Below are 56729 nucleotides of genomic sequence, written 5' to 3' on the forward strand. Positions count from 1 at the left end.
GTAGTCCTTGGTCTCCACCGCCTGGCACAGCGCGGCCAGCGTCGCGGCGTGCGCCTGCTGCTGGGCGTGGGTCTGCTCCAGCGCCCACCGGGCGATGAACAGCGGCAGCAGCACCAGCACCGCCGCGAACGTGCCGACGTGCTGCCACAGGCCCGCGATGAGCAGCCCGAACATGCCGTAGCCCAGGCAGCCCACCGACAGCTGGCCGCTCTCGCGCAGCAGCTCGCGCGGCGCCGCCTGCTTGGACAGCAGCAGGATGCCCGCCATCAGCAGCAGGTTGACGCCGACGAAGGTGACCAGGGCGCCGAGGAACGGGACGATGACCTGCTCGACCCAGCCGGCCTGGCCGAACCGGGGCGGATGGCCGCCGAGCGCCTCGAACACGGTGCCCGCGGCGTACCCGCACAGCGCGAACTGGGCGCCGTTGAACAGCCGCTTCACCGGCGCGAACAGCCGCTGCCCGGTGACCACGGCCGACACGCCCAGCAGCGCGGCCCCGGCGGGGCCCAGGAGCACCACCGACGCCAGGCTGGCGGCGAAGCTCAGCGACACCCGCGCGCGTTCGACGTTGAGCAGCGCCGGCGCCGAGTCGCAGATGAGGAACAGGGCGGCCAGCACCGCCAGCTTCGACCAGTCCAGCTCGCGGAACGGCGACGTCGCGATGAGCCCGGCCGCCAGAGCGACCACGCCGCAGACGTACGCCCAGGCAGCCAGTGGTAGTCCACGCATTGCCGCACCTTCGGGAAACGGAACGTGGGCCGCCGCCGGGGCCGGTGGTGCCGGTGTGCCCACCTAGACCCAGGACACGCCCTCGGGCATCCTCAGCGACGGCGCCGGGGCGCCCCGGTCCCGTTGGAGCCCGGCCGTCCTGACACGCTTGAGCATGGCGTTCGCCTCCCCCCCGTGAACCGGCCCCGAGCGCCCGGGCGAGCGCGAGGACCCGGCCGCCGGGGCATGCGAGTGCTCCCGTCGCTGATTCCGGCACAAGCCTAACGTGGGAGACGTAGGCCACACAGGCATGCGGCGAATCGTGAGCAAAGCGTGAACTAATCGTCACCTTAGGTGATCCGCGCCCTGGGCGTCTGCGCCGCCGCCCGCTCGCGCGCCCACGCGGCGGTCGCGGCGAGCCCCTCGCGCAGCGGCACGCGGGCCCGCCAGCCGAGGACCCGCTCGGTCGCCGCCGGGTCGACGGCCATCGCGGGCAGGTCGCCCGGACGCGGCGGCGCGAACGCGGGGTCGTCGGGCGCGCCCGCCGCCTCGGCGACCAGGGTGTGCAGCTCGCGGTCGGTGGTCTGCACCCCGGTGCCGACGTTGAACCGGCCGCCGCCGCCCACCTCCCCGGTGGCGCGGGCGAACGCGTCGACCACGTCGAGCACGTACACGTAGTCGCGGGTCTGGGTGCCGTCGCCGAACACCCGGGTCGGCCGGCCCGCCAGCAGCGCGTCGGTGAAGATCGAGACCACGCCGGCCTCGCCGTCGGGGGTCTGCCGCGGTCCGTAGACGTTGGCCAGCGTCAGGATGGTGTAGTCGAGGCCGTGCAGTGCCCGGTAGGTGCGCAGGTAGACCTCGCCGGTGACCTTGGACGCGGCGTACGGCGAGGCGGGCCGAAGCTCGGCGTCGGGCGGGACGGGCAGTGCGTCCGGCACCCCGTACACCGCGCAGCTGGAGGCGAACACCACCTTGCGGGCGCCGCCCGCGCGCGCGGCCTCCAGCACGTTGGCGGTGCCCAGCGCGTTGACGCGCGCGTCGTGCAGCGGGTCGGCGACGCTGGCGCGCACGCTGACCTGTGCCGCCAGGTGGCAGACCACCTCGGGCCGCAGGGCGGCGACCCGGCCGGGCAGCGCCGGATCGGCCACGTCCATGCGCCAGATCTCCACGTCCGTGCGGGCGTTGCGGCCCGAGGAGAAGTCGTCGACGCCGACGACCCGGTGTCCGTCGGCCAGCAGCCGGTCGACCAGGTGGGATCCGATGAATCCGGCAGCGCCGGTGACGAGTACGAGCACGCCGGAAACCCTAGATCAGTCGGCGGCGCGTTTCTCGGCTCCGCCGGCCGCCTGTTTGCCCGCGGCTCCGGCGACCTGGGCCTCGCCGCTCTCCCCACCGGCCTCGCCGGCCTCGGCCTCTTTCAGCTCGCCGCACAGCTGCTCGATGCGTCCCAGCACCTTGGCGCGCAGGTCGGCGGGCACCGGTTCGCAGCCGCACGACTTGCCGACCAGCTTCTTGACGGCCTCCTCCAGGCCGAACTCGCGCAGGCACGGCCCGCACTCGTCCAGATGCTGCCGCACCTCGCCGCAGCCCTGCTGGTCGAGCTCGCCGTCCAGATAGGTGTAGACCCTGGCCAGCACCTCGCTGCACGGCGTGTCGTGGTGGTCGCCACAGCTCATGACGATCCCCTCCCCGCCCGGGTCAGCCCGCGTTCCCGGGCGTAGTCCTCCAGCATGCCGCGCAGCTGCCGCCGCCCGCGGTGCAACCGGGACATCACCGTGCCGATGGGCGTGCCCATGATCTCGGCGATCTCCTTGTAGGCGAAACCCTCGACGTCGGCGAGGTACACCGCGATGCGGAACTCCTCCGGCAGCTCCTGCAGGGCCCGCTTGACGTCGGTGTCGGGCAGGTGCTCCAGCGCCTCGGCCTCGGCCGACTTCAGGCCGCTGGAGGTGTGCGACTCCGCCCGCGCGAGCTGCCAGTCCTCGATCTCCTCGGCGGCCGACTGCTGCGGCTGCCGCTGCCGCTTGCGGTAGGAGTTGATGAAGGTGTTGGTGAGGATCCGGTACAGCCACGCCTTGAGGTTGGTGCCCTCCCGGAACTGGTGGAAGGACGCGAACGCCTTGGCGAAGGTCTCCTGGACGAGGTCCTCCGCGTCGGCGGGGTTGCGCGTCATGCGCAACGCGGCCGAGTACAGCTGGTCCAGGAACGGAAGCACGTCGCGTTGGAAGCGCTGCCGCCGCTGCTCCACAGTCTCGGTGGCGTTCGCCCGCGCCGGGGCCTGCTCCTCCTGCACCCCGTTCGGCTCTGCCGGGCGGTCCAGGTGCTCCTCGCCTTGCCATCGCTCCGCTGCGGCCACCTGACCACCCCCTTCGTCCGTGGTGGCGCCCTTGGTGGCGCCGTACGCCACAGACGATATAGGGCCGCGCAGCCGGACCTGACCATAGGGGGCGCTGCGCGGCGGCTGCACCGCGGCGTCCCCCGGATGCTCGACAACGGCCGTGGACATCGAGCAGCACCTCCGCTGTACGGATCGTCGTTGGTCCCGTACGGCACGCCCGGTGGCCCTTTTCGCGACGGTTTCGGTCGTCTCGCGGGTCGTTGGACGCCCGTACGCGGACGGTTGTGAGACGGTGCAACGCATGGACCGGCGCGTCGATTCCCGGGCGGGACGAATCCGGGGACCACGGAGGGTGACGCGCGCCACCCGCGGGGAAGAAGTCCCCATAGAGGGCGAGAACAGGAGCAAACCGTTGCTACCGCTGCCGGCGCAACCTCCCGAACCCAGCGTCGCGGATCTGCGTGCCGCGCCGGGCGACGGCCGGTCCCTGACGCTGTACTGGACGTTCTACTGGGCGGTCGCGGCGGCGCAGCTGGCCCGCTGGCTGCCGCGCCGGCCGTCGCTGATCCTGGACATCTCCGGGGGCCGCACGGGCAGCGCGGCGCAGGCGGCCGCCGCCGGCCACACCGTCCTGGAGATGCTCGACCCGCTGGTCACCCCGCCGGGCGGGGACGCCGGGATCGGCAGAGACGGCGCCGACGGCCGGGTGAACGGCACGGCGGCGCCGCGGCTGCGCCCGCCCCCGGCGCCCGACCTGGCGGGCCCGCCGCCCGCCGAGCCCGCCACCGGAACCCGCCGCGGCCGACGCCGTCCGGAGGCGGGCGCGACGCGCCGGGTGATCGCCGACTCCGGGTCGCTGGCCTGCCTGCGGGACGCCAGCGTGGACGCGGTCGTCGCCGAGGACCGCGCGCTGTCGCGGCACCTGGTGACCGAGTCGACGGTCGCCGAGATCGCCCGGGTGCTGCGTCCCGGCGGCCGGGTGCTGCTGTCGGTCGACTCGCTGACGCTGGGGATGGCGCTGCTGGCCGAGCAGAGCCGCTGGGCGCACCTGTCGGACGTGCCGAGCGCCGAGGTGCTGCTGGTCCCGTGGCCGGACGGCACGATCACCCGCTGCTTCTGGGCCGAGCAGCTGCGCGAGCTGCTCACCGACGCCGGCCTGGAGGTGGAGTGGATCAGGCCGCGCACGGCGCTGTCCCCGTCCACCGTCGAGCATGTGCTGGCCCGCACCCCGCGCGCTCTGGCCCGCCTGGTGCGCACCGAGCTGAGCGCCCCGGTGCGCGACGACTCCCTGGGGGTGCACCTGCTCGCCAGCGCCCGGCGGGTGTGAACGCGGGTCAGCGCATCACCCTGTCGTGCCTGGCCTGGCAGGTCAGGCAGCGGGCGGCCTCGGGGCGCACCTCCAGGCGGCCTTCGGGGACGGGCTCGCCGCAGTCCACGCAGCGGCCGTAGGTGCCCGCGGCGATGCGTTCGAGCGCCTGGACGACCGCGGCGCGGTGCCGCCCCAGCGACTCCAGGGCCGCCTCGACGCGGTCGCTGTCGGTCAGGATGGCGCCGGCGTCGGAGGCCGAGTTCTCCCGTTCGGGGTGCTCGCCCTTGAGGATCGCGATGGATCGGTCCGCATCGGCGAGCGCCTTCTGCAGGCGGGCGCGGGCGGCGGCGATGTCCACGGTGCTTAGAACTCCTCCCGGTACTCCCCCGGGGAACACAAGCCCCGCGCTGAGCGCCGCGCTCGCGGGCGGCCTCAGAACAGGGCGTCGGACGGGTCGGTGGGTATATCCCCGTTTGCCGTTGGCTTTATGAGTTCTGGCCCGTTGTTTCTGACGTTGTTGACGGCGGTGGAGACGGGGTAGGCCTCCATCGTCCCGGCCATCGCGGGCACCAGCAGGCCGCGCACCCGGTCGGGGTCGGTGAGGCCGGGATCCAGCCAGGCGTCCCAGCGGTCCGGCTGGACGATCATGGGCATGCGGTCGTGGATGCGGCCGAGCTCGTCGGGCGCGTCCGTGGTGATCACGGTGCACGTCCATACCCACTCGCCCTCGGGCGACTTCCACAGCTCGTACAGACCGGCCATGGCCAGGATCGAGCCGTCCTTGGGGCGGATGTAGAACGGCTGCTTCTTGGGGCGCTTGCGCTTGCCGCCCTCGGCCGCCTCGGACTCCAGCGTGTACCACTCGTAGTAGCCGTCGGCGGGCAGCAGGCAGCGGCGCCGGGCGAAGGCGCGGCGGAAGGACGGCTTCTCGTGCACCGTCTCGGCCCGCGCGTTGATCATGCGGTTGCCGATGGACGGGTCCTTGGCCCAGGACGGCACCAGGCCCCAGCGCAGCGTCCGGAGCTGGCGCACGGGCCCGGCCGCGCCCTCGCCCGCCTCCTTGGCCGCGTCTTCGGCCGCCCGGGTCAGGACGGCGGGCACCTGTTTGGTGGGGGCGACGTTGTAGTCGGGCTGCAGGTTCTGCTCGGTGGCGTCGAACTGCACCTGGAACTGGTCGAGCAGTTCCTGACGCGCCCGTGCCGTGGCATATCGACCGCACATGCGTCCCATCCTGCCCCGCGCCTGTGACAACCCGCACGGCCGCGGAGCCGTGCTTGACCGTCGGCGCCGTGGGCATGTAGGCGACCATGCGACCCATCACGACCCTGGCCCGCCCGTTCGTGGCGGCGCCGTACATCATCATCGGCCTGGAGACGCTCCGCGATCCCGGTCCGCGCGCCGAGCAGGTGGCGCCCACGGTGAAGCCGATCGCCGACCGGCTCGACTGGCTGCCCACCAAGGACCCCGAGGCCCTGGTGCGCTTCCAGGGCGCGTTGAGCCTGGGCACCGGCGCGCTGCTGCTGACCGGCCGGTTCCGGCGGCTGACCACCTTCCTGCTGGCCGCCCAGCTGGTGCCGTCCCTGCTGACCGAGCACCGGTACTGGACCGAGGACGACCCGGAACGCCGCGCCAGCGAGCGCTCGCACCTGCTGAAGAACGCCGGCCTGTTCGGCGCGCTGCTGATGGTGGCCACCGAGCCGCGCCGCGGCCCGCGGGCGGCGCAGCTGCGCCGGCAGGCGCACGAGGCCAGGATCCAGGCCGCCGCCGAGGCCAAGGCGCTGCGCAAGCAGACCGCGGCGGAGATCAGGAACGCGCGGCGCGAGGCCGCCCGGCGGGTGCGCCAGGCGCGCCGCAGGGGCGCCCGGCCGACCCGGCGCGCCGCCCGCGCGCTGAAGCGCTGACCCGTTTCCGGCGAGCTTCCTTTCCCGAAGAGAACCTTAAGGACATCTCAAATCTGTTGAACCCGGCGTGCATCCCTGGCCGTACTGCCGTGCGACCGCCCGTTCCCTCCCGACCGGAGAGGCCCGGCCATGGCAGCACCCGGAGCCGCGACGGACGCCGAACGGATCGTCACCCGGCTCTACCGCGAGCACGGTGCGGCCCTGACGGCGTTCACGCTCAAGCTGACCGGCGGAGACCGGCAGTGGGCCGAGGACGTGGTGCAGGAGACCATGATCCGGGCCTGGCGGGGCGCGGACCGGCTGGACCCCGGCGTGTCGCCCATGCCCTGGCTGGCCACGATCGCGCGCCGTATCGTGATCGACGGCAGGCGGCGACGCCGGGCCCGGCCGCCCGAGGTCGGGGAGGGGCCGCTGGAGGCCCTGCCCGCGGCGGACGGGCTGGACCGGGTGCTGCGCAAGGTGGTCGTGGCCGAGGCGCTGTGGTCGCTGTCGGACTCCCACCGCGAGGCGCTGACCGAGACGGTCCTGCGCGACCGCACGGTCGCCCAGGCCGCCGAGGTGCTGGGCGTGCCGGTGGGGACGGTGAAGTCCCGCGTGTACTACGCACTGCGCGCGTTGCGCGTCGCACTGGAGGAGAGGGGGGTGACGGCGTGAGCGGCTCGCCGGTCGAGCACACCGACGTCGGTGCGTACGCCCTGGGCCTGCTGGAGGAGGAGGACCGCCGGGCGTTCGAGGCGCATCTGCGCGGCTGCGCGCGGTGCCGGGCCGAACTGCGGCAGATGCGGGGCGTGGCGGACGTCCTGTCCGACCTCCGCGACGGGGGCTTTGCGCCCGCACCCGACCCCGCACCTGAGCCCGCGCCCGCACCTGAGCCTTCGCCCTGCACCGCGCAACGGCGGCGGGCGTGACGGCGGCACCGGCCGCCGCGCGGTGACCGCCATGTGATCTTCCTGCCGCCGGTGGGGTGCGGCCCGTGCCGATAACCTTGGGCCATGCCCTCTTCGCACTGGTCCGCGCCTGTCGCCGACGCCCCGGTGGACGCCACCGTCCGGCTGCCCGGCTCCAAGTCCATGACCAACCGGGCGCTGATCCTGGCCGCGCTGGCCGACGGCCCCGCGCTGGTCCGGCGTCCGCTGCGCAGCCGCGACACGCTGCTCATGGCGCAGGCGCTGCGCGCGCTGGGCGTGGCAGTCGACGAGGACGGCGCCGACTGGCGGGTCACGCCGGGCGCGCTTGCCGGGCCGGCCCGGGTGGACGTGGGGCTGGCGGGCACGGTGATGCGGTTCCTGCCTCCGGTGGCGGCGCTGGCCGACGGCGACGTGGCGATCGACGGCGACCCGCGCGCCCGGGAACGCCCCATGGGCCCGATGATCACGGCGCTGCGGGCGCTCGGCGCGGAGATCGACGACGGCGGGCGCGGCGCGCTGCCGTTCACGGTGCGCGGCGGCGGGGCGGTCAAGGGCGGCCCGGTGACGATCGACGCGTCCGGCTCGTCGCAACTGGTGTCGGGGCTGCTGCTGGCCGCGCCGCGGTTCGACGAGGGCGTGCATGTGCGGCACGAGGGGCCGCCCGTCCCGTCCGCGCCGCACCTTGCGATGACGGTGCGGATGCTGCAGGAGGCGGGCGCCCGGGTCGAGACCGGCGCCGACGAGTGGCGCGTGGCGCCCGGCCCGATCCGCGGCCGGGACTGGGACATCGAGCCCGACCTGTCCAACGCCGCCCAGTTCCTGGGCGCGGCGCTGGTGACCGGCGGGCGCGTCACCGTGCCGGACTGGCCCGCCGAGACCACCCAGCCGGGCGACGCGCTGCGCGGGCTGCTGGCGCGGATGGGCGCGCGGGTGTCGTCCGGCCCGGACGGCCTGACCGTGCGCGGCACCGGCACGTTCCAGGGCCTGGAGGCCGACCTGCACGACGTCGGCGAGCTCACCCCCGTGCTGGCGGCGCTGGCGGCGCTGGCGTCGTCGCCGTCCCGCCTCACCGGCATCGCCCACCTGCGCGGGCACGAGACCGACCGGCTGGCCGCGCTGGTCGGCGAGCTGAACGCGCTGGGCGGCGACGCCCGCGAGCTGCCCGACGGCCTGGAGATTCGGCCGCGCCCGCTGCACGGCGGGGTGTTCCACACCTACGACGACCACCGGATGGTCATGGCCGCGGCGGTGCTGGGCCTGGCGGTCCCGGGGGTGCAGGTGGAGAACCCGGCGACGGTGGGCAAGACACTGCCGCAATTCACCGACCTGTGGACGGCGATGGTGCGGCCTGCGTAAGGACTTGTGAAGGGGAGGCGGAGGCACTGGCACGCCGAGTACGCGACTACGACGAGGACGACGTTCGAGTGCGGCCCGGGCGCCGCGGCTCGCGGCCGCGCACCCGGCGCCGTCCCGCCCACGCGGACGCCGTCCCCGGCATGGTGACCGCGGTCGACCGGGGCCGCTACCGCTGCCTGGTCGAGCCGGGCACCCCGGACGAGCGCGCCGTGACGGCCATGCGGGCGCGGGAGCTGGGCCGCAAGGGCGTCGTGGTGGGCGACCGGGTCGCGCTGGTCGGCGACACCTCCGGCGACCCCGACACGCTGGCGCGGATCGTGCGGGTCGAGCCGCGCGCGTCGGCGCTGCGCCGCACCGCCGACGACACCGACCCGTTCGAGCGGATCATCGTGGCCAACGCCGACCAGATGGCGATCGTGGCGGCGCTGGCCGACCCCGAGCCGCGGCCCCGGCTGATCGACCGGTGCCTGGTCGCCGCGTACGACGCGGGCATGGACCCGCTGCTGTGCCTGACCAAGTCGGACCTGGCCGATCCCGGCCCGCTGCTGGAGATCTATGCGCCGCTCGGGGTGCCGTACGTGGTGACGCGCCGCGGCGGCGACCTGGACGAGCTGCGCGGGCACCTGGCCGGACGGGTCAGCGTGCTGGTCGGGCACTCCGGCGTCGGCAAGTCCACGCTGGTGAACGCGCTGGTCCCGGACGCCGAGCGGGCGGTGAGCCAGGTCAACGCGGTCACCGGCCGCGGCCGGCACACCTCGTCCTCGGCGATCGCGTTGGAGCTGCCCGGCGGCGACGGCTGGATCATCGACACTCCGGGCGTGCGCAGCTTCGGCCTGGCGCACGTGCGTACGGAACGGGTGATCGAGGCGTTCGACGACCTGGCCGAGGGCGCCGCGGAGCGCTGCCCGCCGCACTGCGGCCACCTGAACGAGGGCTGCGGGCTGGACGGCTGGGTCGCCGACGGCCGCGCCGGGCAGGCTCGCCTGGACTCGCTGCGCCGCCTGCTGGGCAACCTGGGGGCCGGCGGGCCGGTCCCGGACGGCGTCCCCGCACGCGACCGACGGGACGGATGATGCCGCCGATGCCAGACTCGGTCCCATGGAGCGGCGCGCGTTCCTCAAGGCGACCCTCAAGGCGTCGGGGCTGACCACGCTGGCGGCGGCGGGCTGCTCGGACGAGGCCGCGCCCCGCCCGGGCCGCCGGGCGACGTCGTCGCGGTCGGCGAGCGCCCGCCCCACCGGCCCGGCCGACTGGAACGCCCTGGAACGCGGGCTGGAAGGGCGGCTTGTGCGCCCCGGCGACGCCGACTACGACAGGGCGCGCCGCCTGTACATCCCGCGCTACGACTCGGTCCGCCCCGCCGGCATCGCCTACTGCGCCACGCCCGAGGACGTCGCCGAGTGCGTGGCGTTCGCGGCGCTCCGGAAGCTGCCCGTCGCGGTGCGCAGCGGCGGGCACGGCTACGCGGGCTGGTCCACCGGGACGGGCCTGGTCGTCGACGTGTCCCCGATGGACGAGGTGCGGATCGGCGGCGGCCGCGCCGTGGTGGGCGCCGGGACCCGGCTGATCGACCTGTACGCCGAGGCCGCCGAGCGGGGTGCGGGCGTGCCCGGCGGCACCTGCCCGACCGTGAGTGTGGCCGGGCTGACGCTGGGCGGCGGGCTGGGGGTGCTGTCGCGCGCGTACGGGCTGACGTGCGACGTCCTGGAGTCGGTGCGCGTCGTCACCGCCGACGGGCGGGTGCGGGAGTGCGACGCCCGCCGCGACCCCGACCTGTTCTGGGCGTGCCGGGGCGGCGGTGGCGGCAACTTCGGCGTCGCGGTCGCCTTCACCTACCGCACGCACGACGTCGAGGACGTCACGACGTTCTCGGTCGGCTGGCCGTGGCCGCGGGCGGCGGACGTGATCCGCGGGTGGCAGCGGTGGGCGCCGTCCGCACCCGGCGAGGTGTGGACGAGCCTGCAGATCAACACCGCGCCGTCGGCGGGGGCGCCCACGGTGGAGGTGTCCGGCGCCGCCCTCGCCGACCCCGCCCCGCACATCGACCGGCTGGTGGCGGCCGTGGGCCGCGACCCGAGCTCGCAGGCCTCGCGGCGCCGCCCGTACCTGGAGGCGATGAAGGCGCTGGGCGGATGCTCCGGCCAGTCCGTCGGGGCCTGCCACGCCCGGGGCGACCTGCCGGGGCAGCGGCCGGAGGGGCGGTTCCCCCGCGCCGACTACTCGGGCAAGTCGCACGTCGCGCTGCGCCCGCTGCCGGACGACGCCGTCGGCGGCCTGGTCGCGCGGTTCTCCCGCGGCAACGGCCGGTCGGGGCGCTCGGTGCTGATGGACGCGATGGGCGGCGCGATCGGCCGGATCCGGCCGGGCGACACCGCGTTCCCGCACCGCGGCGGGCTGTTCGTCCTGCAGTACCTGGCCGACGGCGACGACCTGGCGTGGCTGCGCGGCACCCACCGGATCATGGACGCCCACCTGCGCGGCGCCGCGTACGTCAACTACATCGACCCCGACCTGGCGGACTGGCGCCGCGCCTACTACGGCGCCAACCTCGACCGCCTCACCAAGGTCAAGGCGGCCTACGACCCCGGCCGGCTGTTCCGCTTCCCCCAGGCCGTCTAGCGGAGCGTCCCGGCGGACGGCGGTCGCGCACCCGGTAAGTGTGTCGGCGCACCGCGTGATGGCGGTAGCGTTGCTCGCCGTGGCGGACTATTCCGACGACCTGCGTCTGGCGCACGTGCTGGCGGACGCAGCCGACGACATCACGACCAAGCGCTTCCGCGCGCTCGACCTGGCCGTCGAGACGAAACCGGACATGACGCCGGTGAGCGACGCCGACCGCGGGGTCGAGGAGCAGATCCGCGGCACCCTCAAGCGGGCCCGGCCGCGGGACGCGGTGCTCGGCGAGGAGTTCGGCCGCACCGGGCACGGCGCGCGCTGCTGGATCATCGACCCGATCGACGGCACCAAGAACTTCGTGCGCGGCGTGCCGGTGTGGGCCACGCTGATCGCGCTGATGGAGGAGGACGAGGTGGTGGTCGGGGTGGTCTCGGCGCCCGCGCTGAACCGCCGGTGGTGGGCGGCGCGCGGCGGCGGCGCCTGGACCGGCCGCAGCCTCACCCGCGCCGGCCGACTGCAGGTTTCGGCGGTGTCCGACCTGGCCGACGCGTCGCTGTCGTTCTCCAGCCTGAGCGGCTGGGAGGAGCAGGGCCGGCTGGGCGGCTTCCTGGACCTGACCCGCTCGGTCTGGCGCACCCGGGCGTTCGGCGACTTCTGGTCGCACATGATGGTCGCCGAGGGCTCGGTGGACATCTCCACCGAGCCGGAGGTGTCGCTGTGGGATCTGGCCGCCCTCCATGTGATCGTCGAGGAGGCCGGGGGCATGTTCACCAACCTGGCGGGGGTGCCCGGCCCGGACGGCGGCAGCGTGGTGTGCACCAACGGCCGCCTGCACGCCGACGTCCTGCGCATCCTGGGCGGCGGGCAGCCGTCCCCGAAGGGCTAGGGGCCGCCGACCGGGGCTTCCGGGGCTGCGCCTCGGGGGCTGGGGCGGGCCCGGCACGCGATATATCGTGGAAAGGGCCCGGATCCGGAACCAGCGGCACGCCGCGGCCGTTCGCCGGATAAGAGCCTCGGAGGTGTGGCAATGCCCAAGGTGGTCCTCGTTATCGGCGGTGTGGCCGTCGGACTCGTCGCCCTGAAGATCCTCGGCCCCCTCATCGCGTTGCTGATCGTGCTGGGCGTGGTCGTCCTGCCCGTGGTCGGTTACCTGATGCTGGACCCGTCGCAGCGCCGCCGGCTGCGCGCCCAGGGCCGCAAACGCCTGGGCGGCGGCTGACCCGTCGGCGGGTCGCGGCCTCGGGTCAGGCGGTCGCGCCGTTGATCTGCGGGTCGGTGATTTTGCCCGCGGTCAGGCCCCAGCGGTTGGCGAGCCGGGCGTACGTACCGTCGGCGATCAGGCGCCGGAGCGCCTCGCGGACGGCCGCGGCCAGCTCGCCGTCGCCCTTGCGCACCGCGATGCCCTGCGGCCGGGGGTCGGCGACCGGTCCGGAGACGGCGAACGCCCGGGGCTGCTCCTTGACCAGGTAGCCGGCCGTCGCCGAGTCCACCAGCGCGGCGTCCGCCGCCCCGGTCTTGAGGGCCTGTTGGACGTCGGCGATGCTGCTGCGCTCCTGGACCTTGGGGCCGGACAGGTCCGCCTTCCTGCACCGGGTGCGGTAGGGGCCCGAGCCCGTAAGACTTGCGGTCTGGGAGCTTCCGGCCACGACGGCGACCGTATGCCCGCACAGCGACCGGTCGCCCGGGTTCAGCTTGCCGGGGTTCCCGGCCCGGACGAGCAGGCTGGTGCCGATGCGCAGGTAGGTGACGAAGTCGCTGACCCGCTCCCGGTCCTTCGAGTCGGTGATGCCGGAGATCCCCACGTCGGCCCTGCCGTCCCGCACGTGCGTGAGGATGTTCTCGAACGTGGTGTTCACCGGCTTGGCCCGGACGCCGAACCTGTTGGCGATCTCCCGCGCCAGTTCGACGTCGAAGCCGGTGAGGCCGCCCGTCCCGGTGAACGACATGGGCAGGTAGGTGGGGTCGGTCGCGATCGTCAGCGTCCCGGCGGTGCGGATCCGGGCGGGCGCCGCGACGCGGGCGTCCGCGCCGGAGTCGAACGGGGGCGGGGGCTCGCTGGTGTTCTGCTCGTACAGGTAGTAGGCGATCAGCGCCGCCGCCAGGACGACGGCGGCCAACGCGCCCGCAAGCGGTATCAACAGCAGCCGCCGCAGGCGGCGACGGGGACGCGCCGCACCTGACCGGTGGGGCGGCGCACCGGTCTGCTGGGGCGGCGCGATAGTTCCCGGCGGCCCGGCGGACTGCGGCGCTGGGCCCGCCCGCGGCGGTGCAACGGTCTGCGGAGGTACGCCGGACCGCGGCAGCGCGACAAACTGCGGCGGTACGCCGGACCGCGGCGGCGCGACAGGCTGCGGCACCGGGTTGAGCTGCGGTGGCGGCGCACCGGTTCGCAGTGAATCGGCGGGCTGCGGCGGCGGGGCGGGCCGCGGTCCATGCGGGGGCGCGATCGACGCGCGGGTGGTCCCCTCGGCGAGCAGGGCGGCGGTGTCGCGGACGGGTTCGTCCGGCACCCCCGCCGGAGCATGCGCCGCGCCGGACGCTCCGTCGCGCATCAGCCGCAGCAGGATCTCCTCGGCGGCGGGGCGCGGCGCCGGGTCCTTGGCCAGCGCCGCGGCCACCATCTCGCGCAGCACCCCGCCCAGGGCGCCCAGGTCGGGCTCGTGGTGGAGGACCCGGTGGAGGACCGCCGGGATCGTGTCGGCGGCGAAGGGCGCGCGGCCCGTCGCGGCGTACAGCATCGTGGCGCCCCAGGCGAACACGTCGGCGGCCTGGGAGATGCGCCCGCCGGACACCTGCTCGGGCGCCATGTAGGCGGGGGTGCCCACGACCTGGCTGACGGTCTCGGCCGCCGCGTCCAGCACCCGCGCCACCCCGAAGTCGATCACCCGCGGGCCGGACGGGCTCATGATCACGTTGGCGGGTTTGAAGTCGCGGTGCACGATCCCGGCCGCGTGCACGGCGGCCAGCGCGGTCGCCGTGCCGATGGCCAGCCGGTCCAGGTCGGCGCCGCGCAGCGGGCCGCCGTCGCGGACCAGATCGGCCAGCGTCGGCCCGGCCACGAACTCGCTGACGATGTAGAGCCGGTCGCCGGACACGTCGGCGTCCAGGATCTGGGCGGTGCAGAACGGCGACACCCGCTTGGCGGTCTCCAGCTCCCGCACGAACCGCGACCGCGCCGCGGCCCCGTCGATCTGGAGCATCTTCACCGCGACCGGCCCGCCCGACGGGTCCCGCCCGAGGAAGACCACGCCCTGACCGCCCGAGCCCGACCGCGCCTCCAGCGTGTACCGGCCGATGCGGCGCGGGTCGTGTTCCTGCAGCGGAGTCGTCATACCCGTCCAAACCCTCAGAAACCGTGATCACCCTACCGGGCGGGCCGGAGCGGCGCGGGCGGTCGGGCGTATCTTCGTCGGCGTGACGGAGATGCGCATCGGGGTGGTCGGGGCCGGGATCCTCGGGCTGGCGGTGGCGCGGCGGCTGACGCTCGTGCGGCCCGGGGCCCAGGTGACGGTGCTGGACAAGGAGGACCGCATCGCCGCCCACCAGACCGGCCACAACAGCGGCGTCGCGCACGCGGGCCTGTACTACGCGCCGGGCTCGCTGAAGGCGACGCTGTGCAGGCGCGGCATCGGGTTGCTGAAGGAGTACTGCGCCGAGCGCGGCCTGCCGTACGTGGAGTGCGGCAAGGTCGTCGTGGCGCGGGACGAGTCCGAGCTGGCGCCGCTGGCGGAGATCGAGCGCCGCGCGACCGCCAACGGCGTGCCGGGGCTGCGCCGCCTGTCGCCCGCGGAGCTGCGCGAGGTGGAGCCGCACGCCGCCGGGGTGGCGGCCCTGCACTCCCCCAGCACCGCGATCGTCGACTTCCCGGCGGTGGCGCGGGCGTTCGCCGACGACGTGGCGGCGGCGGGCGGCCGGGTGCGGCTCGGCTTCGAGGTGGTCGGGCTGCGCCGGGCGGGCGAGCGGGTCGCGGTGTCGTCCCCCGCCGAGGAGCTGACGTTCGACCTGCTGGTGGTGTGCGCGGGGCTGCAGTCCGACCGGGTGGCGCGCTTGGCGGGCGACTTCCCGGCCCCGGCGATCGTGCCGTTCCGCGGGGAGTACTACCGGCTGCGGCCCGGCCGCACCGATCTGGTGCGCGGCCTGATCTACCCGGTGCCCGACCCCCGCTACCCCTTCCTCGGCGTGCACTTCACCCGGCGGGTGGACGGCGGCGTCGACATCGGCCCCAACGCCGTGCCGGCGCTGGCGCGCGAGGGCTACCGGTGGCGGGACGTGCGCCCGGCCGACGTGTGGGACACGCTGCGCTGGCCCGGTTTCCGCCGGCTGGCGCGGCGGCACTGGCGCACCGGCCTGAAGGAGATGTACGGGTCGGCGTCCAAGCGGGCGTTCGTGGCGCAGGCGCGCGCGTTCGTCCCCGAGCTGACCGCCGCCGACGTGGTGGCGGCCCCGGCCGGGGTGCGGGCGCAGGCGGTGGACCCGGACGGCTCCCTCGTCGACGACTTCCGCATCGGCCGCCTCGGGCCCGTGGTCACGGTCCGCAACGCCCCGTCCCCGGCCGCCACGTCGTCACTGGCGATCGCCGAGCACGTCGTCGACCGGCTGCTCGGCTAGCCCCACAGCTTGCGGTCGTCGCCGTGCGGGTCGCAGACGACCTCGTCGGCGACGGCGTCGAAGACCTTGACGCGGCGGGCGTCGGCGTCGAACCGCGGCCAGCCGGGGTCGCCGTGGGCGGCGAAGTCCACCCAGGCGCGGTGCATGGCGTCGGCCAGCCGCTGCGGCGGGTTGGGGCCCGCCATCCCCTCGGTGTCGGCGGAGTCCAGGTTGTCGAACACGAAGCCGAGTTCCAGCGCGTGGCAGGCGCCGAGGTCCGGCCGGGGCGACCGCCAGGCGAACTCGTACATCCAGGTCGGCGCGTGCGCGGCGTGGCCTTCGGCGAGCCGGTTGGCCGGGATGCGGAACATGCTGTCGGTGATGATCGTGGCGAGCAGTTCGCCGGGGGTCCGGTCGGCGTGCCGCTCGCGGTAGCCGGCCACGACGTGCGGCGGGACGCCCATGCCGGTGGCGACCAGGTCCACCGTGTCGGGGGTGAGCGCGTCGGCCAGCCCGGTCGGCATGAGGAACAGCCGGAACTCCTCGGTCGTGTAGCCGGTGAGCAGATCGACGTCGCGTCCGGCGCCGGCCGCGACCGCCTCTTCGGGGCGGCGCTCCAGCAGGTCGCCGTCGATCACCGGGGTGAGCGACATGCCCCCGGCGGCGGTGCTGGCGCCCCACCGGTTCGGGTCGGGGAACGCGGCGACCTCGGCCGCGACCGCCGCCTGCACCGGGATGATCTCGGCGGGGGCGAGCCGGGCGAACTCTTCGGCGGTCGGCTCGACGCCGAGGCGGGCGGCCATCTCCTTGGTGACCAGCAGGGCGTCGTCGGCGGCCTGGGCGACGGAGCCGGCGCCGCTCTGCGCGACGGCCCGCCGGAACAGGCCCAGATCGAGCGACAGCAGCGTGGACACGCTCATCCCGCCCGCCGACTCGCCGAACACGGTGACGCGGTCCGGGTCGCCGCCGAACGCCGCGATGTTGTCGCGCACCCACTCCAGCGCGGCGATCTGGTCGAGCAGCCCCCGGTTGGCCGGTGCGCCGGGCAGGTGGGCGAAGCCCTCGACGCCCAGCCGGTAGTTGATCGTCACGCAGACCACGCCGTCGCGGGCGAAGGCGGCGCCGTTGTAGACCGACACCGCACCCGACCCGTTGCGGAACGCGCCGCCGTGGATCCACACCATGACCGGCATGCCGGAGCCGCCGGGGTCGGGGGTCCAGACGTTGAGGTTGAGGCAGTCCTCGCCGGGGATGTCCGGGTCGGGCAGCAGCATGTCGTACGGGCGCGGGTAGCCGGGCTTGGGCGCGGTCGGGCCGTAGGCGGTGGCGTCGCGTACGCCGTCCCACGGCTCGGGCGGCTGCGGCGCCTGGAAGCGCCGGGGGCCGAACGGCGGCGCCGCGTAGGGGATGCCGAGGAAGGCCGCCACCCCGTTGTCGGCGCGTCCCCGCACCTTGCCGTACCGCGTCTCGACGATCGCCCGCATACGCTCTCCCCTACGAACTAGAACGAAGTTCGAATATTTCTGAGCGTACGCGACCGGCGTCCGGGGCAGAACGCGGGGCCCGGGCGTGTCACGGCGCCGTGGCGTGCGGCTCGCAGCCGTCCACGGGGCGGAGCATGCGGGTGAGGTGGTCGCGGGCGAAGGCGCGGATGTCGTCCTCGTCGTCCAGCCTGAGCCCGCCGCCCGGGACGAGCAGCAGCGACAGCGCCACCCGCAGCAGCACCTCGGCGACCGTCTCGTAGTCCTCGGCGGAGCCGGGACTGGCCCGGCGCAGCCGGTCGGCCAGGATGTCGCGGGCGGCCAGCAGCACCGCGCCGCCGTTCATGCCGAGCTGGTCGACGAACACGTCCGGCTCGCTCTGCAGCACCCGGGTGATCAGCGGATGGGTGCGGGCGCCGCGCAGCCCCACGACGAACCCCTCCACCACCGCCTCCTCCGGCGTCGGCAGGCCCTCGGTGGCCTCGGAGATCGCGGTCAGGAAGCGGCGCACCTCGCGCAGGATCACGGCCTGCAGCAGTTGCTCCTTGTTGGTGAACCGCCGGTAGATCGTGGTGCGCGCGACCCGGGCCCGCTTGGCGACGTCCTCGACGCTGACGCGGCGCAGCCCGTAGGTCTCGAACTCCGCCAGCGCGGCGTCCAGGATCCGGGCGTCCAGGTCGTCGGTGTCGGGGCCGCCGGTGCGAAGCCTGGTCAGCAGCCCTGCCTGCGCGGACGCATCGGTGGTCATAGCCGCACCCTACCCGGGAAACACGAAGCTACAATTCATGTTGTTCTGTTCCTTTTCCCTCTCTGGGGTGCGCATGACGGACGACCACGCCCCGGCCGACCCGCCGCTCGGCCCCGACTCGCTCACCTGGCGGTACTTCGGCGACACCCGGCTGATGCTGGTGGGGCCGCGCGCGGCCGTGCTGCAGAACATGCTCCCGGCGCTCGGCCAGGGCGTGCAGGACCACTCGGTGTTCTTCGCCGAGACGTTCGCCCGGCTGCGCCGCTCCGTCGGCCCGATCATGGACACGGTCTACGGCGGGCCGCGCGCCGCCGAGACCGGGCGCCGCGTCCGCGACTACCACCGCGACGTCAAAGGCACGATGCCGGACGGCTCCCGCTACCACGCGCTGGACCCGGAGACCTACTACTGGGCGCACGCCACGTTCGTCGACCACCTGATGTACGGCATCGACACGTTCGTGCGCCCGCTGACCGACGCCGACCGGCGCCGCATCTACGCCGAGTCCAAGACGTGGTTCCGCATGTACGGGGTGAGCACCCGGGCCATGCCCGAGGACTGGGAGGCGTTCCAGGCGTACTGGAAGCGCATGATGGACGAGGTGGTCGTGCCGCACCGCACGGCCCGCTACGGCGTGGGGTACGTCACCAAGGGCCTGCCCGCGCCGCGCCGGGTCGCCCGCGGCCTGTGGCACCGCGTCAGCCCGCCGCTGAACGCGGTCGCCCGCTTCCTCACCGTCGGCGGGCTGCCGCCCCGCGCACGGGAGCTGCTCGGCCTGCCGTGGAGCGCCGCCGACGAGCGCCGCTACCGCCGCTTCACCGCCGCCGTCCGCCGCGCGGGCCCGCTGTGGCCGCTGCTGCCGGAGGCCGTCCGCTACTTCCCGCACGCCCGCCGCGCCTTCGCCCGCGACGGCCGCCCGCGGGTGCGCTGACCCGGGGCGGCCGCGGCGGGCCGGCCGCCGGAGGCTAGGCGCGGATGCGGGCGTCGTAGGCCCGGCGCGCCTCGGGGTCGTAGTCCAGGAAGATGCGGTCCAGGCCGTAGCGGCGGGAGATGGCGCGCTTGAGGGCGTCGGGGAACAGGGCGCCGAGCCGCACCTGCGCGCCCAGCCGGCGCGGGACCACCACCTGCGGGCGCGGGCGGCCGATGAGGTCGACGACGGCGGCGGCCACCTCTTCGGGCTCGCAGTTGCGCTGCCCCTTGGGGCTGCGCGTCCCCGCGACCAGCTCGGTGTTGGTGAACGTCGGCAGGACCGCGCTGACGTGCACGCCCCGGTCGCGCACCTCCAGCCGGGTCGCGTCGGTGAACGCGACGACGGCGGCCTTGCTGGCGTTGTAGAGGGCCAGGCCGGGGGTCGGCAGCACGCCCGCCAGCGAGGCGATGTTGACGATGTGGCCCCGTCCGCGCGGCAGCATGCGCTCCAGCGCGAGCTTGGTGCCGAGCATGACGCCGTGGACGTTGACGTCCATGCAGCGGCGGGCGTCGGCGTCGCTCTCTTCGGTGACGGGCCCGATCGGCATGATGCCCGCGTTGTTGACCAGCACGTCCACCGGGCCGAACGCCTCCTGCGCCGCGTCCAGGAACGCGGTGAACGACTCGCGCGAGGTCACGTCGAGGGCCAGCCCGCGCGCGCCGATGCGGTCGGCGGCCTCCTTGGCCGCGGCCTCGTCGATGTCGCCGATGACGACGTCGGCGCCCTTGGCGCGGACGGCCCGCGCGGTGGCCAGGCCGATGCCGCGGGCACCTCCGGTGATCAGTACGACCTTGCTCATAGGGTTCCCTCCAACCGGTACAGGTGCACGGGCAGGCCGTCCTTGGGCGACGGCAGTGACGTGGTGTCCAGCGGCCATTCGTAGCGGCCTGGCACGCTCCAGCCGTAGCGGAGCAGCAGCTGGTGCATGATGCTCTTGACCTGCATGCCTGCGAAGTGCAGGCCGATGCACTTGTGGGCGCCGCCGCCGAACGGGGCCCAGGCGAACCGGTGCACCCGGTCCTCGCGTCGCTCGGGGGAGAACCGCTCGGGGTCGAACCTCTCCGGCTCCGGCCACCACTCGGCCATGTGGTGGTTGGTGAGCAGCGGCACGACGACGAGGCTGCCGGCGGGGATGTGGTGGCCGAGCACCGAGGTGTCCTTGACAGCGCGGCGCGGCAGCGCGGGCACGGGCGCGACCATCCGCAGCGACTCCTTCATCACCATGTCGATGGTGGTCATCGCGTCCAGGTCGGCGAAGCCCGGCACCGGCTTGCCGAGCGCGCGCGACTGCTCGCGCGCCCGGTCCTGCCACTCGGGGTACTTGGCCATGTAGTAGGCCATGGTGGTGAGCGTGATGGTGGTGGTGTCGTGCGCCGCCATCAACGCGAAGATCATGTGGTTGACGACGTCCTCGTCGGTGAAGCGGTGGCCGTCGTCGGTCTCGGCCTGGCACAGCGCGGCGAACAGGTCGTCGCCGCCGTCGCGCCGCTTGGCCGGCAGGTGCCGGTAGAAGAACTCCTCCAGCGCCTTGCGGGCGCGCATGCCCTTGTGCCAGCGCAGGCCGGGCACCGAGAAGCGCACGTAGGCGGTGCCGGCGCGGACCGCGTCGATGAACGCGCCGTTGATCCGGTCGGCCTCGGCGCGGTCGAGCTCCACGCCCATGAACACGTCGGTGGCCAGGTCGAGGGTGAGCTGCTTGACGTGGTCGTAGACGGTGAAGCCACGGCCGGGCTCCCAGGCGTCCAGGCCCGCGGCGATGCTCGGCGCCATGCGCTCCATGTAGGCGCGCAGCCGGTCCCGGGTGAAGGCCTGCTGCATGATGCGCCGGTGGTGCAGGTGCTCGTCGAAGTCGAGCAGCATGATGCCGCGGTGGAAGAACGGCCCGATGAAGTAGCTCCACGCCGGGCCGTTGGCGAACGCCTTGTCCCGGTTGACCAGGACGGTCTCGGCGGCCTCGGGCCCCTGGACGGTCACGGTGCGCTGGCCGAGCAGCCAGCCCCACGAGACGGGGCCGTACTGCTCGTAGCGCTTGCGCGCCTGCCCGAACGGGTCGCGCATCACCTGCAGGGTGTTGCCGATGAACGGCAGGCCCGGCACGCCGGGCACGGGTTTGAGCCCGCTCCCGGGCGGCGGCGGGGCGAGGATGCTGGCGGCCATGGACCCTCCCAGGCCCCCGAAGGGGAAAGCTACAAAAACGCGATTTATGTAGCTTTGTTGTAACGCACTGGACGAGTGCGCGTCCAGGGATGTTGCGGGAGGAACCATGCCCCGGGCCCGGCGGCCGGTCAGGCGAGCAGCCGGTACCCGCCCGCGGAGTCGCGGACATAGGCCCGCCCCTCGCCCGGACGCGGCATGCCCTCCGCGCGCAGCGAGTCGGTTCGCAGCCGCCGCCCGCCGGTCACCGGGATCTCGTCGACCACGCGGACCAGCGCCGGCCGCATCTCCGGCGGCACCCGCAGCAGCGCCTCGGCCAGATCGACCGGCTTGACCTCGGCGTCCGGGTCGCGCAGGCTGATCGCGGCCGCGGCGATCTCGGCGCCGTCGCCGGCCGGAACCCCGTACACCGCGACCGCGTCCACGTACGGCAGGTCGCCGAGCGCGTCGCGGATCGGGCCGGGCGGGACGATGCCCTCGGCCGTGCGGATCAGCTCGGTCTCCCGCCCCACCAGCCAGTAGTCGCCGTCGGCGTCGCGGCGGAACAGGTCGCCGGTGGACAGCCACGCGTCCCCCGGCGCGAACACGCCGCGCAGCGGACGGCGGGTGGACGCGGCCGCCCCGGGCGTGACCCGCACCAGCAGCACCCCGATCTCGTCCGGCGCGCACTCGACGGCGAGCCCGTCAGGGCCCTGCTCCGGCCGCCCCTCCTCCAGGTCGTAGCGGGCCAGCCGCACCCGCGCGCTGCCGGGCAGCGGGCGCCCCAGCGAGCCGGGCTTCCTGCCGGTCAGGTTGACCAGGATCGCCTCGGCCTCGGTGGTGGCGTAGAACTCCAGGACGCGCGCGGGCGCGAACCGCTCCTCCACCCGCCGCCACAGCCCGCGCGGCATCCCCGACCCGATGAACAGCCGCACGGCGTGGTGCCGCTCGCCCGGGTGCGGCGGTGCGTTCACCAGGTCGCGCAGCAGCGTCCAGGTGTAGGACGCGACCGTCACGCCGTAGCGGCGGGCCTCGTCCCAGAACGTCTCGGGGTCGTAGGCGGTGGCCAGCGCCAGCCGGGACCCGCCCGCCACCGCGCCGCCCAGGCTCATCAGCAGCGCCGACGGATGCTGCAGCGGGGTGATGCTGAACACGGTGTCGGCGGCCGACAGCGACGCCGACGACGCGGTGCCGAACGCCGACAGCGCCCAGCGCCGGTTGGTGATCCGGTGGGCCCGCAGGTGCTCGCCGTCGCCGGTGAAGCACACGAACGCCAGGTCGCCCGCGCGTCCCGGGTTGGGCCGGTACCAGCCGGGCACCGCGACCCGGTCGGGGTCGATGCGCTCCATGTCGGTCAGCGCGTCGGTCAGCGCGTCGGTCAGGGGAAGGCCGCGCGTCCGGTCGTCGCGGGCCCGGCCGCCGCCCAGCAGGTACGCCCGGACGCCGGGCAGCGCGGCGGCGCGTTCGGCGTTCTGCGGGTCGGCGATGATCCGGTCCACCTCGCCGAGCGCCGCCTCGCGCGCCGGGTCGCCGTCGGGGCGCAGCAGCACGGCCACGGCGCCCAGCCGGTTGAGCGCCGCCACCAGCGCCAGCGCGGTGGGCCGCGTCTCCATGAGCACACCCACCGGGTCGCCCTGCCGCACCCCGATATGGATCAGCCCGCGGACCACCGCGTCGATGCGCCTCTTGGCGGCGGCCTGCGTGTACGCGCGTCCCTGGTACAGGAAGAACACGTCGTCGGGGGCGCGGTCGGCCTGCTCGTCCAGCAGCAGCCCCATGGACATGCGGGTGTCGGCGTGAATGCGCTCCAGCCGCGCCAGCCGAGGCAGGTTCTGCCCGGCCTCCCGCGCGATCTGGCCGATGCCCTGGACGGCCCGCGCCGCCGTCACCGCGGCCGACCGGGCGGCGTTCACCCCTATGCCGGCCGCCAGCTGCAGCCCGTACGCGGCCGCACCGCCGGGCGGGGACGCGGCCGCCCGCTCCTCGCTTTCCAGCGGGCGCACGAGTTCGGGCAGGTCGCCGTCCTCGTCGCGCCACCTGACCCACCCGGCGACGGCGGGCCAGGTCTGGGCGACGGCCAGACTCCCCACGACCAGCCCGAAGTGCCCCGACCGCAGGGTCGCCTCGTACACGCGGGCGCGAGGCGCGGCGCGGCCGATGGCCCGCACCATGGCGGGCGGCGCGATCTCATCGACCTCGCCGGCGAACGCCAGCACCGGGCAGGTGATGTCGGCCAGCGTCACCACCCGGTCGCCGATGACGAACCCGCCGGTCAGCATGCGGTTGTGCGCGATGAACTGGCGGATGAACTCCGCCAGCGCCGGGCCGGGCCAGGCCACCCAGCCCTCGCGCTCGATGAACCGGCGCTGCCGCTCGCGCGGCGCCAGCCGCTCCCGGTCGTGCAGCGCCAGCACGAAGCCGACCCGGCTGCGCACCGACTTGACCGGGCTGAGCAGTTGGAAGCCGGTGCGCAGCACCCAGCCGGGCACGGCCAAGCCGCGGATCAGGCCCTCGGGGATGCGGCCCGCGCCCTCGGCCGCCAGCCACGCGGGCACCCCGAACGGCAGCCCCACGCTGGTGTCGGCCGGGCTGCCGAACGTCACCAGCGACGCGACGCCCTCGCTGCGCCGGTACGCCGCCGCCTGGTAGGCGAACATGCCGCCCTGCGAGTAGCCCGCGACGTGCACGTCCCGCCCGGTGGCCTTCCGGACCCGGTCGACCGCGTCGCTGACGGCCAGCACGTGGTCGGTGATGGTGCGTTCCAACCCGCCCGGCTCCCGCTCGGGCGCGCCGAAGTCGACCACCCACGGGTCGGCGCCCAGCTCCCGCAGCACCCGCACCGCGCTGACCCGCGAGGAGATGTCGTACACCTCCGCGGTGATCATCAGCGGCGGAACGAGCAGCACCACGGGCCGGCCTGCGCCGTCGCCGGGGTAGTAGTGCCGCAGCCGGTAGACCCGCCGGGCACCGACCACCTCGTACGGAGCGGCGTCCTCGCCGGTGTCCAGCCCGCCGAACCGGACCACCTCCAGCGCGTTCTGCGCGGTCGCCCCGAGGCGGGCGCCGAGGCGCAGCAGAGATGTCGTCACAGCGGGCATCGTCGGCCTTTCACAACGTCATGGACATCGTGTCCGCAACCGACGCCGCCGGTCAACGATCTACGTCGGCGGGAGGACTCGCGCCCCGGGCATCTTCCCCGCCTGCAGCAGTTCCCACATGTAGCGGCGGCGCGGCTTGCCGCTGGAGGTCCGCTGGATCAGCCCGCCGCCCACCACGATCGTCAGCTCGACGTCGGCGCCGAGCCTGCGGCGCAGCGTCTCCCGCACGTCGCCGGCCCACGGCGCGTCGTTCGTCTCGGCGAACAGCGCCAGCCCCTTGGTGCCGGCGCCGGGCACGCCGACGACCACGATCCGGCCCTTGCCCAGCCCCGTCAGCTCGGCGATCTTGGCTTCCAGGTCTTCCACGTAGACCGACCGGCCGCGCACCTTGATGCTGTCGCCCATCCTGCCGAGCACGAACAGCTGCCCCTCGTGGAAGAAGCCCGCGTCGCCCGTGTACACGAGCCCGTCGCCGAACCGCGTCGACTTGCCCTCCGCGCCCGCGTAGTAGCCGGGGCAGGCGGACGCGCCGCCGACGACGATCTCCCCGAGATGCCCCTCGGGCAGTTCCCGGCCGTCGTCGTCCACGATCGTCACCGGCACGTCCGGCCGGGGCGTGCCGCAGCCGACCACCCAGCCCGCCCGGGCGCCCACCGACGCGGGACCCAGCGTGTGGGAGTCCAGGACGCGCACCTTCCGCCCGAACTCCAGCGACTCGGGATCGGGCCGCACCGCCAGCGGGTCCGCGCGCCGGGCGTCCGCGGTGACCAGCAGCGTGGTCTCCGCCATCCCGTACGCGGGCGTGAACGTGTGCCGCGAGAACCCGAACGGCTCCACCAGCTGCGCGAAGACCTCCAGCGCGTGCGGGTCGATCGGCTCGGCCCCGATGATCGCGGTGCGCCAGCCGGACAGGTCGACGCCCTCCAGCTGCTCGGGCTTGACGCGCCGCGCGCAGTAGGCGTACGCGAACGGCGGCGCCGCGGTGTGCCTGGCCTCGGCGAAGCACCGCAGCCACCGCGCAGGGTCCCGGATGAACTGGTCGGGCCGCATCAGCCGCAGCTCGGCCTGCCGGGAGATGGGCGTGATGAAGCAGCCGATCAGGCCCATGTCGTGGTACAGCGGCAGCCAGGACGCCACGGCGTCGTCGTCCCGGAAGCCGGCCGTCCGGGTGATCAGCTCGACGTTGGCCTCCAGGTTCTCCCAGGTGACCATGACGCCGCGCGGCGCACCGCTGGACCCGGAGGTGAACTGCAGCAGCGCCAGCTCCCCCGGCTCCCGGAGCTCGGCCTCCCGCTCCGCCTGCCGGGGAATCCACGGCTCGCCGGGCAACCCCGCGTCCGCCATGGCCCGCCCGATCAGCGGGGCCAGATCCTGCGATGCGATCGTCACCTTGGGTCGGGCCTGCCGCAGGATCGCCGCCACATGAGCGACGTACTCGTCGCCGTTCTGGAACAGCGGCGGCGTCAGCAGGCACACCGTGGCACCGGCCGCCCACACCGCGAAGTAGGTCTCCACGCAGGTGAAGTCGGTCGGCAGGACGACGCACACCACGTCGCCGGGGGCGACGCCCGTCTCCAGCAGCGCCCCGGCCGTGCGCCGAGCCGCCGCGGCCAACTCCCCGTAGTCGCGGAACACCCAGCCGCCGTCGTCGGTCGCCAGGTGGACGCCGCGTTCGGCGTTCGGCTTGTCCAGCCAGTCCCGCAGGGCAGATGCCATTGACGTCCCTTCCCGCCGAGTAAAAACTCGGAGGTAACTTCACCAGCGCCGCGGCATCTGCGTCAACTGAAACGATCAGCAGCCGGGCCCGTCCGGGCTTCGGCGTCAGGCCCGTGCGGGCCCGCGCACCACTGTGGCGACGCCCCGCCACCCCAGCAGGAACAACGCGGTGAACAGCGACGCCACCACGATGAACGAGACCGCCGTCCCCTGCCCCGCGACGACCCGCAGCACCATGCCCACCGCCACGGTGGACACCCACACCCCCACACCGGCGGGGAGAAGCGCCTCCGGCCGCCGCCACGCGCGCGTCACCAGCCAGCCCACTGCCAGCCCCGCCAGGAACGGCCACGCCGTGCTCGCGATCCCGGGCAGGCTCGCCGCCTCCTCATGCGACGCCCGCCCGATCGTCACGAACACGAGCACACACGCGGCATCCAGCGCCGCCGCCCCAACATTCCGCACGCCCCCAGCATAAGAACCCCCACCGCTCCCCCATACACCCCCTCTGACCTGCCCCAACACACAAGCCCACGCCCGTCGCCCCCGAAGCTCCCTGGGAAGACCACCGCACACAAGCCCACCCCGACGGGCAGGGCCCCCAAGAGTTTCGTTCGGTTGTTCGATACGGCGATTCACCTGGCGGTGAATCACCTACCCCTGTGCTGCTTCGCAGGGGTCCGATTCCTCCCCCGCCTGAAGGCGGGGGTCTCCTCGGAGGTCTCCGATGAACAAGCACCTGACGAAGGCGAAGCCCCCGAACCCAACACGAAACGACGGGCGAACGGTCGGGCGGGCGTTCCAGGGACATCAAGAAGCCCGGTAGCAAGCCGAAGGCTTGCGAAGCCCCCGAGGGCGACCGACGCAGGTTCCAGGGGGCGCCCCCCTGGGAGAAAAGCGAAGAGGCCCCCGGGAAGAAGCCGAAGGCTTGCGAAGCCCCCGAGGGCGACCGACGCAGGTTCCAGGGGGCGCCCCCCTGAGAGATAAGCGAAGAGGCCCCTGAAAGCAAGCCGAAGGTTTGCTTCCAGGGGCCTCTGCCTAGTAGCGGGGGCAGGATTTGAACCTGCGACCTCTGGGTTATGAGCCCAGCGAGCTACCGAACTGCTCCACCCCGCGGCGACGGTCTTAACTCTATGGGTCCTGGGGGTGGCTCGCAAACCAATATCGTGCGTGCCGCGAGGCGGAGGGGCCGCGGCGTGTCGGCGCGTGCCGTGCTCATGCGAGAGGGACGCTTCCGACTCCGGTCCCCGCGGCCCCAGGTCCTGCCCGGTCTCGCGGCTGGCACAGCGCCAGTCCGGCGGCGGTCAGACGCGGATGGTCATGCCGTCGTTGCCGACGATGACGCGGCCGTCGTAGCCCTTGCTCGCCTTGAGCTTCCACACCGCGTCCGGGACGAGCCGCTTGTCGCCCGGGGCCAGGTGGCTGAGGACCAGCCGCCCGACACCGGCCTTCTGCGCGACCTCCCCGCCGACCCGCGTCACGTCGCTGTGGCTGTTCATGTGGTGCTGGATCTGGTCGGGCGTGAGGTTGCGGGCGGCCTTGACGATCTGCAGGTCGATGACCTCGTGGACGAGGACGTCGGCGCCGCGCGCCAGGGTGACCATGTTGGGGGTGATGGTGGTGTCGCCGCTGAAGACGACCGATCCGTGCTCGGTGTCGAACCGGAACGCCAAGGACGGGAACACCGGCGGGTGCTCGACGAGGACGGCGGTGACCTTGACGTTGTCGTCGGACATCACGGTGAACGGCTGCATCGGCGGGGCCATCGGGCCGTTCGGTCCCGCGCCGACCGGCGGCACGGCGATGTCGTGGGGCCGGACCAGATCGCGGATGTCGGGCCAGCCTTCGTCGCGCATGCGCAGGTTGAGGTCGTAGGCGGTGGCGGCCATCTGCCCGTTGATCAGATCGGTGAGGCCGGGGGTGGGGTTCTCCGGGTTGATGACGGGGCGCGCCTCCTCCGTTGCGGGCAGGGCTCCGGCGCGTCCGGGGCCGTAGATGTGGACGGGGTGGGTCATGGGATTGATGCCGCCGAACCGCAGGAACGGCAGCGTGTACAGGTCGGCGATGTGGTCGGAGTGCAGGTGGGTGATGAAGACGGCGTCCAGGTTCGCGATCTTCAGCCCGGCGCGTTCGAACTGGTCGAACGCGCCGTGGCCCAGGTCGATGACGTAGACGCGCCCGTTGACGACGAGCGCCGAGGCGATCCCGGTGCGTCCCTGCATGGGCACCGGTCCGGCGGCGGTGCCGATGAGGACGAGTTCGGTGGCGCCCTTGCGGAACGTGGGCGTCCGGGTGGGCAGCGGGGCCGCCTGGGCGGGGGACGCGGCGGCCCCGCCGACGAGCGGCAGCGCCGCGACCGCCCCCACGGCCGTGCGCAGGAGCCTTCGGCGTGCGGGGACGTGCCGCCGGTCGGCGCCCTGCGGCGTTCCGGGCTGGGTGTGGCGGTTCATACGTGATCCTCCGGGTCGGGTGGGCTTCAGGCAGAGGGCTGGGTCGGGGAGGGCGTCGGACGGGTCCGATCGGCGGGCAGGAGGGGAAGCCAGGCCGCGGCGTCCCGGACGATCTCCGCCCCGGGACGGCCGCGGCGCGGCGGCATGGGGGCGGTCGCCATCACGACGCGGTCGGGGCGGACGAGCACGGCGCCGACGCCGGCGCGCCGCATCCACCGGGCCTGCGGCCAGGCGCTCACGTCGACGACCGGTGCGCCGAGGCGCCGTGCCAGGGACGCCAGGGCGGGATGCACCGGTCCGTCGCCGAGGACGGCGAACGATTCGCCGAGCAGTTCGTCCGCGGGGCGCCGTCGTCCGTCCACCGTCAGCCACGGCTGGGGGACGAGCGTCCCGGCGAGGTGGCGGTGGCCTCCCGCGCGCGGGCGGCGCACGAGCGGACCGGCGGGCAGCCTCAGCGAGGCGGTGCGCAGGGCGGCGTCGGTGAACCCCGGCACCCGGGCGGCCCCGGCGAGCAGGAGCCGCCGCAGGGACGCGGCGCGGTCCTGGCCGCCCGTCATCGCCAGGCCGACGGTGACCGCCAGGCGGATCATCCGGGTGACGTGGTGGCGCCGTTCGGCCTGGTAGGTGTCCAGCAGCCGCTCGTCGGCGCCTTCACCGAGCACCAGGGCGAGCTTCCAGGCGAGGTTGGCGGCGTCGCGCAGTCCCGCCCCCAGGCCCTGGCCGATGAAGGGCGGCGTCAGGTGCGCGGCGTCGCCGAGGATGAACACCCGTCCGTGTCTCCACCGGTCGGCGACCTGGGCCCGGAAGGTGTACTCGGCGTGCCGCAGCAGGTGCAGCCGCTCCCAGGGGACGTCGCCTGTCCACGGCGCCAGCAGCCGGGACAGGGCCTCGGGGGCGACGAGGTCGGCCTCGGTCTCGCCGGGGCGCATCCGGAACTCCCAGCGGTGCCGGTCCTCGCCGACGCGCATGTAGGTGGCGGCGCGGTGCGGGTCGCACACCTGCTGGACGCCGTCCCAGTCGCTCAACCGGCCGGGGTGGCGGACGTCGACGACCAGCCAGCGCTCCGCGAAGCGCAGGTCGTGCATGCGCGCGCCGATGGCCTGGCGGACGGTGCTGTTGGCGCCGTCGCATCCGAGGAGAGCGTGCGTCCAGACCGGGTACGTGCGTTCGGTCGCCAGGTCGCGCAACAGCACGCGGACCGGTGCGGGACGGCCGTGCGCGGTCTGCTCGATCCGCACCACCTCGGTGCCACCGCGCAGTTCCGCCAGGGCGTGGCGATGCAGGTTCGCTCGCAGCAGGCGTTCCAGGTCCGGCTGGTCGAACAGGTTGGCCTGGGGCCATCCGTTGACACCGCCGATCCGGTCGCGACGGAACTCGGCGATGGTGCGCAGCCTCCCGTCCACCAGTCGCATGCCAGGCATGGGACGGCTGATGGCCGCGAACCCCTCGGCGACACCGAGTCGCTGCAGTATCCGCGCCACCTCGTCGTCCAAATGCACCGCGCGCGGCCGGGGGTAGACATCGTGGTGCGGATCGACCGTGAGGCTCCGCACGCCGTACCGGGCCAGCAGTGTCGCGGCCGTCACCCCGGTCGGGCCCGCTCCGGCGATCAGCACCGGGACGACCGTTCCGGGCTCGGGCGGCATGCCGTCACCGGTCATGTGGCGTCCCCGGCGAAGACGACGGCGGTGCGCTGGGTGCCGAGGTCCAGGGCGCCGTCCGCGGTGCCGATGTGGGCGGTGACGACGTCGCCGTCCCGCAGGTACGCCGGATTGCGGGCCTGGCCTGGCAAGAAGATCTTCCACTTCACGGCGGGCGGCAGCAGCTCCGCGATCCGCTGCTTGAGCTTGCCCGGCGACTTCAGCGCCGTCCCGCCGGGCGTGCCGGTGAGCAGCAGGTCGCCGGGCTGCAGGGACTGGAAGCGGGCCAGGGCGGTGAGGGCCTCCGCCGGACGGACGATCATGTCGGTGAGGGTGCGGTCCTGGCGGAGCACGCCGTTCACCGACAGCCGCAGGCGCAGGTCGTCCAGCCGGGCGAATTCCTCCGGCGTCGGCAGCACCAGGAACGGCCCGGTCGGGGTGAACGTCGGGTAGGACTTGCTCTCGTAGAACTGGCCCTTGGTGAGCTGGACGTCGCGCGCGGACACGTCGTTGGTCACCACGAGCCCGGCCACGTAGGAGGGGAGCTCGTCGTCGGTGACGGTGGCGCCGACGGGCAGCTCGGCCCCCATGACCAGGCCCAGTTCGATCTCGTAGTCCAGCAGCCGGACATGCGGCGGCTTGACGACCGGGTCGCCGGGGCCGCTCACCGAGCCCGAGGACTTGCGGAAGAACGTCGGCCGCACGGCGGCGGGGTCGAAGCCGGACTCCCTGGCGTGCGAGCGGTAGTTCACCATCTGCGCGACGACCCGGCACGGCGTGGTGACCGGCGACAGCGGCGCCAGCTCCGCGACGTCCACCGCGTCGTCCGCGTCGCCTCCGGCCGCGCGGGCGGCGGCCTTCTCCACGGCGGCGCGGTCGGCGAGCAGTTCGGCGGTCGTGCGGGCCTCGGTCGCGACGGGCACCGCGCGCCCGCCGGCCTCGCCCCACCACGCCCCGTCGGTGCGCAACACGCGGATGCTCATGAGTTCATCGCCTTCATCAGGCCCGTCAGGCGGGCGGTGTCGATCTCGTTGTCGTCGCGCAGCGCCCGCAGGACGGTGCGGACGAGGGTGGGCGAGGGCTGGACGCCCAGGAAGTCCCGGGTGACCGGCGGGCCCCACTGCGCCAGGCCCGTGGCCGTCATGGGCGCCCATCCGGGCGCGATGGAGGCGTCGAACCGGTCGCCGTCGGTGAAGTGCTCCAGCATGAGGCGGTCGGGGTCGCGCCAGTAGTCGAAGATCTGGCTGCCCTGGATGTGCCGGCCGATCCCCCACGCCCGCCGGTAGCCGCGTTCGGCCAGGTACTCCCCGCCCGCCGCGAGCGCGTCGAGGTCGGCGACCTGGTACGCAGAGTGCACATAGCCCGTCCCGGGCCCCAGGTGCATCGCCAGGGTGTGGTGGTCGGCCGGGTCCGCGCCCCGGTCGCAGCGGATGAACGCCATCGTCGGCCCGCGCTCGCGCTGACCGTCCAGGAACAGGAAGTCGCTGACGATCATGCCGAGGGTGTCGAGGTACCAGTCGAGCGCCCGGCCGAACACAGGCGTCTCCAGCACCACGTGCCCCAGCCGCTGGATCCTGGCGGGTTCCCGGGGCGGACGCTGCGGCGCGTTGGTGCGGCGCAGCGTCGTGCCGGAGTTGAGGGGCAGCGGGGCCTGTTCGGGCAGCGCCCTCAGCTGCTCGGTCCCGTGCACGACCCGGACCGGGACACCGCTGGGGTCGCGCAGCGCGACGACGCGTCCGCCGCCCGGCCCGTCCAGTTCGCGCACGTCCGTCCCGGCGGCCCGGGCCAGCCGGGACAGGTCCGACCCGTCGGCCGCGGCGAACACCGGTCCCACGAACCGGGACACCGGCCCGCGCCGGACGACCAGGCAGTACGTGCCCGGCAGCGTCCCGCGCAGATAGAGCGCGTCGGGCGTGCGGGTCGCCACGGCGAAGCCGAAGTCGCGGGCGAACATCTCGGCGCGGTGCAGGTCCGGCTTCTCGAACTCCAGCCACGCCAGGTCGGCGACCTTGATCACCGGATTGCGGGACCGCCCGGGATGCTCCCCGCGCAGCCCGCCCTGCGGACTGTGCGTGATCTCCGCCGCGCCCGCCGGGCGCGGCGCCGTCTCGTCCATCGTCATCCCTCCCCGCATCGATACTGATGAAATCATCAGCCCTGACACTATGCCAGATGAGTGTAGGAGAGAATCAATGGTGATGAATTCATCAACACTGGGATCGCCTAGAATCGCGGCATGACCTCGGCTGCGACCGGCGCGAATGCGGATGCGTCCACCACAGGTGACGGCGGCGCACGGCGGCCGCCGCGACCGTCACGGCTGGACCGGCGCAAGGCGCGCACCCGGCAGGCGCTGATCAACGCCGCTCGCGCCTTCCTGGCCGAGCACGGCACGGCCGAGGTGAGCATCCAGCAGATCACCGACGCCGCCGACGTCGGCTTCGGCTCGTTCTACAACCACTTCAGCGGCAAGGACGAGCTGTTCAGCGCCGCCATTGCCGATGTGCTGGAGGAGCACGGGCGGCTGATGGACGAGCGCACCGCCGGCCTCGACGACCCCGCCGAGGTGTTCGCCGCGTCCTGGCGCCTGACGGCACGGCTCGTCCACACCCATCCGCAGATGGCGCGCATCCTCGCCCGTACGGGCCTGTCCTACCTGGACTCCGACCACGGCATCGCGCGCCGTGCGCTGCGCGACATCCGCCGCGCGACCGAGGCCGGCCGCTTCCACGTCGACAAGCCCTACGTCGCCCTCGCGGCCGCCGGCGGCTCGCTCCTGGGACTGCTGCACCTGTGGCTGGAACATCCCGGCCTCATCGACGACGCCGCCTGCGATGAGCTCGCCGAGCAGGTCCTGCGCATGTTCGGCATGAGCCGCGAGGCCGCCCACGCCATAGCCCACCGCCCCCTCCCCGCCCTCACCACCGACGACTGACCGCAACGCCCTCCACCACCCGCACAGGCCGACACCGCGCCCGGCAGAGCACGGCGAACACGAAACGGCCCGCCCGGATGGCTCCGGACGGGCCGCGTTCACATACGAGGACTACACAAGACGCCTCATCGCCCGCGTGACGGATTCGCTGCGGACCGTGGCGGACGTCCACCGACGCCAAAGCCGACGTGGGCTTCGAGGCGGGTCTGGCGCGGCCGATGACCGCGCACCGCACGGCTAATCGATCAGGACGTCGTCGATGGAGTCCGCCGTGGCGGCACGACGCCCCCATTCCTTGAGCAACTCAGGATCCTCGCAGCCGGTAATGCGAGCCCGCACATCCTCCGGCACCTCGATTCCCCGGGCGGCGAGGATCACCAAGATCATTTCGACCGTCCCTTCCGTCTTCCCCTCGTCCTTGCCCTGGGCCTTGCCGAGGCCGAAGTAGCGGCGGGCGAAGTCGCTCTGGAACTCGTAGTTCTTCAGCTTCAACCTGGCCTCCAGGTGACGTCGCATGGTTTCGGGAAGCACCGCCACGACGATGTCATGGTAGAGCGCACGGTGATCGCCATCGAGCGCGGCGTAAGCATCGGGAAGCGCTGACAGCACCTCGGCACCGCCGGGTGCGGCGCCGTGGGCGAGGGCGGACAGGACGGCGAGTTCCGGGACACGGGCGGCGTGTTCCGGATCGGTCACGTACGGGATCTCTCGCGGCCCCAGAACGATCGGTGTCAACGTCATGCCCGGATGCCCGAGATCGATGGTGCGGGCGCACCACTTGGCCGCTGTCTGGTCCGGTGAGAGCACCAGGAGGATGACCGGGCACCGCAGGCGCGCGCGCAGTCCCATCATGTACGCCGGCCAGCTGAAGTGCTTGCCGCGGTCATGGTCGAGCTGCACCTCAACGATCACAGCGAACCGCCGGGTCTTCTCCCAGTACTCGATCACGGCGTCGGCGCGGAGTTCCGCGAGCCGGTCGTCGGTGACGTTCTCCGACCTCAGTCGCGCCTCCCGATACTCCGGGAGCGGGACTCCGAGGGTGTCACCGAGGATTTCGGCGGCCAGCACGGGACGATGCCGGAACATCTCCGATAGGGCCTCATGACGACTGGAGGGCACGAACCAACACTATACGCAGTCGAGTGACTACGTATCGCATTTGCGGATGTCGGTCTGGCGCTCCAAGCCGTCCCGGTGCGTCACCCAGGCCACGTGGCGGTGTGAGACATGCGGCTGGTGCGAGGGTGCTGTTGCTCAGCTTTGCTGGTAGTCGGCGGATGCGCGGCGGCAGGCGGCGTGCAGGAAGTGGTAGTGGGCGCCCCCGGCGTTGTCGCCGATGCCGGCTCCGGTCATCAGTCCGATGTGGTCCATCGCCGTGCCGCAGGCCGTGCAGGTGGTCTACCTGGCGTGCCGGGTCGCCTGGTAGACCGCGGCCGGACGCGAGCCGCGCGTGGGGTAGGTGCGGGCGCCGTTCGTCACCCGGACGGCGGTGATCGGCTTGCCCTTCAGCGACGTGCCGATGTCGACGGCCTTGGCGATGTCCGGGTGGGCGGCGGCCGCTTTGACGATCTCTTCGCGGATGTTCCGGGCACCGGGAGTCGGGCCGGTAGACCTTGCCCTCCTCCGCGAGCGTCCGGGCCCACTGGCTCGCCGTCCGGCCGTTGACCGTCTTGAGCCGGAGGGGTACGCCCTTGGCCCGCAGCGCCTCGCCCTGCGCCCGGCTCATGGCGACCTCGATCGGAATCTTGCCGCCCGACGGCTCACCGTGCGCGATGTCCTCGTGGTCGAGCTCAAGGGCCTTCAGCTGCTTGAGTCGGCCCGCGGTGAGCTCCGGGCCGCGTTGCGCGAAACGACCTAGGGGAAAGCGACGAGGCCCCTGGCCAAAAGCCCGCAAAGCCCCTTGGGCGCGCGCAAGCCCCCGAGGGCGGCCGACGGGGGTTCCAGGGGGCGCCCCCTGGGAGGAAGCGAAGAGGCCCCTGGGAAGCAAGCCGGAGGCTTGCGACCAGGGGCCCTACCTAGTAGCGGGGGCAGGATTTGAACCTGCGACCTCTGGGTTATGAGCCCAGCGAGCTACCGAACTGCTCCACCCCGCGGCGACGCCCTAACTCTAGGGCATACCGGAAGATCGGCCAAATCGGCCGGCCGCCCACCCCCGCCGCGGCGCGTACGGGCGGGTCAGCGGCAGGTGGGGACCTCACCCTTGCCGGTGTTGATGGCGTTGAGCGCCTGGATGGCGCCGTTCAGCGTGTCGGCGCGGACGAGGCGCAGGCCGTCGGGGCGGGCCTTGACGGCGTCGGAGCAGTTGTCGGCGGGGGTGAGGAAGATGGTGGCGCCGGCGCGCCGGGCGGCGATCATCTTCTGCTGGATGCCGCCGATGGGGCCGACCTCGCCCTCGGCGGTGATGGTGCCGGTGCCCGCGATGAACTTGCCGCCGGTGAGCGAGCCCGGGGTGAGCTTGTCCACGATGGCCAGGGAGAACATCAGTCCCGCGCTGGGCCCGCCGACGTCGCCGACGCTGATGTCGACCTTGAACGGGAACTTGTACTGGTCGGACAGCACGATGCCGACCACGGGACGGCCGCCGTCGCCCGCGGCGGTCCGCAGCGTGACCTTCTGCTCGGCGCCCGAGCGGCGGACCGTCACGGTGACCGGGTCGCCGGCCTTGCGCTTGCCCATCAGCTCGGTGGCGGCGCCGACGCGCTCGACCCGGGTGCCGTCGACGGCGACCAGCTCGTCGCCGGGGCGCAGCCGGCCGTCGGCGGGACGGCCCTTCTGCACCGCGTCGATGACGATGCGGGTGGAGAGCGGGATCTTGAGCTGGCGCAGCGCGGCGGCCTGGGCGGTCTCCTGCGAGTCGCGCATCTGCCGGGTGTTCTCCTCGTCCACCTCCTCCTGCGACTCGTTCCGCGGGAAGATCGTCTCCTCGGGGACGATCGCCACGTCGCCGTCCAGCCAGCCGCGCAGGGCGGTGAGCAGGTCGATGCGCGAGCCGGGGCCGCCGCGGTAGGTGACGGTGGTGAAGTTCAGGTGCCCGGCGTCGGGGTACACCTGCCGACCCTCGATCTTGACCAGCTCCTCACCCTTGTCGTTCTCGCCGAGGGTGTTGCTGGTGGGGCCGGGCATCAGCGCGACGTACGGCACCGGCATCAGCGAGCCGACCAGCGCCAGCACCATGACCAGGACGCTGGCGACGGCGAGGGTGACCGCGCGGCGAGACGACATGTGCGGCTCCTGGGCTCCTAGGTCAAGCGGCCGCCGGAGGGGCGGTCGGGTCGTCGGTGGGGCGTGGGCCGGGTGACGGCGCCGGGGCCGCGGGCGCCTGCGTGCGGCTCCGCCGCCCCGTCAGCAGGCCCCGACCCATTCGTCGCCGCCGTCGGCGAACGTCTGGTGCTTCCAGATCGGCACCTGGGTCTTGAGGTCGTCGATGAGCCTGCGGCAGGCGTCGAACGCCTCCGCGCGGTGCGCGCAGGCCGCGGCCACCACCACGGCGAGGTCGCCGATCTCCAGGTCGCCGACCCGGTGCACGGCGGCCAGCGCGTTGACCGGGAAGTCGGCGGCGACCTTCTCCATCACGGCGCGCAGCTCGCGTTCCACGGTGGGGTGGGCGCTGTACGACAGGCGGCTGACCGCGCGGGCGTGGTCGTGGTCGCGGACGGTGCCGACGAACACGGCCGTCCCGCCCGCCGCCGGGTCGCCGACGGCGTCGAGCACCTCGGTGACCGACAGCGGGGTGTCGCGGACGGCGGCCAGCCTGATGACCTCGCTCACGCTCCGCAGGTTACCGCCCGCGAGACACGCCCGGTTCGCCCGGAGTGCACCCCCGGCCCGCGCGGGGCGGCCCGCCGCCGGTCAGGCCGGGTCGGGCTCGTCGGGTTCGAACGTGGCGACCAGGGCGTCGGCGAGGCCGGGGACCAGGTCGGGGCCGACCAGGACCTCGTCGTCGTTGTCGTGGCGGCGCAGCCGCAGCGCCGCATGCCGGGTGCCGTCGCGCAGGACGCCGACGACCATGCGGACGTCCTCGCGGTCGGGGTGCTCGGCGGCCCAGGCGGCGGCCTCGGCCTCGTCCTCGGGGATGTCCTGCTCGGCCTCGGGCGGCAGCACCATCCGCTCGATCACCAGTGCGCAGCCTTCGACCGCGTCCGGCCAGGCGATGGCGGCCAGCGACTCCTCCACCGTGCCGCGGTCGGGCAGCCGGTCCTGTTCCAGGGCGGCCAGGGTCTCCACATCGGGGGCCAGGCCGAGCCGGTCGGCCAGGTCGGGTTCGGCGCGGCGCAGCTCGGAGCTGCGCACCAGCGCGTACAGCTTGGGCGGGGCGTCCCATCCCTCCTGCGCCGAGTGACGTTCCAGGTCCAGGACGACTTCTTCGAGAAGACTGCTCACGGGTCCATCTTCGCGCGAGCGCGGCGTGCCCGCGTCCACGTCGACACCCCGCTCACGCGCCGCGGCCGTGCGGGCACGGTCCGCGTTTTCCCGGACGCTCCTCGCGTACGCGTGCGGGAACCCCCAGCCGACTCGATAAGTTGCATAGACAGCACCGGCAGGCCGCCGGTGGGGACGACACCTTGAACGGAGGGGCCGCCCTTGACGTTCCGGACACCCGGGTTCGGGCGACGGCTCGGCACGGGCCGGACCCGGCTGGTGCTGCCGGTCCTGGTGACCCTGGCAGTGCTGCTGGTCGTGTATCTGATCTTCACGTCGGTCTACACCGACCTGCTGTGGTACCGCTCGATCCACTTCTCGAAGGTCTACACCACCCAGCTGTGGGCCAGGGTCCTGCTGTTCGTGGGGTCGGGCCTGCTGGTGGCCCTGGTGGTGGGCGCCAACATGGTGGTCGCCTACCGGCTGCGCCCGCCGTACCGGCCGCTGTCGGTGGAGCAGCAGGGCCTGGAGCGCTACCGCACGGCGGTGGACCCGCGACGGCGGCTGATCACCGGGGGTCTGCTGGGGCTGCTGGGTCTGCTGGCGGGGTCGTCGGTGGCCGGTCAGTGGCCGGTGGTGCTGGCGTTCCTCAACCGCACGTCGTTCGGCGTGAAGGACCCGCAGTTCCACCGCGACGTGTCGTTCTACGTCTTCACCTATCCGTTCGTGCGGCTGGTGCTGGGCGTGGTGTTCGCCACCGTGATCCTGTCGCTGCTGGCGGCGGTGGCCGTCCATTACCTGTACGGGGGGCTGCGGCTGCAGGGCCCGGGCGACAAGGCCAGCCCGCCCGCGCGCGCCCACCTGTCGGTGCTGGTCGGCCTGTTCATCCTGCTGAAGGCGGTGGCGTACTGGTTCGACCGGTACGGGCTGGTGCACTCCGAGCGGGGGGTGACGACCGGCGCGTCGTTCACCGACGTCAACGCGCTGCTGCCGGCCAAGACGATCCTGGCGGTGATCGCGCTGATCTGCGCGGCGCTGTTCGTGGGGAACATCGTCCGGCGCGGGATGATGCTGCCGGGCGTGGGCTTCACGCTGCTGGTGCTGTCGGCGATCCTGGTCGGCGGGGTGTACCCGCTGCTGATCCAGCAGTTCCAGGTGCGGCCGGACGAGCTGGCCAAGGAGCGCCAGTACATCCAGCGCAACATCGAGTTCACGCGCAAGGCGTACGGGGTCGACAAGGCGCAGGTCGTCTCGTACGGCGGGCAGGCCGAGAGCGATCCGGACAAGCTGAAGCAGGCCAAGGACGAGCTGAAGGGCGTGCGGCTGCTCGACCCGGCCGTGGTCGGCCCGACGTTCCAGCAGCTGCAGCGGGTGCGGCCGTTCTACCGATTCCCCGACTCGCTGGACGTCGACCGCTACAAGATCGGCGACCAGACGGTGGCCGCGGTGGTGGCGCTGCGGGAGCTGTCCAGCGCCCCGGCGGGCCAGCGCAGCTGGGTGAACGACCGGATGGTCTACACGCACGGCTACGGGCTCGTGTCGGCCTACGGCGACCGGTTCGCGCAGGGCGGCATGCCGGAGTTCCTCACCAAGGACATGCCGGTCAGCTCCGGTTCGCAGATCAAGGTGGAGCGTCCGGAGATCTACTTCGGCGAGTACTCGCCGCTGTACTCGGTGGTCGGCGGCCGCGGCCAGCAGGAGCTGAACTACCCCGACAACAGCCAGGACGGGCAGGCCAACACCACCTACGCGGGCCGCGGCGGAGTGCCGATCGACTCGCTGTTCCACAAGCTGCTGTACGCGACGAAGTTCCAGGAGAAGAACCTGCTGCTGTCCGGGGCGATCAAGGACGGCGCGAAGATCCTTTACGACCGGACCCCGCGGGAGATGGTGCAGCGCGCCGCGCCGTGGCTGACCGTGGACGGCGACCCGTACCCGGCGGTGGTGAACGGCCGCATCCTCTGGATCCTGGACGGCTACACCACGTCCGACAACTACCCGTACTCCGAGCGCATGAGCCTGGGCGACGCCACCCGCGACACCATCACCGACACCCGCTCGGCGGTGGCGCGGCAGGCCAACGACCAGGTCAACTACATGCGCAACTCCATCAAGGCCACGGTGGACGCCTACGACGGCACGGTGACCCTGTACCAGTGGGACACCCAGGACCCGGTCGCCAAGACCTGGATGAAGGTGTTCAAGGGGACGGTGAAGCCGCGCAGCAGCATCCCGGCGGAGCTGGAGAGCCACTTCCGCTACCCGCTGGACCTGTTCAAGGTGCAGCGGCAGGTGCTGGCCAAGTACCACGTCACCGACCCGGCGGCGTTCTACAACGCCGAGGGCTTCTGGGAGGTGCCGGAGGACCCGGGCGCCAAGGGCCGCCGCCAGCCGCCGTACTACCAGAGCCTGCGGATGCCGGGCGGCAGCACCGAGGAGTTCGCGCTGACCACGGTGTTCAACCCGCGCGGCACGCCGAACCTGGCGGCGTTCATGTCGGTCAACTCCGAGCCCGGCCCCGACTACGGCAAGATCACGATCTTGCAGACTCCGCGGACCCCGCCGTCGCAGGGCCCCGGGCAGGTGCAGAACTCCTTCGAGACCGACCAGCAGGTCAAGCAGGCGCTGACCCAGCTGCGGCTGGCCAACACCCGGACGATCGCCGGCAACCTGCTGACCATCCCGTTCGCGGGCGGCATGCTGTACGTCGAGCCGATGTACGCGATGGCCGCGGGCGGCGAGGAGCAGCAGCCGTATCCGCTGCTGCAGCTGGTGCTGGTGCGCTACGGCGACCGGATCGCCTCGGCCAACACGCTGCAGGAGGCGCTGGACAAGCTGTTCGGCGACAGCGGCGGGTCCACCGCGCCGCCGTCCGACCAGGGCGGCGGCAAGCAGCAGGACGACGCCAAGCAGCAGGGCAACGTGCAGCTCAGCGCGGAGGTGCAGCGCGCCATCAACGAGCTGCGCGACGCCGTGGCCGACTTCGACAAGGCGCAGCGCGAGGGCGACTTCGCCGGGATGGGCGAGGCGTACAAGCGGATCCAGGCCGCGCAGCGGACGCTGTCGCAGCAGGCGTCCGCCGGTTCCAGCCCGTCGCCGTCGCCGTCGGGGAGCCCGTCTGCATCGGCCTCGCCGTCGGCCGGAGGCTGATCCCGCGCAGGCCCACGCGTGCAAAGGCCCGGGTGCCCGCCCCTGAAGGGGCGGCCCCGGGCCTCGTGTTCTCCGGGAGCGCAGCGGTCAGCGGCGGCGGCGCCGCGCGCGGCGGATGGCGGCCGCGGCGCCGATCGCGGCGACGGTGGCGCCCGCGGCGGTGGCCATGGTGGCCTCCCGGCCGCCCACCCGGCGGCCGACGACGGCGCGGCGCCCGGCGGTCTCTTCCAGCAGGACGCGCAGCGCCGCGGCGTTGTCGTAGGCGGGTTTCCAGCCCGCGGCCCGCAGCCGGGCGCAGTCGACGACCCAGGGGTAGGCGACGTAGTGCAGGTCGGTGGCGGGCGCCGGGGTCATGCCGAGGCGGTGCAGCCGCTGCGCCATGCCGAAGGTGACGGCGGCGGGCAGCTCGAATCGCCGCTTGCCGGTGATCTCCTGGACCTCGTCGGACCCCAGCCAGCCGTCGCAGCCGACCGCCAGCGGCCCGTCCAGATCCTCGACGACGACCAGCTCCAGCGCGGCGGCCAGGTCTTCGATGTGGCAGAACTGCCAGCCGGGCGCGCAGCCCTTGACCGACAGCAGCCGGGGCGCCTCGAAGTGCCGGGTGATGACGGTGTCCACGCCCGGGCCGACCAGCGCGGCGGGCCGCACCACGGTGACGCGCAGCCCGGGATGGCTGACGGCGGCGGTGCCGGCCAGCTCCTCCATCTCCAGGTAGTCGCCGGCGATGCTGCTGTTGGCCTCGGCGGCCAGCGGGGCGTCCTCGGGCAGCGGCACCGGGTTGTCCGGCGACGCCCCGTACACCATGGCGCTGGTGACCAGGACCACGCGGCGCACGCGGGCGGCCGCGGCGGCGGTCACCACGGTCTGCGCGCCGCGCACGTTGTGGGTGCGGCGCTCGCGCGGGTCGGTGTCGGGGGACGCGTCGACGTCCAGGTGGACGAGCACGTCCACGTCCGACAGCCGGTGCGACAGCAGCGGGTCGAGGACGTCCACGACGCGCCAGGTGGCGCCCTGGACGTCGCCGCGCTGCCCGTCCACCGCGACCACCTTGCGGACCTCGGCGCGCTCGGCCAGGCGGGCGGCCAGCAACCGCCCCGCCCCGGCGGCCGCCCCGGTCACGGCGACGACCGGGCCGGTGCTACGCCGAGGGCGAACCTTGCCCGTTGCCACGGAGCTGCCCCCTTCCCTGTGTACGCCAGGTCGCCGGGACCGGCTAACGTTGCGGATATGAGCCCATCATGCATCCCAGGGGCGAACCGATGAGCAACACTCCCTTCGGCTTCAACCGTCCCGGCGACGGCGACGACGACAGAGGCGACAAGGACAAGCCCCAGGATCCGTTCCAGGCCATGGGCGACATGCGGCAGTTCGCCGACATGCTGCACCGCTTCGCCGACATGATCGGCAGCGTCCAGCCCGGGGCCGGGGCCGCCGGGCCGCTGAACTGGGATCTGGCCAAGAACATAGCCCGGCACTCCGTGGTGGAGCAGGGCGACCCCTCGGTTGTGGACGCCGAGCGCCGCCAGGTCGAGGAGGCGCTGCGGCTGGCCGACCTGTGGCTGGACGAGGGCACCACGCTGCCCGCGGGCGTGCAGAAGCCGCAGGCGTGGAGCCGGTCGGAGTGGATCGAGCAGACCCTGCCGGTGTGGGGGCAGGTGTGCGACCCGATCGCCGAGCGGATGGTCGAGTCGATGGGCGGCATGCTGGGCTCGGGCGGCATCCCCGCCGACGTGCAGGCGATGGCGGGGCCGCTGATCGGCATGGTCAAGCAGATGGCCGGGGCCATGGTGGGCGGTCAGACCGGGCAGGCGCTCGGGGGGCTGGCCCGCGAGGTGGTCGGCTCGTCCGACGTGGGGCTGCCGCTGGCGCCGGACGGCGTGGGCGCGCTGCTGCCGGCCGGGGTGGCCGCGTTCGGCGAAGGGCTGGAGGTGTCGCCCGACGAGGTGCGGCTGTACCTGGCGCTGCGCGAGGCCGCGCACCAGCGGCTGTTCGTGCACGTCCCGTGGCTGCGGTCGCATCTGCTGGGCGCGGTCGAGGAGTACGCGCGCGGCATCACCGTGGACCTGTCGGGCATCGAGCGGGCCGTGCAGGGCCTGGACCTCAGCGACCCGGAGGCGATCCAGCGGGCGCTGGGCGGCGAGATCCAGCTGCAGCCGGAGGAGACGCCGCGGCAGAAGGCGGCGCTGGCCCGGCTGGAGACGACGCTGGCGCTGGTCGAGGGCTGGGTCGACACGGTGGTCAACGAGGCGGCCGGAGGCCGGCTGCCGAACGCGGCCAAGCTGGCCGAGGCGGTGCGGCGGCGCCGCGCCACCGGCGGCCCGGCCGAGCGGACGTTCGCCACGCTGGTCGGCCTGGAGCTGCGGCCGCGGCGGCTGCGCGAGGCGGGGGCGCTGTGGCGGCTGCTCACCGAGGTGCGCGGGGTGCAGGGCCGCGACGCGGTGTGGGAGCACCCCGACCTGCTGCCGACCGCCGAAGACCTTGACGACCCGCAGGGGTACGTGCACGGCCGTCCCGAGGTGGAGGGCCTGTCCGACCTGGACATCTCGGCCTTCACCAAGCACCTGCGCAAGGACGCCCCCGAAGGCGAGAAGGACGCCGAGAAGGACGAGGGCGGCGAAGGCCCCGGCGACGAAGGCCCCGGCGACGAAGGCCCCGGCGACGACGGCCCCGGCGACGACGGCCCCGGGTCCCGCTCGTGAGGTGGGGGTTCGGCCACGGCTTCGGCGGCGGCCAGCGGGTCAACGGATGCGGGTACGCGCCGGGGTCGTCCACGGCCATGATCAGGCGTCGGGCGGCGCGGACCGCCGGGCTGTGCTGGCAGCGGCCGCTCGACCAGGAGCAGCGGCGCTGGCATCCGGCCAACTCCCGGTACCCGCGCGTGGGCAGGACGTGATCGGCGCCCCATGACCTCCGTCTCCCCGGGCACGTTGCGCGCCGACGCGATGCGGATGCTGGACGCCTGGAGGGCGCCCGACCCCGAGCAGGACCGGTTGCGCCGCGCGTTCCTGCGGCACCTGGAGAACCACCGCGACGGCATGTGGCGGGAATGCGCGGCCGGTCACCTCACCGCCAGCACGATCGTGCTGGACGCCGACGCCACGCGGGTGCTGCTGACCCTGCACCGCAAGATCGGCGGGTGGCTGCAGCTCGGCGGGCACTGCGAGCCGGGGGACGCGACGCTGGCGGACGCGGCGCTGCGCGAGGCGACGGAGGAGTCGGGCATCGCCGGGCTGCGGCTGACGCGGCCCTGGCCCGTCCAGCTCGACCGGCACGCGGTGCGCTGCCACCCGCAGGGTTCGTGGCATCTGGACGTGCAGTACGCGGCGGTCGCCCCGCCGGGCGCGCGGCACCGGATCAGCGAGGAGTCGGCGGATCTGCGATGGTTCGCGCCGGACGCGCTGCCCGAGACGGCCGACGAGGTGGTCCGCCGCCTGGTCGCCCGGGCGTTCAGCGGCTGAGCGGGCGGCCTTCGAGCAGGGCGCGGGTGTTCTCCCAGCCTTCCAGGCCGGGGTCGAGGTAGCCCAGGTCGTCTCGGGTGCGCAGGCGGTGCCAGGCGGGCCCCTGCGGCACCAGGCCGGGACGCGGCGCGGCGGCACGCAGCCGGGCCAGTGCGTCGGGGGTGTCGAGGCCGACCTCGCGCAGGGCGCCGGCGAGCCAGTCCGGAAGCGGCAGCCGGGCGGCCAGCGCGACGAGTCCGCCGCCGTCGGCCCGGCCGGCGGCGGCCGGGGCGTGCCCGAGGGCGCGCAGCAGCTTGCCGATGTGCAGTCCGGGAAGGTCGGGGGCGTCGGCGGCCAGCAGCACCGCCTCGGTGGCGCCGAGCGCGTGCAGCGCGGTGAACGCGCCGGTCAGGGTGGGTTCGCGGACGATCGGCGTGCCCGGCCAGGTGATCGCTTCGGCGTCGGGCTGGTCGGGCGGGTCGAGGACCAGCGCGGGGGTGACCAGGTCGAGCCCGGCGGCGATCTCGTAGGTGTCCTCCAGCAGTGCCAGGCGGAACTCGTCGGGGTCGACGCCCGGCGGGGCCGCGGCGTCGCCGGCGCCGCCGTCCCGCCGCGTGGCCAGCACCGCCACGTAGGGGTTGCGTCGCGGCACGGGGGCCTCGGTCACCCGGCGACCTCGCGCAGCTCCTCGTCCTCGGCCTCCAGCGGCAGGTTGGCGGCCGCCGCGACGCCTTCCAGGTAGCCGCGGGCCCGTTCGGCCTTGGGGTAGTTGGCCACCAGTTCCCAGAAGCCGGGGCCGTGCCCGGGGACGATCAGATGGGCCAGCTCGTGCACCAGGACGTAGTCGACCACCCAGGATGGCATGCCGCGCAGCCGGGTGGACAGGCGGATGGTGCCGTCGTCCGGCGTGCAGGAGCCCCAGCGGCTGCGCTGGTTGCCGACCCACCGCACGCTGACCGGCTCGACGCGGCCGCCGAGGTAGCGGCGGGACAGCTCACAGGCGCGCGCCTGGAGGTCGGCGTCGGTGGGACGTCGGCGGCGTTCCTTCTCCGCCAGCCGTTCCAGGATCGTGGCTATCCACTGTTCCTCCTCCGCCTTGGAGAGCCGTGAGGGGAGCATCACCACGACCTTGTCCCCGTCCCGGTAGGCGGACACCGTCCGCCGGCGTCGGCTGCTACGACGGACCTCAACATTTGGCGGCACGCCAGAACGGTACCTAAGTTTTTGCGTCCTCCACAGGGGGTGTTTAGCAACACCGCAGGTCAGGGCGCATGTTTTTACCGATCCACGCCCTGTTTCCACAGCAGAAGACGATCTTGTCCACAGGTCCGCGGCCGCATGTCCCCAGGGGGTCGCGCCTTCTTTCGCGAGGTCGGCGGGGCGGCACGGCCCGTGACGAACGTCACGTCCGCCGCAGGAGCTCGGGCGGGGCGTTCCGCCGCGATCGACTGGGTACGTAACGGATCGGTCACAGACGGTGGGGTGCGCGGATGCGGGCCCCTTCACCGGACCGGACTTCGGGGGGCACAGTGATCAGGTACAGGCGAAGAAAACGGACGGCGTCCGGGCACGGCGTTCCCGGGGCGGCGGGCATGCCGCGGCACGGGGCCAACGGTGCGCACGGGGCCGTCCGCAAGGGCGCGCGGCACACGGAACGGCGGTCGGCGGGCAGGCGGTGGACGGTGGCTCGGATCGGGGGCGGCGTCGCCGGGGCCGCGCTGGGCAGGGTGGCGGGCCGGATGCTCGCTCCGCTGGCACGCGGGGCGGCCCGGCGTCTCGGGCTGCCCCCCAGGGCCGTCACCTGGCTGGTGCAGACGGCGGCGCCGGTGGTGGCATCCCTGGCGGCCGAGCGCATGGCCGTCCGCAGGAGCCGCGGCCGAGACGCGGGCCATGCCCCCGGCGGAGGCGCGGCGCCGCGGCGCGGGACGGCCCACCGCCACCACAGGCCCCGCGCCGGAGCGGGGCACGGGCCGCGGCACGGCGGCGAACCGCCCGGTCCCGTCCGCCTCGGCGGTCACGGCGCCCCGTCCCGGGGCGGCCGCCGGGCCCGGGCCGCCACGTGAGAAAGCGCACACTTACTTCGTTGGCGCAGTTCGCGCGGGGGTGAGCGGTTCCGGTTGCGGCCCGTACCGGCAATCGTTGTGGCGCGAACGACCGCCATCCCCGACAATGTCACCGTGAGCGATCTCCCCCGCCGCGCGGTGACGCGGTCCGCAAAACTCGCGACCCTGCCCCTCGGCTTCGCCGGACGCGCCGCGCTCGGGGTGGGCAAGCGCACCTTCGGCAAGCCCGCCGAGGCGGTCGCCGTCGAGCTCCAGCAGCGCACCGCCGAGCAGCTGTTCAAGGTGCTCGGCGAGCTCAAGGGCGGGGCGATGAAGCTCGGCCAGATGCTGTCGATCTTCGAGGCGGCGCTGCCGCCGGAGATCGCCGGCCCCTACCGGGCCACGCTGACCCGGCTGCAGGAGGCCGCGCCGCCGCTGCCCGCCGCCACCGTCCACCGGGTGCTGGCGGACGGCCTCGGCGAGGACTGGCGCGACCGCTTCCGGGAGTTCGACGACACCCCCGCGGCCGCCGCGTCCATCGGGCAGGTGCACCGGGGGGTGTGGGAGGACGGCCGCGCGGTCGCCGTCAAGGTGCAGTATCCGGGGGCGGGCAAGGCGCTGCTCAGCGACTTCAACCAGCTGTCGCGGCTGGCCAAGCTGTTCGCCGTGCTGATGCCGGGCCTGGACGTCAAGTCGATGCTGGCCGAGCTGCGCGAACGCGTCGCCGAGGAGCTCGACTACGCCCTGGAGGCCGAGTCCCAGCGCATCGTGCACGAGGCGTACGCCGACGACCCCGACTTCTACATCCCCGCCGTGGTCGCGCAGGCCGACGACGTGCTGGTGACCGAGTGGATGGAGGGAGTCCCCCTCTCAAAGATCATCACGGACGGCGACCAGGAGGAGCGCGACCACGCGGCCCTGCTGTACTGCCGGTTCCTGCTGTCCGGCCCGCGCCGCAGCGGCCTGCTGCACGGCGACCCGCACCCGGGCAATTTCCGCATCCTGGACGACGGCCGGCTCGGCGTGATGGACTTCGGCGCCGTCGACCGCATCCCGCCGGACTTCCAGTACCGGCTGGGGCGGCTGCTGCGCATCGGCACCACGGCCGGGATCGACGAGATCGAGGACGCGCTGCGCCGCGAGGACTTCATCCGCGAGGGCGTCACCATCGACGCCGAGGCGCTGCACGCGTTCCTGGCGCCGATCACCGAGCCGTTCATCACCGACACGTTCAAGTTCACCCGCGAGTGGCTGCGCGACATGGCCGCCCGCGTCACCGACCTGCGGCCGACCAATGTGGTCCGCCAGCTGAACCTGCCGCCCGAGTACGTGATCGTGCACCGCGTGCTGTCGGCGGGCACCGGCGTGCTGTGCCAGCTGGAGTGCGAGATCCCCGCCCGAGCCGAGTCGCTGCGGTGGATCCCCGGCTTCGCCGACGACTCCGATGCGCCCGACGCGGCGGACGCGGCGGACGCGGCGGACGAAGACGGGCTGGACGACGACGAACTCGCGGGCTGACCGGCGGCTTCCAGAACACGCAGCGGGGCCCCGCGCATCGATGAGATGCGCGGGGCCCCGCTTCTCGGAGCGCCCGGCGGAGGCGTAGGGCCGCCGGGCGCTCTCCCCGCCCGCCGGGAGGCGCCTCGCCCGTCAAACCATCCCGAAGAACGGGCTGCCGGGCGCCTGCGACCGGCGGGCTCCGGTAACGCGTTGTGCGTGCCCGTCCGTCCACGGCCGCCCCCGTAGGCCGTGGACGCCGGTGCACGCGGTCAGCCGAGCAAAGCCCGGCGGACCCGAGCCGCCCGGACGCGGGCGTCGCGGCGGGCGCGGCGCATGGCCAGCACGCGGGCGGCGGCCCGGCGGCGCGCCGCCTCGTCGAGGGTGAGGGCCCGGCCCCGCACCGCGGGCGCGGGTGTCCGGTCCCGGACGTCCATGGTCATGATGTCCCCCTGGTGGCCGGGGGTGCGGGCCCCTGGTGGGAGCCGCACTTCCCCGGCCTACGCGGCTGAGTGTCGGCTTTGCTGTCTTCGGCGGCCCGATGCAGGCCGCCCCGGGCGTCACACCCCGGCGCCGTCCGGCAGCGGGTTCTTGCGCGGACGCCCCCGCGGCCGCTTGCGCGGCACGACGACACCGCGGACGAACAGCTCGCCGCCCCACACGCCCCAGGGCTCCTTGCGCTCCAGGGCTCCGGCCAGGCACGCCTTGCGGAGCGGGCACTCCAGGCAGAGCGACTTGGCCAGCTCGACGTCGGCGGGGTCCTCGGCGAAGAACAGCTCCGGGTCGGTCCGGCACGGAAGCGTGAGGTCCTCCTCGCTCATCGCGAGCGCCCCCTGCATCACGGTCACCCTTGCTTCCTCTCGTTGGATCTCAACGGTCGTGTCGGTGGGTTGTCTGGGCAAAAGAGAAGGGCCGCGGATCCGGTGTGCGGATCCACGGCCCTGGGGGCTCTCCGGTGCTGCTAGACCGGTCGCCTCCAGGGATGCGGACCCGACACGCCACCCTTCATTGCGATGAAGGAGGCGCCCACGTGGGCCGGGGCCGGAACCATGAGGTCATCGCCTTCGAGAAGCCGTTCAAAGACACTCCACCCCTGCTCGTTCCGGACGCGCTGCACGCGGCACAGATCGCGCTGATCGGCGGACGCACGCAGTCGCAGGGACCACGCGCCGCCATCGACCAGAGCCGCTTTGCCGCTGGGCAGGGAGCCCGAGGCGGCGCCGGCGGACACGCCGGAATACGCCGGCAGGGCGCCAGGACGCAGCATGGTCCGGGTGGTCGGCTTCGCGTTGCCGAAGGTCGTTGAGCTCACCGGACTGCACACCACCTCTCTGGCTCCTCGGGGCCCCCACCCGGAACACGATCCGGTCGGCAGGGCCGTCTGAATGCTCGCGTTCGAGCGTACGGGTACGGACTCGAACCAATCAAGGTATTTTTGACCTGCGGTTTTGTGGGTGAATTCACCCGTTGCGGACAGAACCAGCGCGGTGCGGCGAACGTCTAAGGGGATGCCGAAGGCACCGCAACTGGCCGGCACCGGCACATCCGGCGCCGTCCGCCTGAAGACCACCCGATCCCCGCGGCCGCGGAGTTCGGCCGCCGCCATCAGTGCCGGAGAGCGTCCTGGGCTTCCCGCCACGGTACCGATGGGAAGGGCGGACGGTGCCCGCGCCGCGTAGCTCATGCCCGGAAGATGACCGAGTACACCGCGCCGGTGCATGCCCCACATCTGCGAGCGAGGGCGGGGCCGCGGGTGGCAGGGCGGCGGGCGGCCCGCGGCCCCCCGTGTCAGAAGCCCCGGGGGTCAGCGCGTCCGGGGCAGCGGGTCCGGGTCAGGAGTCGCCGACCCGGATCAGCCCCTCCTGCATCACGGACACGACCAGCTCCCCGGAGCGGGTGAAGACCTGCCCGCGGGCCAGGCCGCGCGCGCCGCCGGCGAACGGGGTGTCCTGGTAGTACAGCAGCCAGTCGTCGGCCCGGAAGGGGCGGTGGAACCACATGGCGTGGTCCAGGCTGGCGCCCATCGTGCCCTTGTCGCCCCAGGCCAGGCCGTGGTTGAGCAGGACGGTGTCCAGCAGCGTCATGTCCGAGGCGTAGGTCATCAGGCACACATGCAGCATCGGGTCGTCGGGCAGCTCACCGTCGACCCGCAGCCAGACCTTCGACTCGGGGGTGGCCAGCGCCGGGTCCTTGGCCGCCTCCCAGGTGAGCGGGGTGGCGTGCCGGACGTCGAACGGGCGTCTGCCGACGAACTCGGCGGCGGCGCGCTCACCGAAGATCGGGGTGAGCCGGTCCAGCGCGTGCGGCAGCGTCTCCGGGTCGGGCGCCTCGGGCATGGCCGCCTGGTGGGTCGGGCCTTCCTCGACGACCTGGAACGACGCCGACAGGCTGAAGATGGCCTTGCCGTGCTGGATGGCCAGCACCCTGCGGGTGGTGAAGGACCGTCCGTCCCGGACCCGGTCCACGGTGTAGACGATCGGCACCAGCGGGTCGCCGGGCCGGATGAAGTAGGCGTGCAGCGAGTGCACCGGCCGGTTGACCGGGACGGTCCGCCCCGCCGCGACCAGCGCCTGGCCCGCGACCTGCCCGCCGAACACCCGCTGCTGGCGCGCCTCGGGGCTGCGGCCGCGAAAGATGTCGTTCTCGATCTGCTCGAGGTCCAGCAGATCGAGCAGCTCCTTCAGGGACTCCTTCACGGCCGACAGTCTCCCAAACCCCCTGGTGTGGCAAGGATCTCACCCCGTACCGTCCGAATCGCCCCCCGGCGGCGGGGCGCCCTGGCAGAGGGCCAGCACGTCGTTTCCGTAGCGCTGGAGCTTCACCCGGCCGACGCCGGGGATGCGGGCGAGGTCCTCCAGGGACTCGGGGTCGTGCTCGGCGATGGCCTGCAGGGTGGCGTCGGTGAACACCACGTACGGCGGGACCCGCTGCTCGCCGGCGGTGCGGGCGCGCCACTCGCGCAGGGCGAGCAGCAGCTCCTCGTTGATCTGGGCGGGGCAGTCCTCGCAGCGGCCGAGCTTGCGTTCGATCGCGGCGGTCAGCGGGCGGCCGCACACCCGGCACGGCTGCGGGCCCCGGCCGCCGCGCCGTTTGGCGCGGTCGGCGCGGGCCGGGATCGGCGTCTGGGCGGCGGGCGTCAGGCCGTCCAGGAAGCGGGACGGCCGGCGGCGCCGGGCGCCGCCGGGGGAACGCGCCAGCGCCCAGGACAGGGTGAGGTGCTCGCGGGCGCGGGTCACCCCCACGTACAGCAGGCGGCGCTCCTCCTCGATCTGCTCGGGGGTCTCGGCGTAGACGATCGGCAGGGTGCCCTCGACCAGGCCGACCAGGAACACCGCGTCCCACTCCAGGCCCTTGGCGGCGTGCAGGGAGGCCAGCGTGACGCCCTCCAGCGTGGGGGCGTGCTGGGCCGCGGCGCGTTCCTCCAGCTCGGCCACGAACTGGGGCAGCCCGGCGGACGGGTCGGCGGCCGCCATGTCCTCGGCGAGCTGGGCGAGCGCGGCCAGCGACTCCCACCGCTCGCGGGCCGCGCCGGCGCCCTCGGGCGGCCGCTCGGTGAAGCCCGCGCCGGCCAGCACGTGCCGGACGGTCGCGACCAGGCCCATGCCGTCGGTCTCGGCGTCGGCGCCGGCCCGGGCCGCGCCGCGCAGCCGCACCACCGCCTCGCGGACCTCGGGCCGTTCGAAGAACCGCTCGGCGCCGCGCAGCACGTACGGCACGCCCGCCGCGGCGAACGCGGCCTCGTAGGTCTCCGACTGGGCGTTGGCCCGGTACAGGACGGCGATTTCGCGGGCGGGCACGCCCTCGCCGATGAGCTTGCGGGCGCGGCGGGCCACGTCGTCGGCCTCGGCGACCTCGTCGTCGTAGGACGCGAAGACCGGGTCGGGCCCGTCGGGGCGCTGGGCCACCAGCTCCAGCCGGTGCCGCCGGGCCGCCTCGCCGGACGCCTGCCCGATGACGCCGTTGGCCAGCCGCACCACCTGGGGCGTGGACCGGTAGTCGCGCACCAGCTCGACCACCTTGGCGTTCGGGAAGCGCTTGGTGAAGTCGAGCAGGTAGGAGGGGGTGGCGCCGGTGAACGAGTAGATCGTCTGGTTGGGGTCGCCGACCACGCACAGGTCGTCGCGCTCGCCCAGCCACGCCTCCAGCAGCAGCATCTGCAGCGGGTTGACGTCCTGGAACTCGTCGACCACGAAGTACCGGTACTGGTCGCGGACCTGCCGGGCCACCTCGGGGTGCTCGGTGAGCACCGCGACGGTCAGCTCCAGCATGCCCTCGAAGTCGAGCAGGTTGCGTTCGCGGCGCAGCGTCTCGTACATGTCGTAGAGGCGGGCGATGTCGGCCGCGTCGGCGGGCGGACGGCGCGCGGCGGCGGCCACCGCGGCGGCGTAGTCCTCCGGGCGGGTCTGGGTCACCTTGGCCCACTCGATCTCGCCGGCCAGGTCGCGCAGCTCGGTGCGGCTGTAGGACAGCCGCAGGGCGCGCGCCGCGTCCGCCACCAGCGCGATCTTGGACTCGATGATCTTGGGTGGTTCGCCGCCGATCACCCGCGGCCAGAAGTACGCCAGCTGGCGCAGCGCCGCGGCGTGGAAGGTGCGGGCCTGCACGCCCGGCGCGCCGAGCCGCCGCAGCCGCGAGCGCAGCTCGCCGGCGGCCCGGTTGGTGAACGTCACCGCCAGCACCCGCTGCGGCGCCACCACGCCGGTGAGCACGGCGTAGGCGATCCGATGGGTGATCGCCCTGGTCTTGCCGGTGCCCGCGCCCGCCAGCACGCACACCGGGCCGCGCACCGCCTCGGCCACGGCGCGCTGCTCCGGATCGAGCCCTTCCAGAACCCCGTCTGCCAACATGCCTCCCATCGTGGCAGCCGCGGCGGACCGGATGGCCCTTCCGCTCGACCTGTGGATAACCTCCGGAATGCGGCGCCGGAGCTCGGTGTTCGCAGTATCGGCGTCCGGCGCGGGCAGCGCGCCCGGACGAGCCGGACAAGCCGACCGAAGGAGACGAAAGCACCGATGGCCACTCCGACCGCCGACCAGGCCCCCCGATCCGCCGGGCAGCTCACCATGTACACCACGTCGTGGTGCGGTTTCTGTCGGCGGCTGAAGAGCCAGCTCGCCCGGGACGGCATCGAGATGGTCGAGATCGACATCGAGCGCGACCCGGCGGCCGCCGAGTTCGTGATGAGCGTCAACGGCGGCAACCGGACCGTTCCGACCGTGACCATCGGCGACAGCGTCGTGCTGACCAACCCCAGCGCCAAGGAGGTCAAGCGCCATCTGGCCGAGCTGAACGGCCGGTGAGCGCCCGCCCCCAGGGGGCGGCATAGGGGTCAGAACTGCGGCATCTTGGGCAGCGGCCCGCCGTACCAGCGCATGATGAGCTGCGCGGCGATGGACAGCGGGCCGGGCGGCACCACCTCGCCCGCCTCGATCGCCTCCCGCAGTTCGTCGCGCGTGTACCAGGCGGCGTCCACGATCTCCTCCGGGTCGGGGCGCAGCGGATGCTCTCCGTCCGTGCGCGCGAAGAACCCGAGCATGAGGCTGCGCGGCAGCGGCCACGGCTGGCTGCCCAGGTAGCGCACGTCCCAGACGGGCAGGCCGACCTCCTCGCGCACCTCGCGGGCCACGGCCTGCTCCAGGGACTCCCCTGGTTCGACGAACCCGGCGAGGATCGAGCGGCGGTCCTTCGGCCATGCGGGGGCGCGGGCCAGCAGCACGCGGTCGCGCTCGTCCCGCACCAGCATGATGACGGCGGGGTCGACCCTGGGGAAGTGTTCGCTGCCGTCGGCGGGGCACACGCGCACGTGACCGGCGGCGGCCAGTTCGGTGGGGCCGCCGCAGCCGGGGCAGTACCGGTGCGTGGCGTGCCAGTGCTCCAACGCGACGGCGTGGGTGAGCAGCCCGGAGTCGCGGTCTTCGAGCACGGCCCCCACGTGCCGCAGGCCCGCCGGCCGGGTGCCCTCCACGACGGGCAGGGGCGCGGCCACGGCGAAGTAGGCGACGCCGTCGTCATCGACCCCCAGCAGGTAGCGGTCCCCCTCGGGCGCCGCCTGCGGGGTGAGCAGCAGCAGCCGGGGGTCCCCGTCGTCATGTACGAGCGTTTTGCCGCGTTCCACGACGAGGACGCGCGTCCCCGGGTCGGCCCACGCCTCCCGCAGCCAGGCGTCGTCGCGGCGGCGCTCGGCCATGCGGTCGACGTCGCCGCGCGCAAGCGCGAGCCACTCCAGGGTTTCGTACGGCTCCGGCAACGAGTGCGTCCTTCCAGCAGACGTGTCGGCGGGGGCCGAAGGCCCCGATGGCACCGCTAACGCAGGGCGGTGGCCAGCTCTTCCCACAGGTAGGCGGCCGCCTCCGCCCCCTTGAGCAGCAGCGGCATCTCCACTTTCTCATTGGGGGCGTGAATGCGGTCCTCATCCAGGCCGACGGCCAGGAAAATCAACGGCGCCCCCAGGATGTCGGCCAGGTCCGCCTCGGGGCCGCTGCCGCCCTCCCTGGTGAACAGGACGGGCTTGCCGAAGGCCCGCTCCATGGCGCGCTGCGCCGCCCGCACCCCGGGGGAGTCGATCGGGGAGAAGCAGGGCCGCACCCCGCCGCCGGGGATCGTCACCTCGGCTCTGATGCCGGGCGGGGTGCGCTCGGCCACCCACGCGCGGAACGCCTCCTGCACCTTGCGCGGCTCCTGGTGCGCGACCAGGCGGAACGAGATCTTGGCGTGCGCCTCGCGCGGCACGATGGTCTTGCCGCCGTGCCCGGTGTGCCCGCCCCACATGCCGTTGACCTCGGCCGTCGGACGCGCCCAGACGCGTTCCAGGGTGGTGTGGCCCTTCTCCCCGTGGGCGGCGCGGCTGTTTCCGGCGGTGCGCAGCCAGGCGGCCTCGTCGAACGGCAGCCGGGCGAACAGCTCGCGTTCCTCGTCGGTGACGGGCACGACGTCGTCGTAGAACCCCGGCAGGGTGACGCGCCCGTCGGCGTCGTGCAGGGCCGCCAAAAGGTCCGCCAACGCGTGCAGGGGGTTGGGCACGGCGCCGCCGAACGACCCGGAGTGCAGGTCGGTGTCCGGCCCGTACAGCGACAGCTCCACCTCGGTGAGCCCCCGCATGCCCGTGCAGATGGACGGGACGTCGGCCGACCACATGGTGGTGTCGCTGATGACGACGGCGTCGCAGGCGAGCCGGTCGCGGTGCTCGCGCAGCAGCTCGGCGAAGTGGACCGAGCCCGACTCCTCCTCCCCCTCCACCAGCAGCTTGATCGTCACCGGCGGGGCCGCGGCGTCCCCGGCGGCCATCAGCGCGCGCAGGCCCAGGGTGTGGAAGAACACCTGCCCCTTGTCGTCGGAGGCGCCTCGCGCGATGAGCCGGTCGCCGTCTTCGACGGGGGTGAACGGGTCGGTCTCCCACTCGTCCAGGGGCTCGACCGGCTGGACGTCGTGGTGCCCGTAGACGACGACGGCGGGAGCGTCCGGATCGGCCGCGGGCCACTCCGCGAACACCGCGGGCAGCCCCTCGGTCTCCCACACCTCCACGGTGGGGAACCCCATGGTGCGCAGGTACGTCGCGAGCCACTGCGCCGAGCGGCGGACGTCCTCCGCGTGGCCCGGGTGCCCCGAGATGGAAGGGATCGCCAACCACTCCTTGAGGTCGGCGAAGAATTCCGCCTTGTTGGCCTGGATGTACCCGGCCACGTCCATGGACCATGCCCCCTTGCACGTCGTTCCGTCTGGCACTGTAGGGGATCCGCCGCCTGCACACCGTGGAGGTGACTTGATCCTCATCGACCCGCCGTTGTGGCCCGCCCGGGGCCGGGTGTGGTCCCACATGGTCAGCGACGTGTCCTTCGAGGAACTGCACACGTTCGCTGCGGAACTGGGCCTGCCGCCCAGGGCGTTCGAGCGCGACCACTACGACGTCCCGTCCGAACTCTACGAGGCCGCGATCGCCCTGGGGGCCAGTCCGGTGGGCTGCCGGGAACTGCTGCTGCGCCTCACCCGCGCGGGCCTGCGCCGCCGCAAGACCGTCCGCAGGACGTGAGAGCGCCGCCTCACCCGTTCAGCAGCGTCAGCTCCGTCCCGATGTTGTGCCGGGCACGGTCCTCGAAGCGTTCGCGCGCCGCCGGCGTGTGGAACAGCGCGGGCAGGTCGAGCAGGTTCCGCAGCACCTCGGCGCGGCCCGCCTTGAACAGCTCTTCCGGGACGAAGGAGTACTCCTCGCGTACGGCGGCGGCGTAGGCCGCATAGCGGACGGGGTCGGAGCCCAGCACGGCCAGGTCCGCGTCGCATAGGACCTGGCCGTTGCGGTCGTCCTCGCCGGGGGCGTGCGACTCGGTCAGCTCGACGAGGCGGGCCACCTCGGCGATGGCGTCCGGTGCGAGGTCGGTGTCGGTCAGCATGCGGCGGGCCAGGCGCGCGCTGCGCTTCTCGTTGTCGGCGCGGGCGGGGTCGTAGACGGCGTCGTGGAACCAGGCCGCGAGCCGCACCAGGTCGGGGTCGGCCGCGTAGGGCGCCAGTTCGTCGACCAGGTCGAGGACGGCGTTGAGGTGGTCGCGGGTGTGGTAGCGGCGGTGCTCCTCCGCGTAGCGGGCGGCCAGCCGCTCCCCGATCACGCGGGTCTGCGGCCCGGCCAGCGCGGCCCACCGGTCCAGGAGATCCATGCGCCCATCTTGGGGCCGTGACGGCGTTTCGCGCACGCGGGGTGCGGCCCCGCCGCTATGGTGATCAAGGAGTTAGGCAAGCCTTACCTCACTTACGGAAGGGGCGCCGTGGCCGCCTCGCTCTACATCGTCGCCGGCAAGACGACCGATTCGGTCACCCACGGGTTCCTGCCCGCGGCCCTGCGCTTGGCGGAGGCGCACGATCTGGACGTCGTGCTGCTCACCGACCGGCCCGCCGAGCACGCCGACGTGCACCCGGGCCGGGTCGTGGAGTGCGACGTCACCGACTACCGGCACATCGTCGCGTGCATAGCCGCCCTGGGCGGCGCGCCTCGTGCGGTCTTCTCCAACAGCGACTTCCTGCAGGCCCCCACCGCTCTGGCCGCGGCCTACTTCGGGCTCCCCGGCAAGGACTGGCGCGCCGCGACCCGCGCCAAGAACAAGGCGCTCATGCGCCGGCACCTGGCCGGGCTGGACCCGGTCTTCTCCGCCGACGCCGACCACGTCCCCCCGGACGCCCCCTATCCTCTCGTCCTCAAGCCGCGCGAAGGCGTGGCCAGCGAGGACGTGTACCTCGTGGACGGCCCCGACGAGCTTGCGGCGCGCCGCGCGCAGATACGGGCACGCCGGTCCGACCCCCTGGTGGCCGAGGAGTTCCTGCCGGGGACGCTGCACACCCTGGAGACGCTCGGCGACGGCCGCGAG

At 73.6% G+C, this 56729-nt stretch carries 53 protein-coding genes, 2 tRNA genes and 2 pseudogenes (1 of these 57 running past the window's edge); 21 read left to right on the forward strand and 36 right to left on the reverse strand.

What is annotated here, in order from left to right; genetic code table 11:
- The 4 genes and pseudogenes from QSK22_RS00005 to QSK22_RS00020 form a co-directional block, all read right to left on the reverse strand.
- Positions 1 to 729: pseudogene (locus tag QSK22_RS00005) on the reverse strand (metal-dependent phosphohydrolase); the annotation flags it as partial.
- Between the two features lie 329 nt (positions 730 to 1058).
- Positions 1059 to 2003, reverse strand: a complete 945-nt coding sequence (locus tag QSK22_RS00010) for an NAD-dependent epimerase/dehydratase family protein (RefSeq protein WP_285491772.1) — start codon at positions 2001 to 2003, stop codon at positions 1059 to 1061.
- A gap of 117 nt (positions 2004 to 2120) precedes the next feature.
- Positions 2121 to 2384: pseudogene (rsrA, locus tag QSK22_RS00015) on the reverse strand (mycothiol system anti-sigma-R factor); the annotation flags it as partial.
- Complete coding sequence (locus QSK22_RS00020; RefSeq protein WP_502872258.1) at positions 2381 to 3001, reverse strand: sigma-70 family RNA polymerase sigma factor; 621 nt, start codon at positions 2999 to 3001, stop codon at positions 2381 to 2383. The gene QSK22_RS00020 and the pseudogene rsrA, both read right to left, overlap by 4 nt.
- A gap of 457 nt (positions 3002 to 3458) precedes the next feature.
- On the opposite strand from QSK22_RS00020, the gene QSK22_RS00025 reads away from it, so the two are divergent.
- Positions 3459 to 4373, forward strand: coding sequence for a methyltransferase domain-containing protein (locus QSK22_RS00025; RefSeq protein WP_285491774.1), 915 nt, complete (start codon positions 3459 to 3461; stop codon positions 4371 to 4373).
- Between the two features lie 7 nt (positions 4374 to 4380).
- On the opposite strand, the gene QSK22_RS00030 is transcribed toward QSK22_RS00025, so the two are convergent.
- A complete protein-coding gene (locus tag QSK22_RS00030) occupies positions 4381 to 4713 on the reverse strand; it encodes a TraR/DksA family transcriptional regulator (protein WP_285491775.1) in 333 nt (110 codons plus the stop codon).
- A 74-nt stretch (positions 4714 to 4787) separates the two neighbouring features.
- Positions 4788 to 5576 carry an SOS response-associated peptidase gene (locus tag QSK22_RS00035; RefSeq protein ID WP_285491776.1) on the reverse strand — a complete coding sequence of 263 codons (789 nt, stop codon included), beginning with the start codon at positions 5574 to 5576 and terminating at the stop codon, positions 4788 to 4790.
- Positions 5577 to 5662: 86 nt separating this feature from the next.
- Here QSK22_RS00035 and QSK22_RS00040 point away from each other — a divergent pair, with 86 nt between their 5' ends.
- The 8 genes from QSK22_RS00040 (at position 5663) to QSK22_RS00075 (ending at position 12355) form a co-directional block, all read left to right on the forward strand.
- Positions 5663 to 6256, forward strand: coding sequence for a DoxX family protein (locus QSK22_RS00040; RefSeq protein WP_285491777.1), 594 nt, complete (start codon positions 5663 to 5665; stop codon positions 6254 to 6256).
- Positions 6257 to 6385: 129 nt separating this feature from the next.
- Positions 6386 to 6910, forward strand: a complete 525-nt coding sequence (locus tag QSK22_RS00045; protein WP_285491778.1) for a sigma-70 family RNA polymerase sigma factor — start codon at positions 6386 to 6388, stop codon at positions 6908 to 6910.
- A complete protein-coding gene (locus QSK22_RS00050; RefSeq protein ID WP_285491779.1) occupies positions 6907 to 7164 on the forward strand; it encodes a zf-HC2 domain-containing protein in 258 nt (85 codons plus the stop codon). The genes QSK22_RS00045 and QSK22_RS00050 overlap by 4 nt, the downstream gene beginning before the upstream one ends.
- Positions 7165 to 7248: 84 nt before the next feature.
- Positions 7249 to 8520, forward strand: a complete 1272-nt coding sequence (gene aroA, locus QSK22_RS00055) for a 3-phosphoshikimate 1-carboxyvinyltransferase (protein ID WP_285491780.1) — start codon at positions 7249 to 7251, stop codon at positions 8518 to 8520.
- 68 nt (positions 8521 to 8588) lie between these two features.
- A complete protein-coding gene (rsgA, locus tag QSK22_RS00060) occupies positions 8589 to 9593 on the forward strand; it encodes a ribosome small subunit-dependent GTPase A (RefSeq protein ID WP_285491781.1) in 1005 nt (334 codons plus the stop codon).
- Between the two features lie 25 nt (positions 9594 to 9618).
- Complete coding sequence (locus QSK22_RS00065; protein ID WP_285491782.1) at positions 9619 to 11139, forward strand: FAD-binding oxidoreductase; 1521 nt, start codon at positions 9619 to 9621, stop codon at positions 11137 to 11139.
- Positions 11140 to 11218: 79 nt separating this feature from the next.
- Positions 11219 to 12022: a histidinol-phosphatase gene (gene hisN / locus QSK22_RS00070; RefSeq protein WP_285491783.1), complete on the forward strand. Its 804-nt coding sequence runs from the start codon at positions 11219 to 11221 to the stop codon at positions 12020 to 12022.
- 141 nt (positions 12023 to 12163) lie between these two features.
- On the forward strand, positions 12164 to 12355 hold the full coding sequence (locus tag QSK22_RS00075; protein WP_285491784.1) for a tail-anchor membrane protein: 192 nt from the start codon (positions 12164 to 12166) through the stop codon (positions 12353 to 12355).
- Positions 12356 to 12380: 25 nt separating this feature from the next.
- Here QSK22_RS00075 and QSK22_RS00080 read toward each other — a convergent pair whose 3' ends face one another.
- Complete coding sequence (locus QSK22_RS00080) at positions 12381 to 14468, reverse strand: protein kinase domain-containing protein (protein WP_285491785.1); 2088 nt, start codon at positions 14466 to 14468, stop codon at positions 12381 to 12383.
- A 91-nt stretch (positions 14469 to 14559) separates the two neighbouring features.
- On the opposite strand from QSK22_RS00080, the gene lhgD reads away from it, so the two are divergent.
- Complete coding sequence (lhgD, locus tag QSK22_RS00085; RefSeq protein WP_285492366.1) at positions 14560 to 15744, forward strand: L-2-hydroxyglutarate dehydrogenase; 1185 nt, start codon at positions 14560 to 14562, stop codon at positions 15742 to 15744.
- Here lhgD and QSK22_RS00090 read toward each other — a convergent pair.
- Both QSK22_RS00090 and QSK22_RS00095 read right to left on the reverse strand, forming a co-directional pair.
- Positions 15741 to 17207 (reverse strand): carboxylesterase/lipase family protein, encoded by a 1467-nt coding sequence (locus QSK22_RS00090; RefSeq protein WP_285491786.1) that lies wholly within the window; start codon positions 17205 to 17207, stop codon positions 15741 to 15743. The two genes, lhgD and QSK22_RS00090, sit on opposite strands and share 4 nt — an antisense overlap.
- Positions 17208 to 17295: 88 nt before the next feature.
- On the reverse strand, positions 17296 to 17952 hold the full coding sequence (locus tag QSK22_RS00095; protein ID WP_285491787.1) for a TetR/AcrR family transcriptional regulator: 657 nt from the start codon (positions 17950 to 17952) through the stop codon (positions 17296 to 17298).
- 73 nt (positions 17953 to 18025) lie between these two features.
- On the opposite strand from QSK22_RS00095, the gene QSK22_RS00100 reads away from it, so the two are divergent.
- Entirely contained in the window at positions 18026 to 18883 is an 858-nt protein-coding gene (locus QSK22_RS00100; protein ID WP_285491788.1) for an oxygenase MpaB family protein, read from the forward strand.
- Between the two features lie 34 nt (positions 18884 to 18917).
- Here QSK22_RS00100 and QSK22_RS00105 read toward each other — a convergent pair whose 3' ends face one another.
- The 10 genes from QSK22_RS00105 to QSK22_RS00150 form a co-directional block, all read right to left on the reverse strand.
- Complete coding sequence (locus QSK22_RS00105) at positions 18918 to 19721, reverse strand: SDR family oxidoreductase (RefSeq protein WP_285491789.1); 804 nt, start codon at positions 19719 to 19721, stop codon at positions 18918 to 18920.
- Positions 19718 to 21079, reverse strand: a complete 1362-nt coding sequence (locus tag QSK22_RS00110; RefSeq protein ID WP_285491790.1) for a cytochrome P450 — start codon at positions 21077 to 21079, stop codon at positions 19718 to 19720. Before QSK22_RS00110 ends, QSK22_RS00105 begins: the two co-directional genes overlap by 4 nt.
- A 128-nt stretch (positions 21080 to 21207) precedes the next feature.
- A complete protein-coding gene (locus QSK22_RS00115) occupies positions 21208 to 24144 on the reverse strand; it encodes an alpha/beta fold hydrolase (protein ID WP_285491791.1) in 2937 nt (978 codons plus the stop codon).
- 69 nt (positions 24145 to 24213) lie between these two features.
- On the reverse strand, positions 24214 to 25869 hold the full coding sequence (locus QSK22_RS00120; protein ID WP_285491792.1) for an AMP-binding protein: 1656 nt from the start codon (positions 25867 to 25869) through the stop codon (positions 24214 to 24216).
- A gap of 105 nt (positions 25870 to 25974) precedes the next feature.
- Positions 25975 to 26394 carry a DUF3054 domain-containing protein gene (locus tag QSK22_RS00125; protein WP_352231392.1) on the reverse strand — a complete coding sequence of 140 codons (420 nt, stop codon included), beginning with the start codon at positions 26392 to 26394 and terminating at the stop codon, positions 25975 to 25977.
- Between the two features lie 517 nt (positions 26395 to 26911).
- Positions 26912 to 26985 (reverse strand) — tRNA-Met (locus tag QSK22_RS00130).
- A gap of 188 nt (positions 26986 to 27173) precedes the next feature.
- Positions 27174 to 28319, reverse strand: coding sequence for an MBL fold metallo-hydrolase (locus QSK22_RS00135; protein ID WP_285491794.1), 1146 nt, complete (start codon positions 28317 to 28319; stop codon positions 27174 to 27176).
- 26 nt (positions 28320 to 28345) lie between these two features.
- Complete coding sequence (gene mhpA / locus QSK22_RS00140) at positions 28346 to 29980, reverse strand: bifunctional 3-(3-hydroxy-phenyl)propionate/3-hydroxycinnamic acid hydroxylase MhpA (protein WP_285491795.1); 1635 nt, start codon at positions 29978 to 29980, stop codon at positions 28346 to 28348.
- Positions 29977 to 30942 (reverse strand): fumarylacetoacetate hydrolase family protein, encoded by a 966-nt coding sequence (locus QSK22_RS00145; RefSeq protein WP_285491796.1) that lies wholly within the window; start codon positions 30940 to 30942, stop codon positions 29977 to 29979. The genes mhpA and QSK22_RS00145 overlap by 4 nt, the downstream gene beginning before the upstream one ends.
- Positions 30939 to 32075: a VOC family protein gene (locus QSK22_RS00150; RefSeq protein WP_285491797.1), complete on the reverse strand. Its 1137-nt coding sequence runs from the start codon at positions 32073 to 32075 to the stop codon at positions 30939 to 30941. Before QSK22_RS00150 ends, QSK22_RS00145 begins: the two co-directional genes overlap by 4 nt.
- Positions 32076 to 32195: 120 nt before the next feature.
- Between QSK22_RS00150 and QSK22_RS00155 the strand changes: the two genes are divergently transcribed.
- On the forward strand, positions 32196 to 32894 hold the full coding sequence (locus QSK22_RS00155; protein WP_285491799.1) for a TetR/AcrR family transcriptional regulator: 699 nt from the start codon (positions 32196 to 32198) through the stop codon (positions 32892 to 32894).
- A gap of 237 nt (positions 32895 to 33131) precedes the next feature.
- On the opposite strand, the gene QSK22_RS00160 is transcribed toward QSK22_RS00155, so the two are convergent.
- From QSK22_RS00160 to QSK22_RS00185, 6 genes are all read right to left on the reverse strand, one after another.
- A complete protein-coding gene (locus QSK22_RS00160; RefSeq protein ID WP_285491800.1) occupies positions 33132 to 33962 on the reverse strand; it encodes a hypothetical protein in 831 nt (276 codons plus the stop codon).
- 330 nt (positions 33963 to 34292) lie between these two features.
- The gene (locus QSK22_RS33630; protein WP_352231400.1) at positions 34293 to 34475 is read right to left on the reverse strand and encodes a M14 family zinc carboxypeptidase; all 183 of its coding nucleotides are present in this window, start codon (positions 34473 to 34475) and stop codon (positions 34293 to 34295) included.
- Between the two features lie 438 nt (positions 34476 to 34913).
- Positions 34914 to 34987 (reverse strand) — tRNA-Met (locus QSK22_RS00170).
- Between the two features lie 82 nt (positions 34988 to 35069).
- The gene (locus QSK22_RS00175) at positions 35070 to 36116 is read right to left on the reverse strand and encodes a YlbL family protein (protein ID WP_285491802.1); all 1047 of its coding nucleotides are present in this window, start codon (positions 36114 to 36116) and stop codon (positions 35070 to 35072) included.
- A 120-nt stretch (positions 36117 to 36236) separates the two neighbouring features.
- Positions 36237 to 36662: a molybdenum cofactor biosynthesis protein MoaE gene (locus QSK22_RS00180; RefSeq protein WP_285491803.1), complete on the reverse strand. Its 426-nt coding sequence runs from the start codon at positions 36660 to 36662 to the stop codon at positions 36237 to 36239.
- Between the two features lie 81 nt (positions 36663 to 36743).
- Positions 36744 to 37274, reverse strand: a complete 531-nt coding sequence (locus QSK22_RS00185; protein WP_285491804.1) for a PPA1309 family protein — start codon at positions 37272 to 37274, stop codon at positions 36744 to 36746.
- A gap of 201 nt (positions 37275 to 37475) precedes the next feature.
- Here QSK22_RS00185 and QSK22_RS00190 point away from each other — a divergent pair, with 201 nt between their 5' ends.
- Positions 37476 to 40403: a UPF0182 family membrane protein gene (locus QSK22_RS00190; protein WP_285491805.1), complete on the forward strand. Its 2928-nt coding sequence runs from the start codon at positions 37476 to 37478 to the stop codon at positions 40401 to 40403.
- A gap of 87 nt (positions 40404 to 40490) precedes the next feature.
- On the opposite strand, the gene QSK22_RS00195 is transcribed toward QSK22_RS00190, so the two are convergent.
- Positions 40491 to 41522 (reverse strand): NAD-dependent epimerase/dehydratase family protein, encoded by a 1032-nt coding sequence (locus QSK22_RS00195; protein WP_285491806.1) that lies wholly within the window; start codon positions 41520 to 41522, stop codon positions 40491 to 40493.
- 140 nt (positions 41523 to 41662) lie between these two features.
- Between QSK22_RS00195 and QSK22_RS00200 the strand changes: the two genes are divergently transcribed.
- Genes QSK22_RS00200 through QSK22_RS00210 form a run of 3 tightly spaced genes read left to right on the forward strand, consistent with a single transcriptional unit; the run spans position 41663 to position 43861 of the window.
- Complete coding sequence (locus QSK22_RS00200) at positions 41663 to 43102, forward strand: zinc-dependent metalloprotease (RefSeq protein WP_285491807.1); 1440 nt, start codon at positions 41663 to 41665, stop codon at positions 43100 to 43102.
- Entirely contained in the window at positions 43099 to 43296 is a 198-nt protein-coding gene (locus QSK22_RS00205) for a hypothetical protein (protein ID WP_285491808.1), read from the forward strand. Before QSK22_RS00200 ends, QSK22_RS00205 begins: the two co-directional genes overlap by 4 nt.
- Before the next feature lie 10 nt (positions 43297 to 43306).
- Positions 43307 to 43861 (forward strand): NUDIX hydrolase, encoded by a 555-nt coding sequence (locus QSK22_RS00210; RefSeq protein WP_285491809.1) that lies wholly within the window; start codon positions 43307 to 43309, stop codon positions 43859 to 43861.
- Here QSK22_RS00210 and QSK22_RS00215 read toward each other — a convergent pair.
- Positions 43851 to 44507, reverse strand: a complete 657-nt coding sequence (locus tag QSK22_RS00215) for a hypothetical protein (RefSeq protein ID WP_285491810.1) — start codon at positions 44505 to 44507, stop codon at positions 43851 to 43853. The genes QSK22_RS00210 and QSK22_RS00215 overlap by 11 nt on opposite strands.
- Positions 44504 to 44995, reverse strand: coding sequence for a M48 metallopeptidase family protein (locus QSK22_RS00220; RefSeq protein WP_285491811.1), 492 nt, complete (start codon positions 44993 to 44995; stop codon positions 44504 to 44506). The genes QSK22_RS00215 and QSK22_RS00220 overlap by 4 nt, the downstream gene beginning before the upstream one ends.
- A 527-nt stretch (positions 44996 to 45522) precedes the next feature.
- Between QSK22_RS00220 and QSK22_RS00225 the strand changes: the two genes are divergently transcribed.
- Both QSK22_RS00225 and QSK22_RS00230 read left to right on the forward strand, forming a co-directional pair.
- The gene (locus QSK22_RS00225; protein WP_285491812.1) at positions 45523 to 45903 is read left to right on the forward strand and encodes a hypothetical protein; all 381 of its coding nucleotides are present in this window, start codon (positions 45523 to 45525) and stop codon (positions 45901 to 45903) included.
- 114 nt (positions 45904 to 46017) lie between these two features.
- The gene (locus QSK22_RS00230; protein ID WP_285491813.1) at positions 46018 to 47400 is read left to right on the forward strand and encodes an ABC1 kinase family protein; all 1383 of its coding nucleotides are present in this window, start codon (positions 46018 to 46020) and stop codon (positions 47398 to 47400) included.
- Positions 47401 to 47651: 251 nt separating this feature from the next.
- Here QSK22_RS00230 and QSK22_RS00235 read toward each other — a convergent pair whose 3' ends face one another.
- The 5 genes from QSK22_RS00235 to QSK22_RS00255 form a co-directional block, all read right to left on the reverse strand.
- The gene (locus QSK22_RS00235) at positions 47652 to 47822 is read right to left on the reverse strand and encodes a hypothetical protein (RefSeq protein ID WP_285491814.1); all 171 of its coding nucleotides are present in this window, start codon (positions 47820 to 47822) and stop codon (positions 47652 to 47654) included.
- A 117-nt stretch (positions 47823 to 47939) separates the two neighbouring features.
- Complete coding sequence (locus tag QSK22_RS00240; RefSeq protein WP_285492367.1) at positions 47940 to 48218, reverse strand: WhiB family transcriptional regulator; 279 nt, start codon at positions 48216 to 48218, stop codon at positions 47940 to 47942.
- 122 nt (positions 48219 to 48340) lie between these two features.
- A complete protein-coding gene (locus tag QSK22_RS00245) occupies positions 48341 to 48691 on the reverse strand; it encodes a hypothetical protein (RefSeq protein ID WP_285491815.1) in 351 nt (116 codons plus the stop codon).
- 520 nt (positions 48692 to 49211) lie between these two features.
- On the reverse strand, positions 49212 to 50075 hold the full coding sequence (gene tesB / locus QSK22_RS00250; protein WP_285491816.1) for an acyl-CoA thioesterase II: 864 nt from the start codon (positions 50073 to 50075) through the stop codon (positions 49212 to 49214).
- A gap of 39 nt (positions 50076 to 50114) precedes the next feature.
- Entirely contained in the window at positions 50115 to 52226 is a 2112-nt protein-coding gene (locus tag QSK22_RS00255) for an ATP-dependent DNA helicase UvrD2 (protein ID WP_285491817.1), read from the reverse strand.
- A gap of 165 nt (positions 52227 to 52391) precedes the next feature.
- Here QSK22_RS00255 and QSK22_RS00260 point away from each other — a divergent pair, with 165 nt between their 5' ends.
- On the forward strand, positions 52392 to 52679 hold the full coding sequence (locus QSK22_RS00260) for a mycoredoxin (protein ID WP_285491818.1): 288 nt from the start codon (positions 52392 to 52394) through the stop codon (positions 52677 to 52679).
- 29 nt (positions 52680 to 52708) lie between these two features.
- Here QSK22_RS00260 and nudC read toward each other — a convergent pair whose 3' ends face one another.
- The gene (gene nudC / locus QSK22_RS00265; protein WP_285492368.1) at positions 52709 to 53566 is read right to left on the reverse strand and encodes an NAD(+) diphosphatase; all 858 of its coding nucleotides are present in this window, start codon (positions 53564 to 53566) and stop codon (positions 52709 to 52711) included.
- Between the two features lie 116 nt (positions 53567 to 53682).
- Positions 53683 to 55065 (reverse strand): dipeptidase, encoded by a 1383-nt coding sequence (locus QSK22_RS00270; RefSeq protein ID WP_285491819.1) that lies wholly within the window; start codon positions 55063 to 55065, stop codon positions 53683 to 53685.
- Between the two features lie 73 nt (positions 55066 to 55138).
- Here QSK22_RS00270 and QSK22_RS00275 point away from each other — a divergent pair, with 73 nt between their 5' ends.
- Positions 55139 to 55405 (forward strand): DUF4031 domain-containing protein, encoded by a 267-nt coding sequence (locus QSK22_RS00275; RefSeq protein ID WP_285491820.1) that lies wholly within the window; start codon positions 55139 to 55141, stop codon positions 55403 to 55405.
- 10 nt (positions 55406 to 55415) lie between these two features.
- On the opposite strand, the gene QSK22_RS00280 is transcribed toward QSK22_RS00275, so the two are convergent.
- Positions 55416 to 56024, reverse strand: a complete 609-nt coding sequence (locus QSK22_RS00280) for an HD domain-containing protein (RefSeq protein WP_285491821.1) — start codon at positions 56022 to 56024, stop codon at positions 55416 to 55418.
- A 108-nt stretch (positions 56025 to 56132) separates the two neighbouring features.
- On the opposite strand from QSK22_RS00280, the gene QSK22_RS00285 reads away from it, so the two are divergent.
- On the forward strand, positions 56133 to 56729 hold the 5' portion of the coding sequence (locus QSK22_RS00285; RefSeq protein ID WP_285491822.1) for an ATP-grasp domain-containing protein. Its footprint extends 570 nt past the window's final position; the window shows 597 of its 1167 coding nt (coding positions 1-597); it begins with the start codon at positions 56133 to 56135; the stop codon falls past the right edge of the window.

Source organism: Actinomadura sp. NBRC 104425 (assembly GCF_030269545.1).
In the GTDB taxonomy this organism is placed as follows: domain Bacteria; phylum Actinomycetota; class Actinomycetes; order Streptosporangiales; family Streptosporangiaceae; genus Spirillospora; species Spirillospora keratinilytica.

Coding starts and splice junctions, on each gene's coding strand:
- QSK22_RS00035 (WP_285491776.1), bottom strand. CDS start 5,576: ATGTGCGGTCGATATGCCACGGCACGGGCGCGTCAGGAACTGCTCGAC.
- QSK22_RS00040 (WP_285491777.1), top strand. CDS start 5,663: ATGCGACCCATCACGACCCTGGCCCGCCCGTTCGTGGCGGCGCCGTAC.
- QSK22_RS00045 (WP_285491778.1), top strand. CDS start 6,386: ATGGCAGCACCCGGAGCCGCGACGGACGCCGAACGGATCGTCACCCGG.
- aroA (WP_285491780.1), top strand. CDS start 7,249: ATGCCCTCTTCGCACTGGTCCGCGCCTGTCGCCGACGCCCCGGTGGAC.
- QSK22_RS00065 (WP_285491782.1), top strand. CDS start 9,619: ATGGAGCGGCGCGCGTTCCTCAAGGCGACCCTCAAGGCGTCGGGGCTG.
- QSK22_RS00075 (WP_285491784.1), top strand. CDS start 12,164: ATGCCCAAGGTGGTCCTCGTTATCGGCGGTGTGGCCGTCGGACTCGTC.
- QSK22_RS00080 (WP_285491785.1), bottom strand. CDS start 14,468: ATGACGACTCCGCTGCAGGAACACGACCCGCGCCGCATCGGCCGGTAC.
- lhgD (WP_285492366.1), top strand. CDS start 14,560: ATGCGCATCGGGGTGGTCGGGGCCGGGATCCTCGGGCTGGCGGTGGCG.
- QSK22_RS00090 (WP_285491786.1), bottom strand. CDS start 17,207: ATGCGGGCGATCGTCGAGACGCGGTACGGCAAGGTGCGGGGACGCGCC.
- QSK22_RS00095 (WP_285491787.1), bottom strand. CDS start 17,952: ATGACCACCGATGCGTCCGCGCAGGCAGGGCTGCTGACCAGGCTTCGC.
- QSK22_RS00100 (WP_285491788.1), top strand. CDS start 18,026: ATGACGGACGACCACGCCCCGGCCGACCCGCCGCTCGGCCCCGACTCG.
- QSK22_RS00105 (WP_285491789.1), bottom strand. CDS start 19,721: ATGAGCAAGGTCGTACTGATCACCGGAGGTGCCCGCGGCATCGGCCTG.
- QSK22_RS00110 (WP_285491790.1), bottom strand. CDS start 21,079: ATGGCCGCCAGCATCCTCGCCCCGCCGCCGCCCGGGAGCGGGCTCAAA.
- QSK22_RS00120 (WP_285491792.1), bottom strand. CDS start 25,869: ATGGCATCTGCCCTGCGGGACTGGCTGGACAAGCCGAACGCCGAACGC.
- QSK22_RS00135 (WP_285491794.1), bottom strand. CDS start 28,319: ATGAACCGCCACACCCAGCCCGGAACGCCGCAGGGCGCCGACCGGCGG.
- mhpA (WP_285491795.1), bottom strand. CDS start 29,980: ATGACCGGTGACGGCATGCCGCCCGAGCCCGGAACGGTCGTCCCGGTG.
- QSK22_RS00145 (WP_285491796.1), bottom strand. CDS start 30,942: ATGAGCATCCGCGTGTTGCGCACCGACGGGGCGTGGTGGGGCGAGGCC.
- QSK22_RS00150 (WP_285491797.1), bottom strand. CDS start 32,075: ATGGACGAGACGGCGCCGCGCCCGGCGGGCGCGGCGGAGATCACGCAC.
- QSK22_RS00155 (WP_285491799.1), top strand. CDS start 32,196: ATGACCTCGGCTGCGACCGGCGCGAATGCGGATGCGTCCACCACAGGT.
- QSK22_RS00175 (WP_285491802.1), bottom strand. CDS start 36,116: ATGTCGTCTCGCCGCGCGGTCACCCTCGCCGTCGCCAGCGTCCTGGTC.
- QSK22_RS00200 (WP_285491807.1), top strand. CDS start 41,663: ATGAGCAACACTCCCTTCGGCTTCAACCGTCCCGGCGACGGCGACGAC.
- QSK22_RS00210 (WP_285491809.1), top strand. CDS start 43,307: ATGACCTCCGTCTCCCCGGGCACGTTGCGCGCCGACGCGATGCGGATG.
- QSK22_RS00235 (WP_285491814.1), bottom strand. CDS start 47,822: ATGACCATGGACGTCCGGGACCGGACACCCGCGCCCGCGGTGCGGGGC.
- QSK22_RS00240 (WP_285492367.1), bottom strand. CDS start 48,218: ATGCAGGGGGCGCTCGCGATGAGCGAGGAGGACCTCACGCTTCCGTGC.
- QSK22_RS00255 (WP_285491817.1), bottom strand. CDS start 52,226: ATGTTGGCAGACGGGGTTCTGGAAGGGCTCGATCCGGAGCAGCGCGCC.
- QSK22_RS00260 (WP_285491818.1), top strand. CDS start 52,392: ATGGCCACTCCGACCGCCGACCAGGCCCCCCGATCCGCCGGGCAGCTC.
- nudC (WP_285492368.1), bottom strand. CDS start 53,566: ATGGCCGAGCGCCGCCGCGACGACGCCTGGCTGCGGGAGGCGTGGGCC.
- QSK22_RS00270 (WP_285491819.1), bottom strand. CDS start 55,065: ATGGACGTGGCCGGGTACATCCAGGCCAACAAGGCGGAATTCTTCGCC.
- QSK22_RS00280 (WP_285491821.1), bottom strand. CDS start 56,024: ATGGATCTCCTGGACCGGTGGGCCGCGCTGGCCGGGCCGCAGACCCGC.